Annotated in this window: 48 protein-coding genes (1 of these 48 only partly in view); 24 read left to right on the top strand and 24 right to left on the bottom strand. The window is 41.8% G+C overall.

Going from position 1 to position 57671, the window contains the following annotated elements:
* Positions 1-36: 36 nt before the first annotated feature.
* The 3 genes from D9T12_RS00440 (at position 37) to D9T12_RS00450 (ending at position 1588) form a co-directional block, all read left to right on the top strand.
* Complete coding sequence (locus tag D9T12_RS00440; RefSeq protein WP_130536326.1) at positions 37-447, top strand: hypothetical protein; 411 nt, start codon at positions 37-39, stop codon at positions 445-447.
* Between the two features lie 98 nt (positions 448-545).
* The gene (locus D9T12_RS00445) at positions 546-1226 is read left to right on the top strand and encodes a cupin domain-containing protein (RefSeq protein WP_130536327.1); all 681 of its coding nucleotides are present in this window, start codon (positions 546-548) and stop codon (positions 1224-1226) included.
* Positions 1227-1306: 80 nt separating this feature from the next.
* Positions 1307-1588: a TIGR03643 family protein gene (locus D9T12_RS00450; RefSeq protein ID WP_130536328.1), complete on the top strand. Its 282-nt coding sequence runs from the start codon at positions 1307-1309 to the stop codon at positions 1586-1588.
* A 93-nt stretch (positions 1589-1681) separates the two neighbouring features.
* Here D9T12_RS00450 and D9T12_RS00455 read toward each other — a convergent pair whose 3' ends face one another.
* The 4 genes from D9T12_RS00455 to D9T12_RS00470 all read right to left on the bottom strand — a co-directional run bounded on the left by D9T12_RS00455 (position 1682) and on the right by D9T12_RS00470 (position 5151).
* On the bottom strand, positions 1682-3040 hold the full coding sequence (locus D9T12_RS00455) for a ribonuclease J (RefSeq protein ID WP_206199108.1): 1359 nt from the start codon (positions 3038-3040) through the stop codon (positions 1682-1684).
* Between the two features lie 194 nt (positions 3041-3234).
* Complete coding sequence (locus tag D9T12_RS00460) at positions 3235-3969, bottom strand: anti-sigma factor (RefSeq protein WP_130536329.1); 735 nt, start codon at positions 3967-3969, stop codon at positions 3235-3237.
* Positions 3966-4523 carry a sigma-70 family RNA polymerase sigma factor gene (locus D9T12_RS00465; protein WP_206199109.1) on the bottom strand — a complete coding sequence of 186 codons (558 nt, stop codon included), beginning with the start codon at positions 4521-4523 and terminating at the stop codon, positions 3966-3968. Before D9T12_RS00465 ends, D9T12_RS00460 begins: the two co-directional genes overlap by 4 nt.
* A gap of 97 nt (positions 4524-4620) precedes the next feature.
* Entirely contained in the window at positions 4621-5151 is a 531-nt protein-coding gene (locus D9T12_RS00470; RefSeq protein WP_130536330.1) for a DUF3455 domain-containing protein, read from the bottom strand.
* 378 nt (positions 5152-5529) lie between these two features.
* Between D9T12_RS00470 and gnd the strand changes: the two genes are divergently transcribed.
* From gnd to pgl, 3 genes are read left to right on the top strand one after another with little or no spacing between them, the layout of a single operon-like run.
* On the top strand, positions 5530-6990 hold the full coding sequence (gene gnd / locus D9T12_RS00475; protein ID WP_130536331.1) for a decarboxylating NADP(+)-dependent phosphogluconate dehydrogenase: 1461 nt from the start codon (positions 5530-5532) through the stop codon (positions 6988-6990).
* 2 nt (positions 6991-6992) lie between these two features.
* Positions 6993-8477, top strand: a complete 1485-nt coding sequence (gene zwf, locus D9T12_RS00480; protein ID WP_130536332.1) for a glucose-6-phosphate dehydrogenase — start codon at positions 6993-6995, stop codon at positions 8475-8477.
* Positions 8474-9193 carry a 6-phosphogluconolactonase gene (gene pgl, locus D9T12_RS00485; protein WP_165395012.1) on the top strand — a complete coding sequence of 240 codons (720 nt, stop codon included), beginning with the start codon at positions 8474-8476 and terminating at the stop codon, positions 9191-9193. Before zwf ends, pgl begins: the two co-directional genes overlap by 4 nt.
* 57 nt (positions 9194-9250) lie before the next feature.
* Here the strand turns inward: pgl and D9T12_RS00490 are convergent.
* Together D9T12_RS00490 and D9T12_RS00495 are read right to left on the bottom strand one after the other, a co-directional pair.
* Positions 9251-10482 (bottom strand): IS3 family transposase gene (locus tag D9T12_RS00490; protein WP_130536334.1). Its coding sequence is split into 2 segments (ribosomal slippage): positions 9251-10128 and positions 10128-10482, totalling 1233 coding nucleotides; the frame shifts between segments, so codons are not numbered across the junction.
* A 118-nt stretch (positions 10483-10600) separates the two neighbouring features.
* Positions 10601-11224, bottom strand: coding sequence for a rhodanese-like domain-containing protein (locus tag D9T12_RS00495; RefSeq protein WP_240693199.1), 624 nt, complete (start codon positions 11222-11224; stop codon positions 10601-10603).
* 187 nt (positions 11225-11411) lie between these two features.
* On the opposite strand from D9T12_RS00495, the gene D9T12_RS00500 reads away from it, so the two are divergent.
* The 3 genes from D9T12_RS00500 to D9T12_RS00510 all read left to right on the top strand — a co-directional run bounded on the left by D9T12_RS00500 (position 11412) and on the right by D9T12_RS00510 (position 16448).
* Positions 11412-13229, top strand: a complete 1818-nt coding sequence (locus D9T12_RS00500) for a Na/Pi cotransporter family protein (RefSeq protein WP_240693200.1) — start codon at positions 11412-11414, stop codon at positions 13227-13229.
* Between the two features lie 340 nt (positions 13230-13569).
* Complete coding sequence (locus D9T12_RS00505; protein WP_130536335.1) at positions 13570-14712, top strand: quinone-dependent dihydroorotate dehydrogenase; 1143 nt, start codon at positions 13570-13572, stop codon at positions 14710-14712.
* Between the two features lie 125 nt (positions 14713-14837).
* Positions 14838-16448 (top strand): acetolactate synthase large subunit, encoded by a 1611-nt coding sequence (locus D9T12_RS00510; RefSeq protein WP_130536336.1) that lies wholly within the window; start codon positions 14838-14840, stop codon positions 16446-16448.
* Between the two features lie 67 nt (positions 16449-16515).
* Here D9T12_RS00510 and D9T12_RS00515 read toward each other — a convergent pair whose 3' ends face one another.
* Positions 16516-16935: a secondary thiamine-phosphate synthase enzyme YjbQ gene (locus D9T12_RS00515; protein ID WP_130536337.1), complete on the bottom strand. Its 420-nt coding sequence runs from the start codon at positions 16933-16935 to the stop codon at positions 16516-16518.
* Positions 16936-16993: 58 nt separating this feature from the next.
* Between D9T12_RS00515 and D9T12_RS00520 the strand changes: the two genes are divergently transcribed.
* The 6 genes from D9T12_RS00520 (at position 16994) to D9T12_RS00545 (ending at position 23478) form a co-directional block, all read left to right on the top strand.
* Positions 16994-17311 carry a (2Fe-2S)-binding protein gene (locus D9T12_RS00520; RefSeq protein ID WP_130536338.1) on the top strand — a complete coding sequence of 106 codons (318 nt, stop codon included), beginning with the start codon at positions 16994-16996 and terminating at the stop codon, positions 17309-17311.
* Positions 17308-19356: a M3 family metallopeptidase gene (locus tag D9T12_RS00525; RefSeq protein ID WP_130536339.1), complete on the top strand. Its 2049-nt coding sequence runs from the start codon at positions 17308-17310 to the stop codon at positions 19354-19356. Before D9T12_RS00520 ends, D9T12_RS00525 begins: the two co-directional genes overlap by 4 nt.
* Before the next feature lie 154 nt (positions 19357-19510).
* Positions 19511-20742 (top strand): IS3 family transposase gene (locus tag D9T12_RS00530; RefSeq protein ID WP_130536334.1). Its coding sequence is split into 2 segments (ribosomal slippage): positions 19511-19865 and positions 19865-20742, totalling 1233 coding nucleotides; the frame shifts between segments, so codons are not numbered across the junction.
* A 138-nt stretch (positions 20743-20880) separates the two neighbouring features.
* Positions 20881-21483: an FMN-dependent NADH-azoreductase gene (locus tag D9T12_RS00535; protein ID WP_130536340.1), complete on the top strand. Its 603-nt coding sequence runs from the start codon at positions 20881-20883 to the stop codon at positions 21481-21483.
* A gap of 55 nt (positions 21484-21538) precedes the next feature.
* A complete protein-coding gene (locus D9T12_RS00540) occupies positions 21539-22381 on the top strand; it encodes a pirin family protein (protein ID WP_130536341.1) in 843 nt (280 codons plus the stop codon).
* Between the two features lie 158 nt (positions 22382-22539).
* A complete protein-coding gene (locus D9T12_RS00545; protein ID WP_130536342.1) occupies positions 22540-23478 on the top strand; it encodes a DUF3616 domain-containing protein in 939 nt (312 codons plus the stop codon).
* Between the two features lie 190 nt (positions 23479-23668).
* On the opposite strand, the gene D9T12_RS00550 is transcribed toward D9T12_RS00545, so the two are convergent.
* Together D9T12_RS00550 and D9T12_RS00555 are read right to left on the bottom strand one after the other, a co-directional pair.
* The gene (locus tag D9T12_RS00550) at positions 23669-26785 is read right to left on the bottom strand and encodes an efflux RND transporter permease subunit (protein WP_130536343.1); all 3117 of its coding nucleotides are present in this window, start codon (positions 26783-26785) and stop codon (positions 23669-23671) included.
* Positions 26786-27014: 229 nt separating this feature from the next.
* Entirely contained in the window at positions 27015-28154 is a 1140-nt protein-coding gene (locus tag D9T12_RS00555) for an efflux RND transporter periplasmic adaptor subunit (protein WP_130536344.1), read from the bottom strand.
* A gap of 128 nt (positions 28155-28282) precedes the next feature.
* Between D9T12_RS00555 and D9T12_RS00560 the strand changes: the two genes are divergently transcribed.
* Genes D9T12_RS00560 through D9T12_RS00570 form a run of 3 tightly spaced genes read left to right on the top strand, consistent with a single transcriptional unit; the run spans position 28283 to position 32387 of the window.
* Positions 28283-28927, top strand: a complete 645-nt coding sequence (locus tag D9T12_RS00560; RefSeq protein ID WP_130536345.1) for a TetR/AcrR family transcriptional regulator — start codon at positions 28283-28285, stop codon at positions 28925-28927.
* Positions 28927-30195, top strand: a complete 1269-nt coding sequence (locus D9T12_RS00565) for an MFS transporter (protein WP_130536346.1) — start codon at positions 28927-28929, stop codon at positions 30193-30195. Before D9T12_RS00560 ends, D9T12_RS00565 begins: the two co-directional genes overlap by 1 nt.
* Before the next feature lie 17 nt (positions 30196-30212).
* Positions 30213-32387 (top strand): AMP-binding protein, encoded by a 2175-nt coding sequence (locus D9T12_RS00570; protein ID WP_130536347.1) that lies wholly within the window; start codon positions 30213-30215, stop codon positions 32385-32387.
* A gap of 50 nt (positions 32388-32437) precedes the next feature.
* Here D9T12_RS00570 and D9T12_RS00575 read toward each other — a convergent pair whose 3' ends face one another.
* The 6 genes from D9T12_RS00575 to D9T12_RS00600 all read right to left on the bottom strand — a co-directional run bounded on the left by D9T12_RS00575 (position 32438) and on the right by D9T12_RS00600 (position 40862).
* On the bottom strand, positions 32438-34732 hold the full coding sequence (locus D9T12_RS00575; RefSeq protein ID WP_130536348.1) for a sensor histidine kinase: 2295 nt from the start codon (positions 34730-34732) through the stop codon (positions 32438-32440).
* Positions 34733-34758: 26 nt separating this feature from the next.
* Positions 34759-36027 carry an ABC transporter substrate-binding protein gene (locus tag D9T12_RS00580; protein WP_130536349.1) on the bottom strand — a complete coding sequence of 423 codons (1269 nt, stop codon included), beginning with the start codon at positions 36025-36027 and terminating at the stop codon, positions 34759-34761.
* Positions 36028-36165: 138 nt separating this feature from the next.
* Positions 36166-37713, bottom strand: coding sequence for an Lcl domain-containing protein (locus D9T12_RS00585; RefSeq protein ID WP_130536350.1), 1548 nt, complete (start codon positions 37711-37713; stop codon positions 36166-36168).
* A gap of 30 nt (positions 37714-37743) precedes the next feature.
* A complete protein-coding gene (locus tag D9T12_RS00590; RefSeq protein WP_130536351.1) occupies positions 37744-39270 on the bottom strand; it encodes a hypothetical protein in 1527 nt (508 codons plus the stop codon).
* Positions 39271-39461: 191 nt separating this feature from the next.
* Positions 39462-40232 carry a hypothetical protein gene (locus D9T12_RS00595; RefSeq protein ID WP_130536352.1) on the bottom strand — a complete coding sequence of 257 codons (771 nt, stop codon included), beginning with the start codon at positions 40230-40232 and terminating at the stop codon, positions 39462-39464.
* A gap of 42 nt (positions 40233-40274) precedes the next feature.
* A complete protein-coding gene (locus tag D9T12_RS00600) occupies positions 40275-40862 on the bottom strand; it encodes an RNA polymerase sigma factor (RefSeq protein WP_165395013.1) in 588 nt (195 codons plus the stop codon).
* 490 nt (positions 40863-41352) lie between these two features.
* Between D9T12_RS00600 and D9T12_RS00605 the strand changes: the two genes are divergently transcribed.
* The 3 genes from D9T12_RS00605 (at position 41353) to D9T12_RS00615 (ending at position 45846) form a co-directional block, all read left to right on the top strand.
* On the top strand, positions 41353-41835 hold the full coding sequence (locus tag D9T12_RS00605) for a DsrE family protein (RefSeq protein WP_240693201.1): 483 nt from the start codon (positions 41353-41355) through the stop codon (positions 41833-41835).
* 166 nt (positions 41836-42001) lie between these two features.
* Positions 42002-43273 carry a porin gene (locus D9T12_RS00610; protein WP_130536354.1) on the top strand — a complete coding sequence of 424 codons (1272 nt, stop codon included), beginning with the start codon at positions 42002-42004 and terminating at the stop codon, positions 43271-43273.
* 143 nt (positions 43274-43416) lie between these two features.
* A complete protein-coding gene (locus D9T12_RS00615; RefSeq protein WP_165395014.1) occupies positions 43417-45846 on the top strand; it encodes a methyl-accepting chemotaxis protein in 2430 nt (809 codons plus the stop codon).
* A 90-nt stretch (positions 45847-45936) separates the two neighbouring features.
* On the opposite strand, the gene D9T12_RS00620 is transcribed toward D9T12_RS00615, so the two are convergent.
* The 6 genes from D9T12_RS00620 to D9T12_RS00645 are packed head-to-tail and all read right to left on the bottom strand — an operon-like array spanning position 45937 to position 53442.
* Entirely contained in the window at positions 45937-47595 is a 1659-nt protein-coding gene (locus D9T12_RS00620) for a BatD family protein (RefSeq protein WP_165395015.1), read from the bottom strand.
* A gap of 4 nt (positions 47596-47599) precedes the next feature.
* Positions 47600-49867: a VWA domain-containing protein gene (locus tag D9T12_RS00625; protein ID WP_130536357.1), complete on the bottom strand. Its 2268-nt coding sequence runs from the start codon at positions 49865-49867 to the stop codon at positions 47600-47602.
* Between the two features lie 5 nt (positions 49868-49872).
* Positions 49873-50871 (bottom strand): vWA domain-containing protein, encoded by a 999-nt coding sequence (locus D9T12_RS00630; protein ID WP_240693202.1) that lies wholly within the window; start codon positions 50869-50871, stop codon positions 49873-49875.
* Entirely contained in the window at positions 50871-51428 is a 558-nt protein-coding gene (locus D9T12_RS00635) for a DUF4381 domain-containing protein (protein WP_130536359.1), read from the bottom strand. The genes D9T12_RS00630 and D9T12_RS00635 overlap by 1 nt, the downstream gene beginning before the upstream one ends.
* Position 51429: 1 nt before the next feature.
* On the bottom strand, positions 51430-52443 hold the full coding sequence (locus tag D9T12_RS00640; RefSeq protein ID WP_130536360.1) for a DUF58 domain-containing protein: 1014 nt from the start codon (positions 52441-52443) through the stop codon (positions 51430-51432).
* Positions 52444-52464: 21 nt separating this feature from the next.
* Positions 52465-53442 carry an AAA family ATPase gene (locus tag D9T12_RS00645; protein WP_130536361.1) on the bottom strand — a complete coding sequence of 326 codons (978 nt, stop codon included), beginning with the start codon at positions 53440-53442 and terminating at the stop codon, positions 52465-52467.
* Between the two features lie 262 nt (positions 53443-53704).
* Between D9T12_RS00645 and D9T12_RS00650 the strand changes: the two genes are divergently transcribed.
* Entirely contained in the window at positions 53705-54139 is a 435-nt protein-coding gene (locus tag D9T12_RS00650; RefSeq protein ID WP_130536362.1) for a DUF423 domain-containing protein, read from the top strand.
* 126 nt (positions 54140-54265) lie between these two features.
* Entirely contained in the window at positions 54266-55180 is a 915-nt protein-coding gene (locus D9T12_RS00655) for an alpha/beta hydrolase (RefSeq protein ID WP_130536363.1), read from the top strand.
* A gap of 125 nt (positions 55181-55305) precedes the next feature.
* On the opposite strand, the gene D9T12_RS00660 is transcribed toward D9T12_RS00655, so the two are convergent.
* From D9T12_RS00660 to D9T12_RS00670, 3 genes are all read right to left on the bottom strand, one after another.
* The gene (locus D9T12_RS00660) at positions 55306-55497 is read right to left on the bottom strand and encodes a hypothetical protein (RefSeq protein WP_130536364.1); all 192 of its coding nucleotides are present in this window, start codon (positions 55495-55497) and stop codon (positions 55306-55308) included.
* Positions 55498-55668: 171 nt separating this feature from the next.
* Positions 55669-56022, bottom strand: coding sequence for a putative quinol monooxygenase (locus D9T12_RS00665; protein WP_130536365.1), 354 nt, complete (start codon positions 56020-56022; stop codon positions 55669-55671).
* Between the two features lie 140 nt (positions 56023-56162).
* Complete coding sequence (locus D9T12_RS00670; protein WP_130536366.1) at positions 56163-56987, bottom strand: DUF2189 domain-containing protein; 825 nt, start codon at positions 56985-56987, stop codon at positions 56163-56165.
* 346 nt (positions 56988-57333) lie between these two features.
* On the opposite strand from D9T12_RS00670, the gene D9T12_RS00675 reads away from it, so the two are divergent.
* A protein-coding gene (locus D9T12_RS00675) for a methyltransferase domain-containing protein (RefSeq protein WP_130536367.1) crosses the window boundary here: on the top strand, positions 57334-57671 show its 5' end (the start). Its footprint extends 454 nt past the window's final position; 338 of the gene's 792 nt are visible here — the first part of the coding sequence; its start codon is at positions 57334-57336; the stop codon falls past the right edge of the window.

Raw genomic sequence — 57671 nt, forward strand, 5'->3', positions numbered from 1 at the left:
CGGAATCAGTTTGAGAGCGTTTAGAGTGAGAATCAGATGAAAGTCATCATCCAACAAGAACCCACTGGTTGTGGGATTGCTTCGTGTGCCAATATTCTTGGTAAAAGTTATGCCGAGATGAAACAAGTCGCCAATGCGATGGGTATCTTTGCCGAGGATAAGGCTTTGTGGTCGGATACTGAATATGTCCGGCAGTTATTAGCGGAATTTGGTGTGCAGATTTCTGCAAACGAAATTCCGTTTACTGGTTGGGATAACTTGCCGGATTTAGCGTTGCTTTCGATAAAGCACCACCAAGAAGATGGCAAAGATTTCTGGCATTGGGTGGTGTTTAAACACATTGATGGCGAGCCATTTGTGCTCGATTCTGCCAGTTATTTAGACAATAATTTACGTCAAGATTTTGATGTCATGCACCCTAAATGGTTTATTGAAGTAATCCTTTAAAAACTCTTAACGATCTCTTATTTCAGAGGTTCTTTTCTCTTTTCCCATTTCAATTGTCATAGAATTCTAAAGTCATCATTTACTCGGAGTGTTCAAAAATGACGGTTGCTCAACAATATGAAGTCGACACGGCACCACTCAATATCGATCTTGAGCAGCGAGTCGTTGCTTTTACTGCTCAACATCCGTGGATAGAAAGTCCTTCAAAAAAAGTTTTGCGTAAACCTCTGGAAAGAGAGAATTTAGAAAGTGGTCGTGCTACCAGTATTGTGCGCTTTCAACCAGAGAGTTATTTCCCAGAACATACGCATCCATTAGGCGAAGAGATTTTGGTGCTTGAAGGGGTGTTTTCTGATGAGACCGGCGATTATCCGGCCGGTACCTATTTGCGCAATCCACCGGGTTCAAAGCATCAACCGCATTCTAAAGAGGGGTGCACTTTGTTTGTAAAACTGGATCATTTTGATCCGCTGGATATTGAACCTATTCGTGTGCAAACCCGAGAGGCCGAGTTTCAGCCTGGAATTGGTAATTTACAGGTGTTGGGTTTGCACAGTTTTCAAGGGGAGCATACTGCGTTGGTGAAATGGCCGGCCGGTGAAGTTTTTCAAAGGCATACGCATGTGGGCGGTGAAGAGATTTTTGTGCTTGAAGGCTGCTTTGAAGATGAACAGGGTGTTTATCCAAAAGGCACTTGGCTGCGAAATCCGCACATGAGTGTGCACCACCCATTTGTTAAAGAAGAGACGTTAATTTTGGTCAAAGTGGGCCATCTTTAATTTGGCATTCCGTTTTTAATGTTTATTTTGGATTAAAACAAAGTTAACCGGCCGGTATCTTTGAGAGGTTGTTCGTTGTTATGAAAACAAAACAGAAATTAAAGCAATTAGACGATGAAGCGGTGTCACGCATTGTCGAGATGGCGTGGGAAGATCGGACACCGTTTGAAGCGATTGAAACCAATTTTGGTTTAACTGAACCCGAAGTGATTCAGCTGATGCGTTCAACGGTGAAACGCAAAAGCTTTGAGGTTTGGCGTGCTCGAGTAACTGGTCGAAAAACCAAGCATTTACAACTTCGACCGGCCGGTATTGATCGCGGCTACTGCCCAACTCAGTATAAAATTCGTTCGGGATGGTAAAGAAGTTTTCTTCCTCGAAATTTGCGAAATTTACGAAATTTATTAGCTAACTAATCTCTGTTCAGAAAACAAACTCAATTCTTAGTTGAGTAATTAGCTCTCAAGCAGTTCAATAATTTCTATCGGCACTGTATTGCGTTCGACTTTAACGAATGGCGAAACCTTAAATAAATCGCCATTACGTCCTTCACAGACCTCTGAAATACCTGAATTTTTCGCGAGTTTCGCTAAGGCTTCAAGATGTTCCGGTTCGCCGTGCGTTGGAATCAACGTTTTCGGTTGCACCCATTCCAAAAGCTGTTTGACATCGTCTTCTGCTGGGTGACCCGAGGCGTGCAACAACACTTTATCTTTGACTTCATCTGCATGAATTACCGTTAAGTCTAGCGCACGTAGTTTTTTGATGAGTTGGTCAATTTTGGTTTTATTGGGCGGAATTTTCATGGCGCTGAAAATGACGGTATCTTCTGGCTCTAAATACAGCCAATAGTGGCGACCTTGCGCCATTTTTGTGAGTGCAGCGCGTGGCTCGGCTTGCGAGCCTGTGGCGACCACTAAGACTTCCTCTGGCGGCAAGTAGCCAATGTGTTTTGGATCAATTAACTCTAATTCTCGAGGCCAATAGCCTAAGCGACGTGCAATTGACACCATATTTTCCATGGAACGACCAAAAACCGCCATTTGCCGACCGGTCTTTTTGGCGATTCGCGCAAGGGTAAGCAAACGGGCAATGTTACTGCTAAAACAACTGACCACCACGCGGTTTTTAGCGGCTGAAATGGTTTGATAAAGCCCTTGATAACAAGCACTTTCAGAAAGCGTTTTGCCGGGTTTGATGGCATTGGTTGCATCACACACCATCGCGTCGATTTGAAAACTTTTAAGATGCTGATAAATCGCAGAATCAAAGGCTGTACCGACCACCGGATTGTTATCGATTTTCCAATCGCCAGTGTGCAAGACTTTACCGGCCGGTGTTTCAATCAGCACACTGGTCGCTTCTGGAATCGAATGTGGCATGGGTAACCAAGTGACTTCAAATTCACCCATAAACATCGGATTTTGCATTTCGACTTCGATAACGGGCACACGATGCCCCCAAGTCACTTGAGAAAGTTTATTGAGAATCACTGCGGCTGCAAAAGATGTGGCGTAAATAGGGGCTTGCAAGCGAGGCCAAAGCGACAAAAGGGCACCAATATGGTCTTCATGCGCGTGGGTAATCACAATGGCCTGCAAATTTTCGCGTTGCGCTTCAATAAAACTTGGGTCAACACACACTCGTCTTTCGCGCACTTCTGTGTGCTCAAATCCCATGCCGCAATCCACCATTAACCACTGATTGTCGTGACCATAAAGATTCATATTCATACCGATTTCACCCGTACCACCTAAGGGTAAAAACCAGAAATCGTATTTTGTCGGTTGCATTAATTTGGGGGATTGAGACATATTTTTTGTGTCACTGTGCGAATGAAAAGAAGGTAATGAATTTCGAGCTATTATAGCGGCAATTCAACTTGACCGGCCGGTGGAAAATGAAGTTTGTCTGCTGATTTCTTCTGAGAATTGCTGCCCAGTTTGTCAGGAAATTGAGCAGCGTATGAGATGAAATGTTTCACGTGAAACACATAGGGTGAAACTTTTTAGAGTGTCAAACCTCGACCGATGGAATAGATTGGGCCGGTCGGTAATCCTGTTGGGGAACCGGCTTCGTCTTCGATCGTTAACTCAAACAATTGATTCGCTTCCAATGGCGGAAGTTGGTCAATATCCACTGTGATCGGTTGTCCTTTTTTCACAAGACCGAGTGAAATCGGTTTATCCCAGCCTTCGGCTTTTGTCCAAAATTGAAGCGCTTTTCCTTCTGGAATTTCAACAGCGCCAAGCGGAATTAATTCAATTTGTCGACTTTGGCTGGTTTGTATGACCCAACCGGGTGATTTGTCTTGAGGTTCCACTAGTACCGCAACATAGCGTGTTTCAGGTTCTGCTTGAGATGTGTATTGCATGAGTTGAACGCTGAGCACTGCTGAGGTTAAAAACCCTGCCAGTGCAAAACCTCGCCATAGGGTTAAGTTTTGCCAAAATCCACCGGCCGGTGAACTTTGCTGAATTTGAGATGAATATTGAGAGCTAGGTTTTTTATGCAATGCATCAAGACTTCGTTCAATACGAGCGCCTAATGGCTGTGGTGCCTTTTCAAGCGGCAGTTGATCGCTGATTTGTAGCAGTGTTTCTTGAAAGTCATTCACTCTTTTTTGCAGCGCTTTATTGGTAATCAAATGTGTTTCAAATGCTTGGCGTTCTTCATTCGATAAGGCACCGATTACGTAGAGTTCTACCTTCTCTTCGAGTTCATGCTGAGTGTTTTTGCTCATTGTAGACACTCCTTTAACGCTTGCAGGCTACGACGAATCCAAGATTTTACGGTGCCCAAAGGTTTGTTCAACAAATTTGAAATCTCTTCTTGTGTGTAACCTTCAACGTAAGAATGCAAAATGCATTGCTTGCTTTCGTCAGATAAGTTTTCCATACAATCGTATAGCGTTTTATGCTGCAAACTGTCATCCATTGGGTTTTTATTTGAAGAGGTTTGTTGTTGCATTTTATCCAAAATATCCGTGAGAAATTCTGGGTCTGTTTGCACTTGACGTTGATGTTTTTCGAGCGCGTTTAAAGCTAAATTTCGGGTTAAGGTATAAATCCAGCCTCGGCCAGAACCGAGTTCAGGTTGGTAACTTTTGGCATTTGCCCAGATTTTAAGAAAGGCATCATGCACAATGTCTTCAGCGAGCGCTCGGTTTTTTAAGATTCGAAAAACGACCGTGAGTAATCGAGAGGCTTCTTGTTGATAAAGTTCGGTGAGTGCAGTTCGTTTTCCTGAAGCACAAGCCATTAATGCCGCTTCGTAATCAAAGGTAGGATCTGACAAAACAAGGTATCCTCAAGCACGGAATAAAGTACAGCCCAGTATAGCGAACTGGGCTTCAAAATTCATAGAGTCATGAGACTCTTTACTTGAGAGAATCTTATTTCGCTTTCCAGAACAGGTAATCGCCAGAATAGTTCACAATCATTTTATGACCAATTTTATTCGCGTTGCACCCTTCAGCTGGCGCTTTACCGCCATTTAAATTAATGCGTTGAATGTACGTCACGCCTTTAAGTTCACCGTCACGTGGAGAGGCGTTTGCCTTCACCAATTGCATTGGAATGCTGCCTGCTTTTGATGGGGAGGTAGCAAGCTGTTTACCTGTTAGCACAGACCCATCCAATGATTCCCAAGTGGCTGGGCCACCGTAGTAAGACACTTTATGATTGCCTTTGATATCGGTCAAAATCGCGCGAGGACCTGCAAATGACCAAGCGGCTTTGCCATCCTTTGCTTTACACTCCCAAGTGATGTTTCCTTTTGCATGCGTCATCATGGCAAGATGATTTCCAGCAGGAACTTGCACTTCTTTTGGAAGGTTTGATTGGTTAAATCCGCCTGCTTGGGTCGTAATGGCCATTGTTGAAAGAGCAGCGATTGTTAGAGATTTTGAGATCAAGTTTGTCATGGGTAAATCCTTGTTTTGAAAATGTGTATTGAGTTTTTTTACGTTTTCATGAGTAAAGACCAGAGTAAGTTGTTATTGACTTATCCTGTCTTACTAGGTACTACCGGCCGGTAAAGTTTTTGGATGCAAAAAAATTAATTTTTTTGAAATGAATTGCTTCGCACACTCTTTGCTAAGATTAAATTCATACAAAAAATTTCATTTATTCAAGTAAATGCGCACTGTTTTGGTGCTTTTTGCAGGCTTGTGGAACTTATGACGGAAAATTTATGACTTTTATCAAGCAAGCTTTAAGTTTCATAAAAATGTATTTCTTTTTGGCTCGTTTTTGGGCAATGTAGAAAGGTTTCTTTTCAAAATAATTTAGGGGTAGGTTCAATGACACAACAGGCAGATATTGGATTAATTGGTTTGGCGGTAATGGGCCAGAATCTCGTTTTAAATATGACGGATCACGGTTTTAAGGTGGCGGTCTATAATCGTTCACCACAAAAGACAGAAGACTTTTTGGCCGCAGAGCCGGAAAACACCCATTTAATTGGAACCTATTCCATTGAAGAGTTGGTCAATTCCCTAAAAGCACCGCGCAAAGTCATGTTAATGGTCAAGGCCGGGGAAGTGGTCGATTTGTTTATTGACCAATTGCTGCCGTATTTGTCGGAAGGTGACATTATTATCGATGGCGGAAATTCACTGTATACCGACTCTGAGCGCCGTACCAAAACACTACAAGAAAAAGGCATTCAGTTTATTGGTACCGGTGTTTCCGGTGGTGAAGAGGGTGCGCGTTTTGGACCGTCGATTATGCCGGGTGGAAATTCAGCCGCATGGGAAGCCGTGAAACCTATTTTCCAAGCGATTTCTGCCAAAGCCGATAATGCGCCTTGTTGTGATTGGGTGGGTGATGGCGGTGCTGGTCATTATGTGAAAATGGTGCATAACGGTATTGAATATGGTGATATGCAATTGATTGCTGAGTCATATCATTTAATGCGTTATGGCTTAGGCATGAGCGCCAAGAAATGCCAGAAGGTTTTCTCGAAATGGAACAAGGGTGTTTTAGACAGTTATTTAATTGAAATTACCGCTGAGATTCTGAAGTTTACCGACAAAGACGGTGAGCCATTGGTCGATAAAATTCTGGATGCGGCCGGTCAAAAAGGCACCGGAAAATGGACAGGGATTAGCTCTTTAGAATTAGGTATTCCGGTCACCCTCATTACGGAGTCGGTCTATTCTCGTTGTTTGTCAGCTTTAAAAGATGAACGTGTCAAAGCGCAAGCGCATTTTGGTAAACCACCAAAACCATTAAAACTGGAAAAAGACGACCGTAAGGCGATGCTAAAAGCAATTCATGACGCGCTTTATGCGTCGAAAATCATTTCCTATGCGCAAGGCTACATGCTGATGCGTGAAGCGGCTAAGGAGTTTGGTTGGCAGCTGAATTATGGCGGCATCGCTTTGATGTGGCGCGGTGGCTGTATTATCCGTTCGACGTTCTTGGGCGAGATTAAAAATGCCTACGAGAAGAATCCTGACCTGAGTAATTTATTACTTGCCGACTTCTTTACCAAAGCGTTGGAAGACAGTGATGAAAACTGGCGTAAAGCGGTGACCTTTGCGATTTCTCAAAAAATTCCGGTACCGGCTTTGAGCTCGGCGTTAGCATTTTTTGATGGTTATAAAACAGCAAACTTGCCGGCAAATATTTTGCAAGCCCAGCGTGATTATTTCGGGGCGCATACTTATGAGCGAGTTGATGCGCCACGTGGTGAATTTTTCCATACGGATTGGATTCAATCTGGCGGTCGGGTCTCTTCGACAACTTACGAGGTGTAGTGATGGGAAATCCGTGTACCTATGTGGTGTTTGGAGCGACGGGCAATTTGTCTATGAGCAAATTGATGCCGGCGTTTTATCACCTTGATAAACATAATCGTTTACAGGATGAAGTGCGTATTGTCGCGATTGGTCGTCGTGATTGGAATCGAGATCAGTGGTTAGAAAAAGTTCGAGAAGCGATTTTGCCTAAAGCACGTGGTGGTATTGAGGATGAAGTTTGCGAGCGTTTTTGTGGGCGTTTGGATTACTTTAAGATGGATGTACTCGATGCCGAAGATTACCTTCGATTGAAGACGTATCTGCTCGATCAAAGCTATTCTCAAAATATCGCTTACTATTTATCACTTGGACCTGACCAGTTTGCGCCAACGGTGAAATGTTTGGGGCAATCGGACATGTTGGAAGAGAGAAGTGGTTGGAAACGAGTGGTGCTTGAAAAGCCATTTGGTTTTGATGGTGAGAGCGCCAAGCAGCTACAAAAGCGTTTGAATCGTTATTTGAAAGAAGAACAAACCTACCGAATAGATCATTATCTTGGCAAAGGCATGGTTCAGAATGTCATGGTATTCCGTTTCGCGAATATCTTGATGGAGCCTTTGTGGAATCGTAATTACATCGATCATATTCAAATCACTCATGCGGAAGATCGCCCCATTGGAACCAGAGCCGGTTATTACGACACCAGTGGCGCCATGCGTGACATGATTCAGTCGCATTTGTTGCAACTATTGGCGTTAATCACCATGGAACCGCCAGCATCGCGTGACGCAGAAGATTTGCGTGATGAGAAAGTAAAATTGCTTAAGTCGATTCGGCCGATTCCCAAAAATATGGTGCATGCACACGCGTATCGTGCGCAGTATTCGGAGGGTATGGTGAATGGCGAACAGGTACCGTCGTATTTGTCAGAACCTGGAGTGGATTCTGATAGTGTTACAGAGACCTACGCTGCTTTGAAATTGTATATTGATAACTGGCGTTGGGCTGGTGTGCCGTTTTACATTCAAACGGGTAAAAATATGCCCAAAAACCGGACAATTGTTGCGATTCGATTTAAGTATCCTCCCAAGCAATTTTTCCGTGAATCACAAGTGAAAAAAATGGAGCCGAACTGGATTGTCTTTGGGATTCAGCCTGAAGAGTCGATTCGAATTGAGCTGACAGCCAAGCAACCCGGTTTGGAAATCATGACGGAACAGACCAGTTTGGATGCGACTTTAAAGGGCGATGACAACACGAATTATGATGCTTATGAAGAGCTTTTGTTAGATGTGATTATGGGTGATCGTTCGTTGTTTTTACGTTATGACGAAGTGAAAGCGGCTTGGAATGTCGTTGATCCTGTCATTCAAGCATGGAGTTCTGAAACTTCCTATATTGATACTTATACCTCGGGCTCTTGGGGGCCAGAAGGCTCGAAAAAGCTGTTTGATCATCCCGACCAATGTTGGCGTTTTCATTACACACCGGAGTGCAAAAAATGAGTCAGGTGGAGCTGCCGTCAAACTGGCAAATATTTGAGGCATCTGCTGTGGTCGCTCAGCATGCATGCGATAAAATCATGGCGCTTGCCAATCAAGCGATTTCTGAAAAAGGGCGCTTTGACTTTGTCACAGCAGGTGGTAGTACCCCGAATGCCATTTATGCCTTGTTGGCTAAACTTGAGCAACAACAGCCGAAAGCCACGAAGTGGAGAAAATGGTTTATTTATGTTGGAGATGAACGGGTTTTACCGGCCGGTGATAATGAGCGAAACAGCCAGATGTTGGAATCGCACTGGCTAGAAAATAGTCGGATTCCCAAAAGTAATCGCTTTTATATGCCGACAGAGCTGGGGTTGCAGGCGGCGGCTGATTTTTATCGAAAAGTGATTGCTGGTGTTGAATTTGATTTAGTTCTGCTTGGAATGGGTGAAGACGGACATACTGCCAGTTTATTTCCTGGTCATTCGAGTGTCAGTTTGGGAGGAGTGGTTTGTGAAACTCAATCTCCAAAGCCGCCTCTAGAGCGTTTGAGCTTAAGTTATGAAACCTTAAGTTCTGCAAAAACGGTGATGAAAATTGTTACCGGCCGGTCAAAATCTGAGGCTTTGCATGCTTGGTTGGATGATCAAGATTTGCCAATTACACGGGTCAAAGGGGTAACAGAAACTTTGGTTATGGTCGATCAAGAAGCGATTGCTGATCTTACCGATAAATAAGAATTCTTTACCGGCCGGTAAACTCTTGTCCCGTCCTGAAATAAGTTGACACTTTTTTCAGGTAAAAAACGCTCGATGAACTTCATCGGGCGTTTTGTATTTTAACGCCAAGTGTGGACGTTGAGTATTGTAGATTTCAATCGACTCTTTCACCATTTGTCGAGCCTGATCAACATCCTTTGGCTTGGTTAATAAAAACTCATTCTTCAGAATCCCGTTCACTCTCTCCGCCAAAGCGTTTTGATAGCAATCATAACCATCCGTCATCGAACAGATAATGCCATGTTTTTCATGGAACACTTGATAAGGTTTTGAACAGTACTGAATCCCTCTATCCGAGTGATGAATGAGTGCCCCTTTTCCTAATCTATTTTTCACTGCGTTCTTTAATGCCTGAAGGACTGGTTGAGCATGCAAAGTGTCGTGCACATGGTAGCCAACGATCTTACGAGAACAGGCATCGGTGACTAAGCTGAGATAGGCCTGGCCGTGTTGTACTGGTAAATAGGTAATGTCTGCAACCCAGAGTTTCTCTGGCGCTTTGGCTAAACGCCTTTGCCCCTGCTCTTTGATGAGATTGGGGTGCTTATAAAACCGATGATGACTGTGCGTGGTTTTATGATAGGCTCGCTTATTAGGCACTAATAAACGCTGCCAACGTAACAAGTCAAACAACTTGTCTCGTCCAATCTTCAATCCTTCTTGGGCTTTAGCTAATAGCAAGTTGTGTAGCTTTCGGGTACCAATCCGCGGCTGGCTGATACGTATCGCTTGTACAAAATCCAGAATCATCCGGTATTGCTTTTCTTTGAGCCGCTGCCTTTGTAATCCTTGGTAGTAAGCCTGACGGCTTATCTGTAAGAATCGACAAGCATTGCTTATGTTGAGCCCTTGGATCTGTTTTTGATCGATAACTCGGCTAACCGCTTTTTTGTCAAGCTAACTCCAAAGTCCTCTTTCATGACTTTGACGACGCCTTCAAAGAATTGGGCTTTGAGTTTTTCTTCGGCGAGTTCTTGTTCAAGCTCTTTAATGCGCTGCTCTGGCGTCTTTTCAGCTTTAGTCGTCGGCATAATGATTCCTCGAAGATGTCGGTTAATGGCGTTGGCGTCAGACCAATTTAACTTACCATGCTTTCTAAGCCAAACTAAAACGGTAGATCGTCCTTGGATACCATAATGTGCTTGCGCTTGTTTATAAGTCATTTCGCCTTTTTCGACTTGGTCTACAACGGACAATTTAAAAGCGAGGGAATAATCGCGCTGTGTGCGCTTAGTGTTTGAAGACATTACTTTTTCCTTTTCGGTTCAGAAAAAGTGTCAATCTTATTTAGGACGGGTCATCTAAATAAAAAAAGGCGCATAATGGCGCCTTTTTTATTGCTAAGCTACTTAAAATTAAGTGAAATTAGTATTTAAGTAGGTAAGCATTTTTCGTGTCGATTTTGTAAGTCCAAGAATCCGTTGGGTTATTTACTTTCCAACCTTTTGATAAACGCCAACCTTTGCGCTCACCCTCTTTCACTTTTCCACCTTCAAAACCGTCAGTCATAATATAGACATTTTTGTAGCCGTATTGATCAAGCATTTTTGCTGCTGGTTGAGCACGAGTTGCACCTGAACGACACATCAAGACAAACGCTGTATCTTTATCGGCACCAAGGTCAAACAATTTTTCTTCAAACTCAGAAACGAAGTTGTCATTAATTTTGCTGGCATATCGTGGTTTACCGCCGGCATCGATACCATCATAACGGAAGAAAACAGATGGAATCATGACTTGTGCCATAGGCGTGTAGCCAACAAATTGCCACTCTTCTGGTGTGCGAACATCAACTAGAACGACGTTTTCATCTTCTTTCATCCACTTATAGGTATTTGCTGCATCAATATACAAACCTTGAGGAGAATGACGCTCTTTTTTAGAAGGGGCTTCTGTTGCATATTTGCTTGCTTCAACAGCAATAGAAGCAGATGAAAAAGCCATAGTTGCTGCCAAGGCTGCACCAATAAGAAGACTATTTTTTTGCATAAAAAAACTCCGAAATAATTTTTAAGTCATTGAAAAACTAAATTATATTAACAATTTATAATATATTTTTTTTGTATAAATTAATAAAAATTATTTATAAGAAATATAAATCATTTTAGGTGTTAAAAAACATGAATTTTTAAAAGGGTATAAAATGTGAAGTTTATCGTAATGGAGAAAGTGCACAGTGAAAAGAGAACAAAGTTTCCTGCTGAATGATCAAAACTCCTCATGGATTCGTGCTGTGAGTTTGTTCCTACTATTTATCAGCGGTGCCATTTTTCCAGTTTTTGCCTCAGATATGCAAGTTGAGTCTGGGATGGATTGGTTTCAAATGGCAATGTGGCTTGCTGGTGGTTTAGCGCTTTTCTTATTCGGCATGGATTTTATGGTCAAAGGGTTGTTAGTGGTTGCCGGTGAGAAAATGAAAACTCTGCTCGCTAAACTGACGACTAATCGGGTAATGGGAGCATTAACCGGAGCAGGAATTACTGCTGTGATTCAATCTTCGTCGGTCACGACCGTTTTAACGGTTGGCTTTGTGTCAGCCGGTTTAATTTCGGTGACCCAAGCGGCAGGAGTCGTCATGGGAGCGAATCTTGGTACGACCATTACCGCACAAATCGTTGCTTTTAAGGTCACAAATTTTGCGCTGCTCATGATAGCGGTTGGCTTTTTAGTTGATTTTGTGGGCAAGTTGCAAAAGACTAGAGCCATTGGACAGTTGATTTTAGGGCTTGGTTTAATCTTTTTTGGTATGAATACCATGAGTCAAGGAATGGCACCATTACGTGAGTATCAGCCGTTTTTAGATTTCATGATTGAAATGCAAAACCCGCTGCTAGCCATTGCTATTGCGATGACTTTTACTGCTTTAGTGCAATCTTCTTCAGCGACGATTGGGATTATTATTGTGATGGCAAGCAATGGTTTTTTAACGTTGGAAGCTGGGATTGCTTTAGCAATGGGGGCGCATATTGGAACGACTATTACCGCACTTTTAGCCAGTATCGGTAAGTCGCGACCTGCTTTAAGAACGGCGCTTGTTCATACCTTATTTAATTTTTTAGTGACACTATTGTGGTTGCCTTTTATTCCAGAATTAGCACAGTGGGCCGTGTGGATTTCTGCACATGATGCCGCCGCAACGGTTGCTTCGATCAGTATGGGCGAGCATGTGCCACGTGAAATTGCGAATGCAAACTCTTTAATGGTTGCTATTGCACTGGTAGTGTTTCTGCCGTTCATCCCTGTTTTTGTGTGGACAGTCAATAAGATTGTTCCACCGGATGAAGATGAGAAGTCAGGTAATCAGTTAAAAGCAGAAAGCCTTGATCCTACTTTTGTTTCCACACCTGCAGTGGCATTTGATGCGATTGTCATGGAACTTGAGACCTATCAAAAGCGTCAGTCATTATTTTATAAACGAATGGTGGCACTGATTTCTGAACCTAAATTTGAAAAACTTTCAAAAGAAATGAGTAATATTCAAAAATTTCGCAGCTATCAACAAGAAATTCTGCGTTATCTTAGTCAAGTTGGTCAGGGAAAGTTAACCGACGCAGAACAGCAGACCTATACTGAATTGATGAATGTTCTTCACTCATTGGAATCGATGAATATTGCCATGCGTGATAGTGTGTTCGACGTGCTTTTGCAAATGATTGAGAACAAAATTCAACCAAGTGACACCATGTTGGAACTGGTGGGACAACTAACAAATGAAGTTGGCAAGGCGATGGAAAAGTCTTTGTTGAGTGTGATTCATAAAGATGCTGATATGGCTTATGAAGTTTTTGGTTCTAAAGAAACTATTGCACACTTAATTCAAGAGGCACTTAATCATCAGATGCGACATTTACATGCCAGTGAAAAACGATTAATGGTGTTTCGTTATGAAATGCGAATGGTTGAAGGATTCAAACAACTCTACAGTATGTCGAAGCGAATTGCCCGAATGTACTTGAGTCACTCTCAAGCGAATGAAAATTCAACTCATGATTAAATACGTAAAAAACCGTATTTAATTTGCTTTAAATAAAGCCGTCTTAAAGCTGAGAACTCGATGTAATTAATGCATTGGCTTAAGTTTTGATCAAAAGCCTCTCAGATCGCTTTATTTTCATTATTTTTACTTCTCTTAATAGAAATGAGATTTATATAAGCCGAACCTTAACCATCGGCAGGAATACCATAACTGACTTATACTAATTCTTATCAATCCTGAATAATTTAGACTATTAAAAATTTCTGCGACTAACATAGATTGAAAAAGTTAGTTTGCGCAATGATTAGCTGAACTTTTACAAAGAGTCTATTTTTAACATTTGATAAGGAGGTCAGTTATGGATTTTTTAATCTCTCTCAGAAGCCGTTTGCTTGGTATTGGTTATCGTTGGCTTGCAAAACCGCTTATTTTTCTCTGGCCACCAGAAATTGCCCACGACAAGATGAAAGCTGTTGGTAAGTTTCTTGGAAACTATGCATGGTCTCGTTTTTTTACTCGTCTATTGTTCCATTATCAAAATAAAAAACTGAATATTGAGGTGGATGGTGTTCACTATAACAATCCTGTTGGTTTATCAGCAGGGTTCGATAAAGATGGTGAACTTACGCGAATCTATCCAGCAATTAGTTTTGGTTTTGCCGAACTGGGTTCTTTTACCGGTGAAATTTGTCCGGGAAATCCTGGAGTAGGCCGACGATTATTTCGTATGCCTAAATCGAAATCTATCCTTGTTTGGTATGGATTGAATAACCAAGGCGCAGAAAAAATTTCCGAACGTTTGAAAGATCAAACTTTTCAATTACCTATTGGTATTAGTGCGGCCAAAACCAATATCAGTAGTGAGTTTGACTTGGAAGAAGCCATTGAAGACTATGTAAAAACCGTCGTGTTATTCGAGGAAATTGGCGACTATTACACCATCAACATTTCCTGTCCAAATACTCAAGAAGGCGAGCCGTTTGTCGACCAAGGGAATTTGGAAGCCTTATTAGAAAAGCTTTCTGAGGTAAGACCGGCCGGTAAACCTATGTATGTGAAACTTGCAGCGGACTTGGAAGTTTCTGAAATCAACACGATTCTCGACGCTTGTCTGAAATTTGGAATTGAAGGTGTTGTGTTAAATAACCTCGCAAAACCTGAATTTAATAAAGAGTATGTCAAAGAAGAGTTGCCATTTCATAAAGGTGCTATGTCGGGTCTGCCATTGCAAAGAATCAGCACTGATATGATTCGCCATGTGTATCGTTACACAGAAGGTAAATTAACCATTATTGGTGTGGGTGGTATTTTTAATGCGCAAGATGCTTATGAAAAAATTACCTCTGGTGCGAGCCTTTTAGAGATGATTACTGGAATGATTTATGAAGGCCCTCAAGTAATGGGTGAGATTAATCAAGGGCTAGTTAAGCTACTCGAGAAAGATGGTTTTTCGACCATAGAAGAAGCGATAGGAAGCCGGAATCCTTTACCTAAAAAGTAAGGTTATTTTGGCCTGTCCATGCGAATTTTCTGCAAACTTAATTATAAATAGTCGACTAAATAGTGGCATTAGTAAAAAACTGGGACACTGAATGTTTTATGACTCGTAAGCTCAGAGGAGAAAAAATGAAAGGTGCAGACTTGCTGGTGAAAGCGTTGGAAGCTGAAGGCGTTGAAATGATTTTTGGTATTCCCGGAGAAGAAAATCTAGATGTACTGGAGGCGCTGAAACACTCCTCAATACGTTTAATTGTTACTCGCCATGAGCAAGCCGCAGGATTTATGGCAGCTACTTATGGTCGATTGACGGGTAAACCGGGGGTTTGTTTGTCTACTCTTGGCCCTGGTGCAACCAACTTAGTTACAGCCGCTGCTTATGCACAATTAGGGGCCATGCCGATGGTGATGCTTACCGGTCAAAAGCCGATTAAAACTTCAAAACAGGGGTTGTTTCAGATTATTGATGTTGTCGATATGATGGGGCCAATTACCAAATCTGCAGCGCAGATTATGAGTGCGTACAATATTCCGGCACGAGTTCGGGAAGCATTTCGGCTGGCTGAAAGTGAACGTCCTGGAGCGACGCATTTGGAGTTGCCAGAGGATGTTGCTCGTGAAGAGACTCAAGCATTGGTGATTGAAAACAGTTATGATCGGCGACCCATTGCAGAATCTAAAGCGATTCAAAAAGCGATTGATTTAATTATCGATTCAAAGTTTCCTCTGATTTTAATTGGAGCGGGCGCCAATCGAAAACAGGTTGGCAGAATGCTTGATCAGTTTATTGAAAAAACCAAAATTCCATTCTTTACCACGCAAATGGGGAAAGGGGTGGTAGACGAACGCAGCCCTTACTTTCTTGGGACGGCTGCCTTATCTGATAATGATTTTCTCCATTCCGTTATTAAGCAAACCGATTTGATTATTAATATTGGTCACGATGTCATTGAGAAGCCACCATTTTTTATGGAACCTGACAGTTTCAATGTGATTCATATTAATTTTTTAACTGCGCAAATTGATCCGGTCTACTTTCCCCAAGTCGATGTGACGGGAGACATTGGGAATACTATTTTTCAATTGCTTCAAAAAATTGATATGGCTAATCCAGATATTCAATGGCAATTTGGTGGTTTTAAAGAGGCAAGACAACAGCTATTAAAAAGTTTTTCTGAAGGGGCAGAATGTAATGACTTTCCAATGGAAGCACCTCGGTTGGTTTCAGATTTACGCCAATTGATGCCAGAAGATGGCATTGTCGCTTTGGATAATGGAATGTATAAAATTTGGTTCTCTCGCAATTACCTTGCGTATCGTCATAATACTTTGTTATTGGATAATGCTTTGGCAACGATGGGAGCAGGATTGCCATCCGCGATTGCAGCGAAACTTGTTTACCCTGATAAAAAAGTGGTCGCGGTTTGTGGTGACGGTGGTTTCATGATGAATTCTCAAGAGCTTGCCACTGCCGTACGATTAAAAATTGACTTGGTGGTATTGGTATTAAATGACGAAGCCTTTGGGATGATTCAATGGAAGCAACAGCAGATGGGATTTGAATCGTATGGTTTGGAATTGAATAATCCAAACTTTATCAAATACGCGGAAAGTTATGGCGCAATGGGTCACCAACTGCAAACTACCGAACAGTTTATTCCCTTGGTTGAACAATGTTTTGAAACGCCTGGCGTTCATTTGATTGAAGTGCCTGTTTCTTATCAAAATTGTAAAATCTAGTTGTTTGGAAAAGGTTTCACGTGAAACCTTTTGTATTTTCACATCTATACCAGTTATTCCTAGTCGACTAATTACCTTGAATGGTTACGACAATTTCTCGGTTGTATCTACCGGTGCGATGTTCATATAAAAATAATCCTTGCCAAATGCCTAAATTTAACCGGCCGGTAGAAACAGGAATGGTTTGATTCATTTGTGTAATCATGCATCGAATATGGCCACTCATATCATCGTCGCCTTCGTAGTCATGTTGGTAATTAGGATCACCATCTTGAATCGTTTTTTGCATCCAGTATTCAATATCTTCCCTAACCGTAGGATCCGCATTTTCGGTGATGATCAAGCTGGCAGAAGTGTGTTTGATAAAAACATGCGCTACACCGGTTTCAATTTCTGACTGTTTTACGATCTGGTTTATTTTTTCAGTGATATTAAAAGTGCCACGGCGCGGAGACTCAATTGTTAAGCTTTTTTGGAAAGTTTTCATTGTGTATTCTCGACCTCATTAAAGTGTTTCACGTGAAACTATTATCCACATTGAAACCATGAAATCAGAAATTCTCAATTTGGTAAAATTACCGGCCGGTAAAGATGAAACCAATGTTATGAATGACACGCTAAACTTAAAACGTTTGCCTGCTGAACAGTGGGATTACGAGAAACAAAAAGGGCCAGATCGAAATCTGTGCACCTGTTATGACATTCCTAAAATCGATATGATGAAGGCGATTGAAAAGGGTGCTGACACAATTGATAAAATCACCTCAAAAACCTACGGTTGCCAAGGTTCACAATGTTGTGAACGTCAGGTGCAAAGACTGATTGATATTTACCAAGAAAAAATAAAAAGCGAGGATGTATGAATCCACTACTACAAACACACGAGCTACCAAATTTTGAAGACTTAAAAGTTGAGCATATTCAGCCTGCGATGGAAACGTTGTTGCGTGAAAATCGTGCAAAAATTAAAGTGCTTGCTGAAATGAAAGAAGCACCAACTTGGGAAAATTTTGTCGAAAAACTCGAAGAGCTTGATAATCGTTTTTCGCGAGTTTGGGGACCAATTGGTCATTTAGATGCAGTGAAAAATTCGGATGAATGGCACGAAGCCTATACTGCGTTTTTGAGTGAAGTGAGTCGGTACTATACGGAAATTGGTCAAAACCAAGGTTTGTATGAAAAGTTCAAAACCTTATCAGAATCTGAAGAGTTTGCAGACTACTCCATTGCACAGAAAAAGGTGATTGAGGATTCATTACGTAATTTCCAGTTAAGTGGAATAGCGCTGCCTAAAGACCAACAAGAAACTTATCAAAAGATTTCTCAAGAATTGTCACAACTGGGTAGCCAGTTTGGCAACAATGTATTAAAAGCAACACAGTCTTGGCATAAGCCGATTTCAGATGAAAAAGAGTTAGCTGGAATTCCTGAATCGTCGCAAGGCCTATTGGCGCAGTTGGCAGAACAAAAAGGGTTGGATACAGATAAAACTCCTTGGTGTGTGACCTTAGACTTTCCTTCCTATTTAGCGGTGATGACGCATGCGGATAATCGGGAATTGCGTCAAGAAGTATATAAAGCATTCGGTACCAGAGCTTCAGATCAATTTGAAAATACTGAGTTTGATAACACTGAAAATATTGCACGCATACGTGAATTACGACATCAAAAAGCGCAACTACTTGGGTTTGGTTCTTATGCGGATCTTTCCTTGGCGACGAAGATGGCAGAAAGTAGCGAGCAGGTTTTAGGTTTTCTGCGAGATCTTGCCAGAAAATCTAAGCCGCAAGCGGAACAAGAATTAGCAACCTTAAAGCAATTTGCTCAGGATGAGCTCGATTTACCGGATGTGCAACCTTGGGATATTACCTATGTTTCAGAAAAGCTAAAAAACAAAACACTGTCGTTGTCGCAAGAAACATTACGTCCATACTTTCCAGTTGAGAAAACATTGAGTGGGTTGTTTGCAATTACTGAAAAATTGTTTGGAATTCGCTTACAAGAGAAACAAGGTGTGTCTATCTGGCATAAAGATGTGCGTTTCTTTGAATTAATTGATGAAGCTGAGCAAGTCATTGGTCAGTTTTATTTGGATTTGTATGCACGTGAAGGTAAGCGTGGTGGTGCGTGGATGGACTCTGCTGTCACTCGTTGGAAACCAACCAAAGGTGATTTGCAAACGCCAGTGGCTTATTTGGTGTGTAATTTTACACCGCCGGTCGGTGATAAACCGGCTTGCCTAACCCATGATGAAGTGACAACGCTCTTCCATGAATTTGGTCATGGTATCCATCATTTAATGACTAAGATGATTCACTTGGATGTTTCTGGCATTTCCGGTGTGCCTTGGGATGCAGTTGAGTTGCCATCACAGTTTATGGAAAACTTTTGTTGGGAACGAGAGGGCATTGATTTAATGTCTGCACATATCGAAACTGGAGAAGCCTTACCAGATGAATTATTGGTGTCTTTGCAAAAGAGTCGTGGCTTCCAGTCGGCAATGATGATGTTACGTCAAATTGAATTCGCTCTTGCTGATTTTGAGTTACATGCTTTTTATGATCCTGAAAATATTGAAGATCTATTGGATTTAAGTGCCCGTATTCGTGAGGAGGTCGCTGTAATTATGCCTCCGAGTTATAACCGTTTTATGCATAGCTTTAGCCATATTTTTGCCGGTGGTTATGCCGCTGGTTATTTCTCTTATAAATGGGCAGAAGTGCTGTCAGCGGATGCGTTTAGTTTGTTTGAAGAACAAGGAATTTTAGATGAGCAAACCGGTATGAAGTTCCGCAATACCATTTTGTCAGCAGGTGGGTCTATTGACCCAATGGTGCTTTTTAAACAGTTCCGAGGCCGAGAACCTCGCATAGATGCATTATTACGTCACAGCGGAATTGCTGCATAACCCTAAGGAACCTCTGATTAAATCAGAGGTTTCCTAAAGCATGAATTTAACGCGTAAAAAAGCCCGAGCTATATAACTAGCTCGGGCTTTTTTATTGCAGTTGACCCGTCCTAAATAAGATTGACACTTTTTCTGAACCGAAAAGGAAAAAGTAATGTCTTCAAACACTAAGCGCACACAGCGCGATTATTCCCTCGCTTTTAAATTGTCCGTTGTAGACCAAGTCGAAAAAGGCGAAATGACTTATAAACAAGCGCAAGCACATTATGGTATCCAAGGACGATCTACCGTTTTAGTTTGGCTTAGAAAGCATGGTAAGTTAAATTGGTCTGACGCCAACGCCATTAACCGACATCTTCGAGGAATCATTATGCCGACGACTAAAGCTGAAAAGACGCCAGAGCAGCGCATTAAAGAGCTTGAACAAGAACTCGCCGAAGAAAAACTCAAAGCCCAATTCTTTGAAGGCGTCGTCAAAGTCATGAAAGAGGACTTTGGAGTTAGCTTGACAAAAAAGCGGTTAGCCGAGTTATCGATCAAAAACAGATCCAAGGGCTCAACATAAGCAATGCTTGTCGATTCTTACAGATAAGCCGTCAGGCTTACTACCAAGGATTACAAAGGCAGCGGCTCAAAGAAAAGCAATACCGGATGATTCTGGATTTTGTACAAGCGATACGTATCAGCCAGCCGCGGATTGGTACCCGAAAGCTACACAACTTGCTATTAGCTAAAGCCCAAGAAGGATTGAAGATTGGACGAGACAAGTTGTTTGACTTGTTACGTTGGCAGCGTTTATTAGTGCCTAATAAGCGAGCCTATCATAAAACCACGCACAGTCATCATCGGTTTTATAAGCACCCCAATCTCATCAAAGAGCAGGGGCAAAGGCGTTTAGCCAAAGCGCCAGAGAAACTCTGGGTTGCAGACATTACCTATTTACCAGTACAACACGGCCAGGCCTATCTCAGCTTAGTCACCGATGCCTGTTCTCGTAAGATCGTTGGCTACCATGTGCACGACACTTTGCATGCTCAACCAGTCCTTCAGGCATTAAAGAACGCAGTGAAAAATAGATTAGGAAAAGGGGCACTCATTCATCACTCGGATAGAGGGATTCAGTACTGTTCAAAACCTTATCAAGTGTTCCATGAAAAACATGGCATTATCTGTTCGATGACGGATGGTTATGATTGCTATCAAAACGCTTTGGCGGAGAGAGTGAACGGGATTCTGAAGAATGAGTTTTTATTAACCAAGCCAAAGGATGTTGATCAGGCTCGACAAATGGTGAAAGAGTCGATTGAAATCTACAATACTCAACGTCCACACTTGGCGTTAAAATACAAAACGCCCGATGAAGTTCATCGAGCGTTTTTTACCTGAAAAAAGTGTCAACTTATTTCAGGACGGGACAAGTTTTTGCAATAATGAATTCCATTCTTATGTGTTTTTTAAATGGTTGTGTTTGATTAAACTAGGTTTACAGATTAAGCAAACAACGAATTTTTAGGAGTTATGGATATGAAAAAATTATTGCGAATTGATGCGAGTGCTAATCAAGATAATTCAGTGAGTCGAGCGCTTGCAGAACAATTTGAATTGAGTTGGAAGCAAAATAACCCGGCCGCTGAAGTTCTTCACCGTGATTTGTCGCAAATTCCTCCAGAACATTTATCCCCTGAAATGCTGGGAGCGATGTTTTCACCAGAACCAACGGCTGAACAGCAAGCTCTGCTTGCACACTCTGCCGAATTGATCAATGAATTGAAAGACGTTGATACGGTTCTGATTGCCACACCGATGTATAACTTTGGAATCCCTTCAACCTTAAAGGCATATTTTGATCATATTGCACGAGCGGGTTTAACGTTTGAATATACCGAGCAAGGGCCTAAAGGCTTGATTAATGGAGTCAATGCTGTGGCTGTTATCAGTTCTGGCGGTGATTATCGTCAACCACCATTAGATAGCATGAATTTTGTTGATGGTTATTTGAAAACAATCTTTGGTTTTATGGGAATTGAAGATGTGACTTTGATTCATGCAGCTGGTTTAGCGATGGGTGAAGAGCAAGCCGAAAAAGCCAAACAGGAAGCATCTGAAGCGATCCAAAAATATTTTTAAAACCATTGAGGAAACTCTATTCAGAGTCGTCTATTTATTGGTAAAGGAGGTTGTGATGTTACGGGAACCTAAGTTGATATCGGATGCAATACCAACGGTTGATGGAGATGGTGTTGATTTGAAACGAAACAGTTTTTTTGACGGACGTTTCGACCCATTTTTAATGCTGGATGAAATTAAGGCTAGTGCTGACGAAACTCCTAATGCATTTCCAGTGCATCCGCATAGAGGAATTCAAACGCTTACTTACTTGATTCATGGAAGCATGTCGCATCAAGATTCTATGGGGAATAAGTCAAAAATACACGCGGGTGATTTACAGTGGATGCATACAGGTAAGGGGATCGAACATTCCGAAAAACCCGATGTAGATGCAAATGGTTTGTGGGGGTTTCAATTCTGGTTGAATGTTCCAAGGCAAGAGAAATTTGAGGAACCTAGGTATCAAGATGTTTCTGCCGATGACGTATTGTCTATTGAGTTAAATGGCATTGATGCGAAGTTTCTTGCTGGTGGTGTGAGAGTGAATGGGCAATCTTATTTATCTAATTTTCGATCGCTTGCAGGCAATGCAAGTTTATTGGATTTGCATTGGCAAGAGCGACAGTTAATTGATATTGAAAATTCTGATAAATCAGCAGGTATCTTTGTGATTAGCCAAGAGGTTAATGTTGTGTTGGCTGGAGGCGTTTTTAAAAAGTTACCGGCCGGTAAGTGTGTCTCTTTTTCACAGGGTGATCATATCCAAATTCATGCAGAATCTGGCGCACGTGTTTTATTTTTTAGTGGTGAGCCCATTGGTGAACCGATTGTGCATCATGGACCTTTTGTGATGACTTCGGAAGCCGAAATTCGTGACACAATTAAAGCTTATCGAGACGGTACGCTGGTTGGCTAAGTCAGGTGTGCCACGCCTAAAATAAGTGAGCTGTAAGTCGCGCAGAACTTCAATTTGATTCAATCCTAGGTTCCCTAATTCACTCACATCGATTCAATTCATTTCAATTTTTAAGTTAGGCGATAATATGGCAAGTACACAATTTTGGAACTTGTTTTATGAATCGCTTAACCTTCTCTTCTTTCTTGAGCGTATTATGCGCGTTATTTTTTAGCTTAAATAGTTTTGCAGCTTCCTTTGATATTGAGGGCAAGTTGTCCATTGATAACCGAAATATTAGTGGTTTGGTCATTACTGATTCTTTTGCCGCTATGGCGACCGATGAAGGCACCGCTATTCAAATTTTATCGAATAACAATGGTAAGTTTGTTGCGGACTCTTCCGGTGTTATAAATTTAACGAGCGATAATCTAGAGCTGGATTTAGAAGGTTTGGCTTGGGAGGAACCTTATTTATATGCCATAGGGTCGCACTCCAAAAAGCGAAAAAAAATCAAAGATGATGCGTCGGAAAAGAAAAACCTGAAACGTCTTGCCCCAATTATTTCTGAACCTAGTCGACATAAACTCTTTCAAATTGAACTTTCACCGGCCGGTAAAGTTTTAAATATTCAATCGAAAAGCCTAGATGAATTTATTTCAGAAAATGAAATTCTAGCGCCTTTTGTCGTTTTGCCAAGCAAAGAAAACGGTATTGATATTGAAGGGATTGCAGTCAAAGACAAACAACTTTGGATTGGGTTTCGTGGACCGGTATTGCGTGGCAACTACGCGACGATTTTAGAACTGGAATTAAAACCGAAAAAATTCAAACTGAAAAAACTGGAGCTGAAATTAGTCAATCTGGGAGGACTAGGAATACGTGATATGGTTGCTACCCCAAATGGTTTAAAAGTTCTTGCGGGGCCTGTAAATGAAATTCCTTCTCTTTATCAGGTGTTTGATTGGTTTGGTCAGAATCAGTTTAATGAACTAAAAGCAGATCGCACACTTCGGAACTTTAAGGGGAAACCGGAGTGTTTGACAATCGACCCTGTTGGTCGATTATGGCTAGGTGAAGATGGACCTAAAAATGGTGCCATTAGATTATTAGATTAAGAACAAATGAGAAGCCAGTCATTGAAATAGGATCAGTTTGGATTTATCGTCAGATTTTCTAGAAGAAAGGCATAATTTAAGTTTTTGAAAATAATTCTACCAAAAAAAATCGCCAAGGTTTCACGTGAAACACTTGGCGATTCTTCTATAGAATTTGGATTAGGTTTCCCTAACCCATTGAAGCAAGATTCTACACTGATTTACCAGTCATCTTTTCAGTCAACCCCGCAATAAGCTTAAAGAACATCGGTACAAAGAGAGGCGCGAGTAGGGTAGCGGCAATCATTCCACCAACAAGGCCTGTTCCCACCGAAACCCTCGCAGCGGCACCAGCGCCTTCTGAGAGCATTAGAGGAATAGCAGCAATCGTAAAGGCTAAAGACGTCATGACAATCGGTCTAAAACGGATTTTTGCGGCTAATTCTGCGGCTTCTGCTAACGGCATCCCAGCACGATGTTTTTGCAGCGCGACCTCAACAATCAATATTGCATTTTTCGCTGATAACCCAATCAGAGTCAAGAGCCCTAACTCAAAGTAAATATCGTTGGTTAGTCCACTTGAAAGCACCATTAAAGAGGCACCTAAAACCGCAAAAGGGACGGCAGTTAATACAGCAACAGGAATTGACCAGCGCTCATATTGGGCAGCTAAAATCAGGAAGACAAATAACAAACCAAATAGAAAGGCTTGGTTTCCACTGTCTGCTGATTTTTTCTGTTGATAGGCTTCGCCCACCCAACCTAATGAGTATCCTTCTGGCAATACCTCTGCAGCGGCTTCCTCAAAGGCGGCTAGGGCCTGTCCGGATGAATAACCAGGAGCTGGATCTCCCATAACTTTTGCAGCAGGGAAAAGGTTGAAACGATCAACGGTATCAGCACCGGTGGTACGCTCGACTCTGACCAAAGCGCTCAGTGGAATCATCTCGCCTTGCGCTGAGCGCACAAAAACCTGTGATAATTTTTCTGGCGTATCGCGATACTCGGCTTCGGCTTGCAGATTGACGCGGAACGTTCGACCGAACAATGTGAAGTCATTCACATACAAGCTACCAAAGGTCGCTTGCATCGCGGCAAAGATTTCATAAGCCGAAACCTCAAGAATTTGAGCTTTTTCACGGTCAACAATTGCTTCGTATTGTGGAACACGAGTATTAAAGGTCGTACGCACTTGTTTAAGTTCGGGACGTGCCGAGGCATTTTCAATCAGTGCTTGTGTTACTTTATTGAGTTCATTTGAACCTGTGCCATTGCGGTTTTGCAAGTAGACCTCAAAACCGCCCGTCATACTCATGCCCATAATCGTTGGCATGCCAATTGGAATGCTAAAAGCGTCAGGAATCGCATTCAATTGACCAAACAGTTGTCCGACCACCGCGTCTGATGGCAAGTCTTGTTCGAGGCGTTCATCCCAGTGTTCGAGTTTAACGAAGGAGACACCCGAGTCCGTTCGGTTAGTAAAGGTTTGTAAATCAAAACCAGCAAAGCTGACGGAATGTTTCACTCCAGGGTGGGCTAGCAGTGTTTCACTCACTTGATCACGTGTCTGTTCCATTTGGCTAAGAGAGGTCGCCGGAGGCATATAGCTCAATACAAACAATGTGCCTTTATCTTCCTGTGGAACTAAGCTTTTTGGCAATGATTGTAAAGTGTCGTAGGTCACATACACTAATCCACCAAACAGCAAAATACTTAACAGACTGTAACGCATAATCATGCGTACACCACTGGTAAATCCATTCGTGATACCGTTAAAACCGGCATTAAAACCTCGTGCAAGAATATTTTCTTTATCGTGGTGATGGTCTTTAATCATATTTGCACATAGAGCTGGCGTGAGCGTTAAAGCGACAATGCCCGAAATTGTGACGGAGATGACAATTGTAATGGCGAACTGTTTGTACATTTCACCACTCAAGCCTTCGATAAACGCGACGGGAATAAATACCGCACCCAAAACTAAAACAATGGCAATAATCGGGCCGGTGATTTCTTGCATCGCCTGCACTGTGGCTTCATACGCTTTTTTTCCCTCGTCGCGCATAATTCGCTCGACATTTTCCACGACGATAATCGCATCATCCACGACAATCCCGATGGCGAGAATCATGCCGAATAAGGTGAGTTGGTTTATCGAAAAGCCCAGCAGATACATACCGATAAAGGTTCCAATAATCGATACTGGAATTGCTAAGACAGGGATCAAGGTCGCACGGAAATTCTGTAAGAAAATAAATACAACCAAGACCACTAATATCAGGGCTTCGACTAAGGTATAGATGACTTTATCTATGGACAGTCTGACAAATTCAGAGGTGTCATAAGGTATTTTGTAGTTAAGCCCTTGAGGAAAATTTTTCGCTAGCTTTTCCATTTTTTCGTCAATGAGTTGAGCAGTTTCTAAGGCATTTGCCCCAGGTTGTAAAAATACCCCCATTGGTACGGTTGGCTTGCCATCAAAGGTGGCATTGAAGTTATAGGCTTGCGCACCGAGCTCAACACGAGCAACATCTTTTAAACGCAGTAGGGCGCCATTTTCTTCGGTGCGTAAAATGATATTTTCAAACTCTTCTGCCGAATTTAATCGGCCAGATGTGGTCACCGTATATGTAAAGGCTTGGTTAGTGGTATTGGGTTCTGCACCGAATTTACCAGCGGCGAACTGCGAGTTTTGTTGGCGAATCGCAGTCGAAATATCAGCAGGGGTTAGATTGAATTGTTGTAATTTATTTGGATCAAGCCAGATACGCATGGAGTAGTCTTTGGAACCAAACTGGCGAGCTTCACCAACACCTGGAATCCGCGATAATTCATCCAAAACATTAATTAGGCCGTAGTTGGCGATAAAGACCGTATCTAAAGAGTTGTCTCCAGAGTAAAGTGCAATCACCTTTAAGATACTGGGTGAACGTTTATTAACGTTGACGCCAAGCTGTTGCACTTCAATCGGCAACTTATTCAGTGCTGACTGTACTCGGTTGTTCACATTGATATTGGCTTGGTCGATGTCAGTACCGATTTTAAAAGTCACTGTCATGGTTAGAACGCCAGAGGAAGAACCAACGCTATTGATATAAAGCATATCGTCGATACCGTTAATTGCTTGTTCCAATGGAGCTGCAACGGTCTCTGACAGTGTTTCGGCACTCGCACCAGGATAGGTGGCTTGTACCTGAACTTGTGGCGGTACGATTTGCGGATATTCCGCAATCGGCACTGACTTCATTGCCATGAAACCGGCAATGACGATAATCAGTGAAAAGACCGATGCAAACACCGGCCGATCTATAAAGAATTTCGATAACATAAGTGGGTCATCCGTTATGGTTACAGGCGCTTATAACGCCTAGTGAATTCTATCTGTCTGGGAATCCTAAGTTTATTTCAGAAGCCCCAATATGCGTGTTCTTGAGGAGGTTATGCCCTTTGAGTTTGGCTTGAAGACCATCTGTAGCCTTCAATGTTTCTGAAATAACCTATTAATTCCTAAGCATGATGGCTTCCTTCCTTTCGACGCTTAGTTGAGGACAGAAAGGTTATTCTTCACCGGCCGGTGAGTTTTTATCTAGCACTTGTACTGGTGAATTTGGCCGTAGTTTAATGATATTGCCAATAATCACCTGTTCACCTGCTTTTAGGCCTTTGCTGATCAGCCATTGATCTTGGTAGTTCCCTGCTAAAGTAACTGGACGCATTTGGGCTTTACCTTCTTCAATCACATAAACAAATGCTTGGCCTGAATTTTGAATCACGGCCTTCTGTGGTACGTTCATCACGTTCTGCCAAGTGCCATGTTCCACTTCTGCGCGAAGAAGTTGTCCTGGGAGCAATCGCTGATTTTTGTTATCGAAAATAGCACGATAGAACTGCGACGCAGTATTCGCATCGACTTGGTTTGCTGTGAAATCTAACTCTCCGTCTGCAATGATTTGCGCTTGGTTGTTGAGCAAACGCACTTTTGGCGAGGAGTAAAGTGTGAGTAGTTGTTGATCTTGCAGGTTAAACAACGTTTGGCGATCTTGGTCAGATACTGAAAAGTGGCCGTAGAGCTGATCGATTTGTTGAATAGTATTCAGCAAGGTTTTACCAGACACTGGGTCCATTAAGTCCCCAACATCTTGTTGACGTTCACCAATGATTCCAGAAATTTCTGCCTCAATCGTAGTGTCATCCAGTTCGATTTTGGCATTTTGCAGCTGTGCTTCCGCCGCTTGTAAACCACTTTTTGCCGCCTGCCACGCGGAGTAGGCATCATCGACGGCTTGCTGACTGACGGTGCGATTACTTAGCAGTTTTTGTGTGCGTTTGTAGGTGCGCTCTGTTTGTTCTAGGTTTGTCTTGGCGGTTTCTAAATTCGCTTTAGATATACCAAAAGCTGCCTTGGCACGACGGTCATCCAGTTGATAAAGCAATTGGCCTTTTTGAACTGTCTCACCTTCACGGTACAGTTGCTCTTCAATAATGGCAGTAATTCGTGCATGGACTTCAACTTCTTGAAGCGCCGACAGACGGATCGGATAAGTTTTAGTGAAAGGGACAGAAGTGGTTTTTGCCTCAATGACCGGAACTGGCATTGGGGGGCGTTCTTCTTGAGAATATGCGATTTTGGAACCTATCATTAAGCTCAAAAATATACATAGATTCAAGAGTGAAAAACTGCGAATCAGACGAGTCATAAACTTCACCTAGTTAAATGAATAAAACAATTTTTCATTGTAAATAAAAAGTGTAATGGTTGCTACACTTTTAAAACTCTTTTTTAAACCCGTTATAATAGATGTTTTTTTAAAACGCTAAGCATCCTGTGAAACAACCAAGCAACGAAACACTTAATCCATCTCGTGGCGAATTACGGCGCCAAAAGTTTTTAGACGTCGCCGAAACGCTTTTTTTGCAAAAGGGGTATGCCGGTACCTCGGTGAATGAGGTGGTAAAGAATGCCGGCGGGTCTTTAAACACGCTTTATCGCTATTTCGAAAACAAACTCGGTTTATTTGAGGCGGTCTTCCACAAAAAAACGGAAGAAATTTTTACGCCTTTTTTGAGCTGTGATTATTGGCAAGCTGATATTGAGACCAATTTGAAAAACTTTGGTTCTGCCTTGCAAAAAGTTGCTCTTTCGGAAGAAGGTGTGGCAATGAATCGTTTGGTCGTGGCTGAGAACAATGATGAGCAGGCGCAAATTCATCGAATCTTTTTAGAAAATGGACCGCAAAAAGCCATTCAGATTTTGGCCAGTTATTTTGAATGTGAACAACAAAGGGGCACAATTCAACTGGAAAACCCACAACTGGCTGCTGCACAGTTTTTAGAAATGATTAAAGGGCCGTTTTATTACCGTTTAATGTTTGGCGAGCAAATTGATGAGAATGAGATGCAGCAGGCGCTTTTACAAGCTATTGACCTGTTTTTAACTGGGGCTCGAATTCAGCCAAAGGCTGAAAAATAATGTTCTCGCCCTCTCTTTGGCGCTGTTCGAGCTGCTCATTTCCTACCTTGTTTTTCGTCCAATTCTTAGGTGCTTTTAACGACAATCTGTTTAAAAATGCGCTGGTTATCTGGTTTACCTTTAAATTGGCAACCAATGAAAGTGATGGGGGGTTATTGGTCACTCTGGCAGCCGGGTTGTTTATTTTACCGTTTGTGTTGTTTTCAGCTTTTGCTGGGCGCTTAGCGGATACGTATGACAAGATTGCGTTAATCAAGAAAATTAAACTGGCCGAAATTGGCATTATGGGTTTAGGTGCTCTCGCCTTGGTGAGTCAATCGGTCGAGTTAATGTTGATTTCGCTGTTTTTTATGGGCGTTCAATCGGCATTTTTTGGGCCAATCAAATATTCTATTTTGCCGCAACTTTTAACCGGCCGGTTATTAATTAAGGCGAATGGCTGGTTTAGTGGCTCAACCTTTATTGCAATTTTATTGGGGACGATTTTTGGCGGTTTAGGGATTATGTTACCGGCCGGTGAAACATGGATGGCGGGGGCGGTTATTGCGACAGCCGTTTTGGGGTGGTTGGCTAGTTTAGGATTAAAAACGGATTTACCCGTTACCAAGATGCAAAGTCAGACATTTCGTCAAATGGTTGCGCAGGCAAAACAAGTGCCAATTGCATTTAAGTCGGTGTTGGCAATTTCGTGGTTTTGGTTTTTTGGCGCGGTTATTTTGAGTCAAATTCCCACACTGGTGAAGTTCCAAGTAGGAGGAAACGATTCGGTTGTGGTGCTGTTTCTCACACTGTTTTCAGTTGGTATTGCCGTCGGTTCAGGTTTGATTGCCAAGTTGATGCCGCCAAAAATACATTTAAATTGGCATTCTTTTTTGTTGGTGGGAATGGGACTGTCCTTAGCAGTTGGGATGATTTTGCTTGGACAATTGCCACCGGCCGGTGAGAATTTATTGAGTGTTCATGAACTAATCTCGAATGGTTTTTTTCAAGGGTTGTTGTTGAGCTTTGCTGCGATGGCTTTGTTCGGTGGCGCATACATAGTGCCACTCTATACGTTGATACAAATTGAAACGCCTGAACCTCAGAGAGCGCGAATGATTGCGCTTAACAATATTATTAATTCGCTTTTAATGGTCTTATCGGCATTGTTGATTATGCTTGGTTACGCTTTAGGGTTAGAATTGCTGACAATGTTATTGATTGTGGCGCTGATGAACCTGCCGGTCGCGTTTTGGTTGAAAAGCCTTGGCAGAAACCTCAGCGGCTAAAACCGGGTAATTAAAGCGTGTTTAAATGGATTTTTAAGTCAGTTGCTAAGTCTCTTGCAAAGGGGCTTTTTAAGGCCTTATATCGAGTTGAAGTCAAAGGACTCGAACATTATCAAAAAGCGGCTGAGGATGGTCGCCCAATCCTGATTATTGCTAATCATGTTTCTTTGTTAGATGGACCCTTGCTCGAACTGTTTATTCCGGGCAAAACGACCTTTATGGTCGATAAAGGCCATACGCACCGTTCTAGTGAACGTTTTATTTTGAGCATGAGTGACTATTTTAGTGTCGATATGCACAGTCCTTACGCTGCTAAACATATGATTGAGCAGTTGCGTTCTGGAAAGCAATGTATGATTTTCCCTGAAGGGCGCATTACCACGACCGGCGGTTTAATGAAAATCTATGATGGTACGGGGATGGTGGCTTCCAAAGCCAATGCGTTGATCCTGCCAGTGCATATTGATGGCGCAGTACTCTCGAAATTTTCTTACCTTGATGGAATGCATTTTGCGTTTATCAAACGCTTTTGTTTCCCCAAAATTCGTCTAACGATATCACCTCCCAGAAGCTTAAAGGTTCCGAACCATTTAAAAGGGCATGCTAAACACCAAGCATTGAGCCAGCAAGTGGCAAAAATTATGCGTCAGAGTGCTTACTTCGGGACGGTTGAACAGCAATCTCTCTACCGAATGTTGCAAGTGGCTAAAGCCACCTATCGTCCAAAAGAAGTCTGTGTTAAAGATATCAACGACCAAGAACTTAGTCTGAAACAAATCGATTTGGCTGCGAAAATTTTAGGAAAGCAGCTAGCGAAAGCACTAGGTGATGAAAAACGCGTCGGCCTGATGTTGCCGAATGTCGCTGGTATGCCTGCGAGTTTTTTTGCACTGCAGGCCTATGGTTATGTGCCAGCTATGATCAATTTTACGTCTGGGGTCGCTGCCATTCGTTCAGCTTGCGAGACGGCAGAACTTAAAACGATTATTACCTCTCAGCGATTTGTCGATGCATTTGAGCTTCAGCCATTGATTGATGAACTATCCCCAAATGTCCGTTTTTTAATGCTTGAAGGGGTGAGGCAGAAGATTGGCTTGCCGCAAAAGCTGGCGGGTTTGTTACAAAGCTCTAAATCTTTGGCGGGTTACTCTTTACCGGCCGGTAAAGAAGCCGTGGTTCTGTTTACTTCTGGGTCGGAGGGAGCACCGAAAGGGGTGGTCTTGTCGCATCAGAACTTGGTGAGCAATATTGAGCAAATCAGTGCCATGCTGACGCTGTTGCCACAAGAAAAACTGTTTAACGCTTTACCAACGTTCCACTGTTTTGGATTAACCGCAGGTATGTTGTGGCCAATTTTGAAAGGTGCACGCGTGTTCATGTACCCATCCCCCGTTCATTATCAGGTTGTGCCTGAGATGGTTTATCAAACGAACGCTCGTCTGATTTTTGGTACGGATACTTTTTTTGCCGGTTATGCGCGAAAAGCCAATCCTTATGACTTTTATAGCCTTCGAGCTTTGGTTGCTGGTGCTGAGCGCCTGAGACCGGAAACACGTCAATTGTACGCAGAGAAGTTTCATCAACCGATTTACGAAGGTTATGGTGTCACGGAAACGACTCCCGTATTGTCGGTGAATTTGCCGACCGGCTATAAACATGGTTCGGTTGGGCAGTTTGTACCAGAAGTGGAGTATCGACTTGAGCCCGTACCCGGTATTGAAGAGGGTGGTCGTCTGTTTGTACGTGGGCCAAATATTATGTTGGGCTATGTGATGCCAGACCGGCCAGGAAAAATTCAGCCTCCAATGGATGGGTGGCATGATACCGGTGATATTGTAGAGGTTGATGAGGATGGTTATGTTTGGATTAAAGGCCGTGCAAAACGCTTTGCAAAAATCGGTGGTGAAATGGTGTCTTTGACTGCGGTTGAGGCTTACATTAATGAAGCTTGCCCTGATGGCCATCATGTTGTCGTGGCTGTGCCGGACTCTCGAAAAGGTGAGCAATTGGTATTGGTGACCGATGATGCGACCTTGAACCGAAAAGTTGTGTTGGAAGCGGCTAAAGCACGACAATTTTCAGAGTTGATGATTCCTAAAACCGTGATTCTGTTAGAAGAAATTCCAGTGTTGGGCACTGGAAAAACTAATTACCCAGAAGTGCAAAAAATTGCTGAAAAGCAACTTGGATAAGGCGCATTTCTCAAGGCTAAAATTCAATCACAATATTTTTGTTGGGAATCTTAATCATGCGGTACTCGTAGTAATGTGCGAGCGCCTTTTTGATTAGGAATTGGATACAAATCAACTCGTCCGTTAAAGTATTTTTTAATAATCGTGCGGGTCATGTAAAGCCCGATGCCAATACCTTCATCCTTAGTGGTGAAATACGGCTCAAATGCTTTCTTTTCTGACTCTTTGGATAGCCCAATGCCGTTGTCAATCAGCTCAACCGAATAAAACTCTTTGTGGTTTTTCAATGTGATAGAGATCAGCGCTTTAAATTCAGAGCCTTCTTGTTGACGACGCTCTTTGATGGCATCTATTGCATTGGTAATCAGATTTGCCAGTGATTGCTGCATATGATTGGCATTGCCGTGCAACGGGTAACTCTTGGCTTGATCTGTCGTCAGATTAATTGTGATATCGTTGTCTTCGAATTGTGCTTCAAATAGATTTAGAGTGTGCTTAATCAGTTCATTTAAATCCAGATCAGTATCTTCTGAATCTGGGTTAAAGAAGGTATGGAAGTCATCAATCGTTTTGGATATGAACTTAATTTTTTTGCGGCTTTTGGTGACATTGTCTTCTAATAATTGCTTCGTTAATTGGTCGTGACTTTGGGCACTCAATAAGTCTTGAAGATACAGCGAGACTTCATGTAGAGGTTGTCGCCATTGACGAGAAATAGCATTAATCATTTCCCCCATGGCGGCAAGTTTGGATTGCTGAATTAGTACTTGTTCTTGTTCTTGTTGAGTGGCTAACTCTGCTTTGACTCGTTTTTCTAGATGGTGTCTAAGCTGTTCAAATTCAGTGATGTCATAGTTAACCCCAATGGTGTGAATGGCGTCGCCGGTATCGTCATAAAGAGTGATAGCATAGGCTTTAATGTAGCGTTCTTCACCATTTGGCCAGACAATTCGGAAGACGGTATCAAAGTTTTTATTATGTTGGGTCGATTCGGTTAACAGCTCTTCGGTGGCGATGCGGTCATCAGGATGCAATGCTTGGCTCCAAGCCTCGTAATGGGAGCTGAAATCTTCTGGATGAAGGTGATAAATCTTAAACATCATTTCATCCCAAAACAGCTCGTTGGTTTTTAAATTCCAGTCCCAGACTCCGATTTGAGCACTGGTGGTTGCAATGGTTAAACGCTCTTGTACGGAGAGTAGTTTTTGACTGAGCTGCTCACTTTCTGAGAGTAGATGCTGCGTTTCAATATTTTTATTTTGGAATTCTTTGGCAGAGAGTGTCAATTGGCCGATTTCATCATGAATGTTGTAATCAGGGATTTTGGCATCTGTATCACCGCGAGCAAGCGATTGAAAGGCTTGATTCAATGATGCGATGGGACGCACGACAGATTTAACATTCAAGATAGCCAAGATTAAAGCCAATCCCATTAAAATCAAAGACCCTATAATGCTGGTTTGAATAACTTGCTCATATTGCATTTCGAGGGCTTGCTTGATTTGCTTGACAGATTTTTGGGCGTTTTGGTTGATTTGGTTGGCGTGATAAAGGACTTCAAAAGCCTCTGCAGCCATCACCACATTGACTAATGATAGATAACCTCGTGTATGTTGAATTGAGCGCGTAAAAGTTTTTTCGGTAAGCGCTATTTGCTCTTCTAACGTTTTTAACATGGATTGCTGAGGAGGCGTTTGTGGGAGCGATTTTAGTTGCTTAAATTCTCTCCACATCGTTTTAAAGGATTGTTTGGCAAGTTTGGCAAAACGATTATCAAGTGATTCAAAATAACGAAAGGCTCCTTTTTCGACTTGATAAGACCGGATATAGAGCTGTTGAGCTAATTTGATTTGTTCTGGACTGTTAGAGCTAGCCAAATAGTTTTGGAAACCTTTCTCGATTTGTTCACCATATTGACGAATGTTATCGCGTAGTTGCTGTTGTGTGCCGCGTTGTAGAATTAGCTCATTAAACTTTGCATAGTAGCGTTCTAAGTGAAGTCGCATACTGTCATAATTAGTTTGGCTGGTTTCGGAAGACTGCGTGGTCGATTGGACTAAGCGTTTAAAGAGTGTGTGATACAACTTACGCGCGGCATCGGCAGAGTCCAGATAGCCAGTATAGGTATAGTTTTGTACATGACGCTGTAACTTTTCGATTTCACCGGTAATCTGTATGGATTGTTGAATATTAAGGTTGGCTTGGTCACTGGCTTTGTAGTCGTTGAATATATGGTTTATCTGCATAAAAAACAGAACGTTCAAAGCAATAAAAAATACAACCAGTAGCAAAACAAATCCGTAGATTTTGCTCTGCAATCGAAGGTTAAAGGTGGGGAGTTTCATAGTTCAGCCATGTACACAATTAGGCGTTAAACGCCTGCTAAGACAAATTCATTCCATTTTCGCAATGAATACTCGTAATTTGGGATGACTGTGTTCCAGACAGCAATATTTTCAAATCGACGATGGTAAGAGCCTCCAGTACGAATTTCGCCTGCTTTAATTGAGTTTTTGCCATCGGTGCCTTGTAGCATCTCGCTGGCTGGTTTGCCTAGATACCAATAATCCCATTCAGCTTGGCTCATAAATTGTCGAGAACGTTCAGGATTCGAGATGTAATAACCTTGTCGGGCAATAAAGGCACCAGCATAGCCGGACAACCACCAATTCATGTATTCATAAGCCGCATCTTTTGATTCTCCTCGGGATTCGCTGGAAAGTGACATAACTCCATGCCAAGCACGATAACCTTCTTTGGGGGCGGCATAAATACAAGGAACTCCCATTCCGTTGAGTGAGGCGACTGCCGGTGAAAACATACTTTGAATATCCACTTGATGCGTGGCCATAAGCTTAATTGAATGAGGAACGGATGACCAAACCCCTCGGAATTGGCCTTGGCTTTTTAAATCAGTCAGAATCGTAAACATCTGATCCAGTTCGTCGCGGCTGAAATTCCCAATATCCTTAAATGACATGAAACCTTGAGCTTGGATGGCCAGTGCCGCATCAAACAAACCAATAGTGGGGTCGTTGACGAGCGCAACTCGCCCTTGATATTTGTTGTCTAAAAGCCATCCCCAACTTTCGGTTTCATAAGGAATACCGGCCGGTATTTTTTGCGTGTTATAGCCGAAGGAATCTACGTTATGAACATAAGGCATAAAAGTGATTTGATCGGTTGGATTTGGGCCAAGGGTGCCATTTGGTTGGATAAACAGAATTTTATTTGGGGAATCACCGGCACCAATTTTTGCCTTTTCAGTGAGTTTTCCCGTTTTCGCTAAAGGTGATATTTCATTCCAGTATTTGAGCCGAGAGGTTTCGATTGGCTGAATTGCGTCGGCTTGCCAAAGTGGACGTACACTATTAGACCATTGTTCATAGAGGTCAAACGATGTGGGATCTGTGGTGGCCTTTAATAGGACTTCTGCACTCCCACCGGGATAAAATTCTAGGTTTATTCCGAGTTCTTTTTCGGCACGCGCTTTGAGGTGAGGCTGCAAAGTGACATGAGTACCGACAACTTTAACCGTCGGGCGTTTATTTTGCGCATGCAAAATTCCAGGAAAGCCTGCGCTTGAAATACTGGCCGCGGCCAAGAGTCCTTTGTAGATAAATTCTCTTCGGCTGGTCATCTTATACCTCAAAGTCGAGTGGGGACTTGGTTAGGGTGCGATTAAATTATTGCATTTGTCTACCTATCTTATACCTACTTTCTAAGGAAGTCTCCAAACTCGTCAGCTTTATGTACAGAGAATTGATATAGATTATTACTAATTTCTCTTTTTAAGATAGCGCTCCCAGTAACGATGTTGTTCAGTCAGTTTGGCTGACATTTCACGCGATTCAGCCGCTTTGTCAAAGTGGTTATCCATTAAGCGAGTTTGATCTTTGATTAAACTGGATAGATTGGCAGTATTTGAACGAATATCAGCGAGTTTGCGATCAATGCGATTCATGACTCGTTTGAAATCTTTGTAAAAACTCTTGAATTCTTCAGATTCCAAATAGCGTAATGTCGCCTCTTCGGCAGGAAATTCATCTTGTAACAGCTCATTCATACGATTAACCACCAACATATAGCCAGTACGTTGGTCACTATTAACATCACGCGCTTTGCGTTCTAATTGTTTGGAGCGGACTAAAAGGGCTCTTGAGAGTTTTTCATCACTGGTAAAGTAACTGGAGTATTCTTTTTGTTCCAAAGCATGAGCTTCATTATTTGCCTGCTGGACTTGTTCTGCGAAAGGGTAGGCAATCACAAAATCGTTATAGGCATCAATTGTTCCAATGTCGTCTGCTATTTGGAATGCACGTTTATGCAGGCTTTTTAAAGCATCGCGTGATTGTTCAGAATTTGGATACGTTTTTAAAAACCACTGATAACCGGCGATGTTGTTTTCATTTTCAGTTAACTGGTAAATTTTAGCGATGGCCTCTTTGGCTTGAGTAGACTCTGGAAATTCTGCAATAAAATCAGAATAGCTTTTTATGGTGTTTTGTTTACTTGCCAATGCAAATAGGTTGTTGAACACATTACTATCACGACTTTTATCGTAGGGAGAGACCTCTTTAAGGTATTTTAGATAGGCGGTTGTTGTATTTTGTGCTTTTGCCGTGTTGTAGGCTTTATCAACCAAAACAGTCAAAGCTTTATGAGCGTCTTCTTTAAAACTAGAGTCCCCATAAGACCGAATAAAGTGGTCATATGCTTGTAGGGTATTTTTTTGTTTTGCCTGCTCAAACAGTGCTTTGTCTTTCTGGCGAATTTTTTGTGCTTTGATTTGGTTGGCTTTTTTATTGATTGCAATCACACTATCAAAAGTAGGTCCCGCCACACAGCGGACGGGTGCGGTATGGTGCATAGCGCCCGAAGAGCGTTCACCAGTATTATGCCAACGTTTAACAAAGCCATCTTCACTGGGTCTATTAACTCGGTAAGAGATTGTGGTGGGCGTTGATGTCCAATAAGCGAGTGACGATGGATTCGAAAATTGGCGTCTAAAGTCAAAGATGCTTCTTAATTCTGCATCGTTCGGGACTCTAAAATTTTTATATTTACCAATGTGTAAATTTTTACAATAGTCCTGTGCTTCTGAAAATTTCAACTGTTCGTTTGGCGCGCTTATCCAAGCACGAGGGCCATCTTGTGTATGTTTCGTGTTTTCCCAAATCAAGCCGGTCCAAGTATCCACCACAAAACCTTTTAAAAGGTCACGTTCAACTCGCTCGTTTTCAACTGTTGATTGAATTCCTGCTTGAACTTGAGTTGCAAGAAGCGTTAGCAGTGAAATATATGTAGCTGTATTCATCGAAATCATTGTCAGTCCCTTAGATCGCGTTTGAATTTTTTATTGTGGTTTTAAATTTTGGTAGTAATTTTTTTGGTCAATGCCTATCGAGCCAAAAATGTTAACCGCAGACTTAAAAGCGGTAGAGTTGATGCCGTATTTATTAAATAAAGTTTCAAAAATGAGATCCGCGTTCAGTCCATTTAGTTTATGGATCTTTTTGGCGGTGTCTAAATCTTTCTTTTCAAGCGCTAGAATTAAGGTATTTTCAAGCCTTTGAGCATTAGGTAAGTTCTTAAGAGCGATAGCTGAAATCGTCGGATTTTGTTGTTCTATTCCAATTAGCAATAGCTTTCTATATTCACTGCTATTTAGTTGCTTTTGCTGAATATCTCTCAGAACTATATCCGAAATGCTTGTATTCTTTTGTTTGATACCTATTTGAAGCAGTTTTGCATGTTCAATGTCTTTTGGTTGCTTTTGCAACATTGTTTGAACAGCCTTAATCATTCCAGCTTGTGTTACACGATAAATGTCATCTGATGAAATTTTCGCACCTCTCGAAATATAAAATAAAACACGACGTTCATTTTTTGCTTTTATTGCTTCGCGTAGTTGGTTTTTCAGGTCGTCATTTGCTTGCTTGGCTGCTAAATTCTGACCGCCTATGTTGGCAAAAACAGCGGCTGTTTTTGTGTATTTTTCTTTTAGGTGAGGTCTTCGTTTACCATAGCGTTCAGCTTGAGTTTTAACTTCACGCAATGCGTGGTCTATGTTTTTATCAATGGTTTTTAAGTTGGTTACCGCTACTTCCAAGAATCTGGCGTAACCATCAATTTCTCTGGGGCTTGATTCTATAAGATAGGACTTTAATACATCGGAATGTGGCTTAGCACCAGCATCAACTAAAACTTGTGCTGCTTTTGTGCGCGCCTCAAACCCTTTTTTCATATCTTGCATGCCGTTTAAAACTTCATTTAATATCATTGAAGCATCTACCCCAGATGCTAATAGAATTTTTAAGCCATCAAGAGAAATGCTATGAGTCTGATATCTTCCAGCTAAATCAGCATAAGTTTTGACCAAGTCCTTACTACAGTCCTTAAAATTGATTTTGTCTTTTAAAAACAGCATGGTTTCTGTAGTCGATTTAATCTCTTTTTCAAGAGATTGATTTGTATTGTAGTACTGAACCTTGAAGGCATTTCTAAGAACATCACATTTGGGAACAGAGCGCCCGTAACGATGTTCTAGAAATATCGCTTTATCAAAGCCACCATATTCATAAAGTAATTGAAATGACCGGTAGTCTTTAACATGTCGTGTTAGGGTTCCAAATAAGGCTTTTTCCGTTGGGAAGGCCCCTTGCCGAAGAAGTTTAAGTGCAGTTTGGTATTCATCTTTCGATGTTTTGGGGCTAAATAGATTTTCAAGTTCATTATCAAGTTCTTTCTGACTTTTTGTCGTTGGCAAGTCAATTTTAATTTGAGGGGGAAAAAACTCTTTGACTGGTAGCTGGCTGGCAAATGCATAACTGTTGGAAAGTATCAGGGTAAATAAAACGGCTTTGATGGAGTTTAATTTCATGTTCATTATCCGATTCTCAATAGTTTTAATTTAATTATGGACCGAGTTAGTAAGGCTTTTGTTGCTGGGAAATTGTATTGACAATTGAAGTTGTGAATTGATAGCTCATATATCAGATCTTTGATCTAAAATTTTTAGAAGAATGTGAAACGATTTTTAAGCTGATTTTATACAAAATAATAATATAAAGTTTATATTTTTATGTATTTCCAACCACTATTCATGCGTTCAGCCATTGCATCAACAGCTGGCTTTTCTGAATTGACTTGATCAATGATTTTTAAATAGGGTGAACTACTTTGACGAGCTCGGTATAACGATCGTTGGCAGGCGTATAAGTTCAGTGAGGGGTATTGTTCGGCGAGAGCTTTCAATTGACTACTATATGGGTTGTTAATATCGTACATATAAACCCCCTTGTAGTTAGTGATTACATCGACTTCGATTAACTCATTGGATTCATTCTCAGAGTAGATTTGCATAATTTTTTCAATCGCTGCCATATGCTTAATTGGATCATCGGAATCTACGTGAATCATAAATTTAGAGCGATTTTGGTTAAGCGAAAAGGCATCTGTTGTCTCAGGCAGAAATTGTGTTGTAGGCGTTAAAACTTGGTTGTGCCAAACCTGGCTGGCACCGAAAACACCAATAATGGCACCAAAGAAAATTCCTGTTACGCCGGCCGCAATTATAGGAATAGGTTTCCAATAAGAAGCTTTTCTGTAGTTTGAATATTGTTTTTTGGCAGAAAAAGCTGGCTCAGGAATGTTTAATGTGTCGTAAGCATGAGGCACAAGCTGTTTCAGATATTTGTAATCGTGCAGCTTATTCCTTAGTTCAAGGTTTGAGGAGATTTTTTCTTCGAATGCTCTCTTCTCTTCTTCACTGAGCTGGTCATCCAAATAAGGATGAATTAACCATTCGTCTGAATTCGATAAGGTGGTTTGTTTTGTCTCCATTTTTGAATTCCACTCGACTTTCAATTTCTAACAGTGATTAGCTTAAGCATGATTTTGCTTAAAAGGAATGATTTTCTGTTGTTTTTGTGAGCTTGGATGAATCGAGTTTTGTAATAAACGTTCTCTTAATTTTTCCCTTGCCCGTGATAGTCGGCTCATCACTGTTCCGATAGGTGTATCAGTAATATTACTAATTTCTTGGTAGCTAAATCCTTCTAAGTCGGCAAGTAACAAGGTTTCTTTTTGTTCAAAAGGTAACTTTTGAATGGCAATTTGCAGTTGATCGTTTTTTTGTTGTTCGATGACTAACTGTTCACTGCTTTGTGTTGAAAATAGCATGGTATCCAATGCACTTTCATCGGTTATTTGCCAGCGTTTTTTGTATCTCATATCATCTAAATAACAATTTCGCATAATCACAATTAACCATTGTTTGCTTTTTTCAGGCTCTTTTAATGAATCAAATCGCTCAAGTGCCTTTAAAAAAGTTTCTTGAACTAAATCTTGTGATTCATGGCAATTCCCACTCCATGCAAACGCAATTCTATAGAGTGACGAATAGTGTTCGGTCATTGCTATTTGAATGGTTTCAGCTGTGGTTTTTTTTGATTTTGAAAACAAAAAACTCATAAAACTTCCTTGCTTGATAAACGCTGATAGTGCCAAGTCTTTCATTCAGTACGACGTTTATTGAGGCGGCGATTTTATCGCACCTTTTTTAAAGAGCAAGTGATGATAAGGTATTGAAGTTAAGTTAAGTACTTTTTTGTGTTTACTAAATGCATCATATACAAGTAACCTATTTTTCTAAAAATCTCCCGTGAAATAAAGGGTTGAATAGCTTTTGAACTAGGCTTGAAAATCCATGTAAATTAAAAGGCTATTCAAATTAATTATTTAACAATCAATTTATTTAGTGCGAGTTTATGGAATAAAAACAGTGAGTAATTCGTTTTTATAATAGAGTCTGTTTAAATTTGCTTGCAAAAAGTAATGAAGCCATGAGTTGGACGATTTGGGATAATTTTGCACTGATTTGGATAGGCTCGTTTCACTTCGTACAGTTAAAGGGTTTGTTTTTACGACCTTTACTGAGATTTTTTACTTAAGGAGTATTTCTATGGGTGGATTGATGAAATACCAAGATCATTTAACGCAGGTGTGGATGATTTTAGTATTAACCCTGTCTCTAATGTTTACAAACTCTGCTCTTGCAGCTCAAGCAGAACTTCCATTGCCGGATACGTTTGCGGATCATAAAGTTGTTTTGCAAATTAGTGATCCAGATCCATTTAAACAACGATTGGTGTTGAATGTTGCAACAAATTTACAGCGTTATTATGGCGCGAGTAATGTTGATATTGAGGTAGTTGCTTTTGGGCCTGGATTGCGTTTGATGATGGAAGGTAATCCTTACTCGGATCGAATTAAAAATTTGGCGACTTTGGGAGTGCGCTTCAGTGGTTGCGAAAATACACTCGCGCACATGACAAAAATTTTAGGAAGAACTCCTGAATTACAAGAAGTCGTGACCAAGGCTCCTGCAGGTGCGGGGCGTATTCTGCAATTAAATGCCGCTGGTTGGCAAATTTTGAAACCTTAGAGTGGTATTGCTCGTGATGTTGGTAGCTCTTAGCTCTGAGCGCTTTTGATTACGACATTGTTAAGCCACAACAGAGTGAAATTTGAATTTTAAACGCGTTTTATTACAAATCATTTTATAAAAAATCATAAGAAAAAATAGCGCATAAATCTTTTAGAGGAAAAAAATGAAAAAGAGATTCAACCTTAGTTTGATTGTTCCTGTCTCCTTATCCGCAGTGTTCATGGCTTCGAATGCTATGGCTGCTAACTGGTTGATGCTACAAGGCACAGAGCCAGAGCATCAGGCACCTGCAACAAAATTGTGGGGGTTTGTACAGGCGGAATATATTAAAACTGACGACACCAAACTACCCAATGGTAATTCGGCTGCCTTTAATCAGATTGCACCGCAACTGGATACCGCTGATAGCTTCAATGTTAAGCGTGCTCGAATTGGGGTGCGCGGAAATAACTTACTGCTAGATTCAAAGGTAAATTATTTCTTATTGGCCGAGTTTGGGAATAACGGCCTGACCACAGGCGGTAACGCATCAAGAGGACAATTAACCGATGCGAGTGTAACTCTTAACCATATTCCTGGTGCCAGAGTTCGAGTGGGTCTATTTAAAACCCCAGGAAGCGAAGAGGGAATGCAAGCCGTTGCCGTGGCGAATTACATTAATTTTAGTAATGTTACAGACCGCATTTTAAACGAACGCTATTTTGAAAATTCGGTGGGTAACACTGGGCGTTCTGCACCGGCCGGTGCATTCCGAGATACAGGTGTGCAGGTGTTTGATACGTTTAATTATGGTGATTGGTCTCATACCTACGCGTTAATGTATGGGAATGGCTATGGCGTTGAGATGAGTGATAACGATAGCCATAAGGATGTTTATGCGTATTTATCGACTGAAAAACATTTCAGCAAAAACCGTGGTGGTCGCAGCGACAGTATGAAGTTTTATGTTTGGCACCAAAATGGTAAGCGAACTCTCAATGATGTCGGAACGGTCGACCGCAAAAGAACGGGGTTAGGTGCGACTTATTTTGACGGAACTTTCCGTTTAGGCGCGGAATATGTCACAGCAGACGGAATGATTTATGGTGGTACCAGTGGTGCGGGTGTTCCGGATGACGGCGCAACCTTTAGTGTGTTACCTGACGAAAAAGCGAAAGGATATTATCTGGATCTTGGTTATAGAGTGATTCCAAGCTTAGAACTGAATGTTCGCTATGACATGCTTGATAGTGCGACAGAAACGGCAAGTTTGCATCGCGAGTTTCAAACGACCACGCTTGGTATGCAGTATTTTGTCAATAAAAAAACAACGCTGCGTTTGAATTATGAGTTGCGTGATATTGATGCGCCAGATTTACCTAGCACAGCACCTGTTCATAAAGTTTTAGAATCGATCGATGATCGAATCTCTGCGCAGGTGAGTGTGCATTTTTAATGGATAAAACGCGGCTAGTGTCTTCTTGATTCTAACGCGTGTATTTTTCGAAGCCTCCGCATGCAAGTTTGTGCGGGGGTTTTTGTTTTTGTGATTTGCGTTTTTTAATCCGTCACATGAACGTATTTTTGGGAGTGACTATTTTGAAAAGTATTTCTGCAAAACTATTAATCAGAATGTTGATTGTCAGTATGACGGGAATGGTGATTGGTTTGTTTGTGATTATGCAGGCAAGTTCCAAGTTGCATTATTCAACCGCCCAGAACTTGGTCAATCAAAAAAAAGAGTGGGCGGAATCTTTGATTGATTCTAAAGTTCAAAATACTTTGAGTATTTTATTGAGCTCCATCAGCACGAACCCAGAATGGGGGGAATATTTTGTTAATAAAGATGTTAAAGGTATGCACCAACTTGCCAACAAGCTAAGTGATTCCTTTGCAAGTAAAACCACAGCAAAAGGTTTGAATTTTGTTGCTTTTGATAATGAAAATCGAATTTTTATGCGTAGTTTTAAACCTTTGCCAGATGCCGCTTTAGGAAAGAAAGCCCCCAGAAACTTTAGTGACCTACTTTCTGGAAAGCAACCACTTCAAGCCAAAATTGATTTGTCTGGGGTGGGGTTATTTATTACCGCAAGTGTGCCGGTCTCTTCTCCAACAGATGACACAAAGATTGTCGGAGTTTTAGATATTCGTTCAGGGTTAGAATCGGTTGTTGAGGAGCTTTCTGCCAATGGCACCTATTTTTTAGCGGTCATTAATGAAAAAGGACTAGAGCGTTGGAAAAAAGGCAGTGAAAGTGACAAATTAGGCAGTTACTATCTTGCCAATAAGAAGTGGTTTTCCAGCAGTCAGGAGTGGTTTAAATCCGTTGATATTGACCAATTGGTTCATGAAAAATTTATTAATTTAGATGATCGGTCAATGGTTTCTAAACCCATTTTGAATGGTCAGGGTGAAGTGGTTGGCCACTATCTAATTGGTTTAGATGAATCTCACCCAGATATGCTGAATGCCATGCAAGGGGTGAATCAAATCATTCTTCTTATGGTTATTTTGGTTGTTGTTCTGGTTGTTTTGCTATTAATCCTTTTAGCCTACAGTACACGAGTGATTGTGCAGCAGCCGATACAATCAATTTTGCAGGCGATTCGCAGTGTTCATGAATCCGGCCATTTTACAACCAATCTTCACAGTGATTCTAAAGATGAAGTGGGTGAAATGTTGCGAGCATTCAATGCATTGATGCAAAGAACAAACTCTGCTTTGCAAGAAGCGAACGCGACAGTGGGTGCGATTGCGAAAGGAAACTTTACCAAGCGTATGGAGCAAGACTATATCGGTGACCTTCTGACTCTAAAAGAGGGGGTAAACCAGAGTGCGCATAGCGTTGAATTTGTGATGACTGAATTGCAAAAAGTGATGCAAGGCTTAGTTGATGGTCAGTTTGATATTCGGATGAGTGATCAGGTTGCACAGAATTTTAGGGATGATGTGGATAAAGCGATGCATTCGATTCAAACAGTGATTCAGCAAGTGAACCAAGCGATGCAAGCAATGAATTTAGGCGACTTCAGCTCACGAGTAGAATGTGAGGCTCGTGGTGAATTACGTCGATTAGTGAACCATGTGAATGATTCGGTAAAAGCGATTGATTCTGCGATTTATGAAATCTTAGATGTCGCCTCTGCACAGTCACAAGGAGATTTAACACGCTCGGTCAATGGTGATTATAAAGGCCAATTAAATGAGCTTAAATTAGTGATTAATGCGTCAAACTCTCAGCTTAATGAGATTGTTATGAGTGCCATGCAAATTGCCAATCAGGTGAGTGGCGCTGCTGAAGAGGTGTCTTTGGGTGCAAATGATTTGAGTGATCAGGTTCAACAGCAAGCCGCTTCGGTGGAGCAAACTTCTGCGACTATGACACAAATGAATGTTGCGGTGCAAAACAACCGTGAGCATGTTGAAAAAGCCTCTGAAGAAGCCCAAAAGGTGAAAGAAAAAGTTGTGCATGGCAGTGAGGTTATGCAGCAGAACATTAACGCAATCAATGCTATTCAAGAGTCCAGTCATAAGATTAATGATATTGTCGGCTTGATAGATAGTATTGCGTTCCAAACCAATTTGCTGGCTTTGAATGCAGCCGTTGAAGCGGCCAGAGCAGGGGAGCATGGTCGAGGATTTGCGGTGGTTGCGAGTGAAGTTCGAGCACTGGCGCAAAAGTCTGCAGACGCTGCGAAAGAGATTACAGCTTTAGTGAATGAAAATACAGTGAGTATTGAACAAGGTACGGAACTGACTCAACAATCAGGTGAGGTTTTACAACAGATTCATGCGTCTGTTGAATTGGTTTCTGACATGATTCAGCAGATTGATGATGCGACTGCTGAGCAGGCGACAGGCATTGAACAAGTCCATAAAGCCATCGATTTGATTGATTCAGGGGCTCAGCAAAATGCGGCTTTGGTTGAGCAAACCAGTGCAGCGTCCGAAAGCCTTACAGAGCAAGCACAATCGCTCCGAGCTGATATGGGCAAATTCAAGACAAAAAACCTCCTGCCTTCATCTTAGGCAAAGGGCTTGAGTGGTTGGACTTGAATGGGTTTGATTTTTAATTTTGGTCAAGCCCAACCAAAACCAAAACCAAGTTTTTGGTTAGTTCTAGTTTTTATAAAGCGCTTGCAACTGTGTTTTGCGAGTGCTTCTTTGTTTCTCGACAACCGGTTGTAGATTTTTAATGGCTTGACAAAGTTGGTTTTGTTGCACATTTGACCATTCCCCTTGATAGTACAAGTGTTGCTCTAGGGAAATCAATAAGGATTTAGTTTCGCTATCGAGCGGTAAATCTGACAATGAAATTTGCAGCTGTTTTTGGGCATGTTCTCGAAGTGCTTGATAAAATTCACCGGCCGGTTTCTCACACCAGTTAACAGCAGTTACTTTGGCAAGGGTCTCGGTGTTTTCAGTCGTTTGAACCGTGTGTTTAGTCTGTTTGTACGTTCTATACCACAAGCTAAGAGTGATCAACCACAGCGCTCCAAGTGCAAAACTCAACCACATCCAGAAATCACTAGCGCTAGAGTTGGCGACTTTAAGGGGTGGCGCAACTGAAACAACATCTGCTTGAACGTCATCTGCACGGCTGAAGTCTGGCGGCTGCATTCCCGGTTCGATATTAAAACTTCGACTGTCTAAGTACAGCGTTTCTAAATGATTATTATGTGTGTTCCACCAGTAAATCTCCTGTTCGGGAAGTTCCAGTTTTCCGGTTTCGGTCGGCACAATGGTTTGGATAATCTCCACTTGACTAATGATGCCATCGTTGAGCTTCTCTTCTTGAGTCAGAGGTTGCTGTTTGTAGATTTTGTAACCTTTACCGGCCGGTGTTGAAATGGCAGGTAGTTGATTGGCTTTTAATCCGAATACCTGCAAAGTAATCACACGAGTTAAACTGTCGCCAACCCGAATTTTTTCAGGAAGATTTTTCCATTCTTGTTTAAGGAAAACCGATTTCGCTGGCATCCAGTTGTTGGGTTCTGGGAAGTTATCAGGAACCGGCAGAACCTTTAGCTTGAGGTTTTTTGCAGATTCGCGAATCGCTTTTTGTTTGCTATTTAGATAAACCACACCATTAAATTCAGGCGCTTGAATTTCCATCTCACCACTTGCTTGCGGATAGAAGACATACACCCATTCATAGACGGTGTAGTAGTTGCCATCAATTACTTTGTCGTAGATGTTTTCTTCTTTCAGGTTATCGACTAAGGCGTTACTGAAACTGGGTGGACGGATGTTGCTAGGTGCGACCAATTTACCTTGATGATAGAAACGCAAGGTATAAAGCGTTTCTTGTTGCAGGTAAACCTGTTCTTGATTGAGTTCAACTTGCAGAAAATACGCTGGTGTTCCACCGGCCGGTTGAGGTTTGCTTTCGGTGACAACCAGTTTATAGGGCTCACTTTTAATATCTCCTAATAAAATCGGCGGAATAACAAGTTCGCCGGTTTTTTTCGGCAGTAGTCGCAAATGCCAGCGAGTGCGAGCTTTCTGTTGACCATTGGTGACTTCATAGAAATTACTGCGTTGGCGACTCAGCACCTCAAAGTCCTTTCGAAGCGTTTCGTAATTCAGTGTGTTGCCAAGCGTTTGAAAATCGGCATTGACATACAGCGAAATAATATCGCCCTCTTCAACCGTTTGGCGCTCTGTGGAGAGTGTTAAGCTGTCAGCATTCGCATGGTTAAACAGGCCGGAAAAAGCCATTAACCAAATCGAAATGAGCGTTGAATGTATGAGGTTTTCTAAGCGATTTTGTTTCATGGTTCTACCAGGTCTTCGCAGGTTGTGAGGTTTCATCAGCTGGACGGTTGGTTTGACGCTGATTGTACTGATATTCAAATTTTCGTTTTAAGAACAAGCTCGGAGAGTCGGGAATTTGTTGAATCCAATTATCGGTTGCCAATTGTGTTTCCAGTTCTGGCGCTTGTTCGTTTCCGGCTTTGTTGTTTTCAGATTGTTTACCGGCCGGTGACAATTGATTGGGTAGGTTATTTGCTGTTGCAGGTTGCTCGCCATCAAGTGTCTCATTGGAATCTTCTTCGACCAGTTGGGTTTGGTCAATGTTTTCATTGTCGGAGGTTTCTGTATTCGCATCGGGATTGCCAATATTTGTTTTACCCGTTGAGTTTTCAGTATCAGATTCAGAGTTATTCGAATTACCCACCATTGAACCTTGCGCATCTTCTGGGTTATTTTGTGTTTCTGGTTCACTTTGGTTGCTAGCTTGCTGAGTGCTGGAATCTTCAGCCTGTTTGTCGTTATTTGGGTCGTTATCTTTTTGACGCTGGGCGTTTAATTTTTGGTCGATTGCATCGGTTAGAGAATCTTGTAAATGGCTGGCTTGTGATTGTGAATTTTTACCGGCCGGTGAAGTATTCGCCGATGCCGCATTGTTTTGGCTACCGGAATTGTTCGAATCCCCATTGTTGGTATTGGGCTGGCTTCTTTGGGTGTTGTTTTGTTCATCATCTGAGCGGTTGTCTGAGCTTTGCTGTGAACGTTCAGACTCTGACTGATTTGATTGTGTTTCATTGGAGGAGGAATCCTGACCTTGTTGTTGGTCACCGGATTTCTTGTCCGTTTCAGGCGTGTTTTGTGCTTCTAAAAGCTTTTCAACAATCGCTAAGTTTTTTTGTGCCTCTGCAAAATCAGGCTGGATTCTTAAAGCATTTTGATAGGCTTTTTGTGCGCCTTTTAAGTGACCGGATTTTGCCAAAGCATTGCCGTAGTTATAGAAGCCTTTTGGGGTTTTGTCTCGCGCAAATAATTTGGCGGCTTCTTCATATCGGCCTAAGCGATATAGAGCACTGGCTTGCCATTGTGGTGTTTCAAACAGCGCTTCGGCTGCGGCGTAGTTTTGTTTGTTCCATGCTTTAAAAGCTTGTTGGTCATGCGTTTGAAACATACTGCCTAATTCATCCCATTGCTCGAACCATTTTGATTTATCCGATTCTGCAAAGCTCTGAGGGCTGTAGCTGGCAAGCGGTAAAAAACCAATGACTAAAAAGCTAAATAGCCAGCCTCGGCGATAGATCAGGGCAATTAAAGGTACTAATAAAATCAGCAATGCACTGCCTTGATCAAGCGGATAAAGGACTGGTTTTTTTTCAAGCTTCGATTCATCTTGGTTGTCCGTCGTTGCCCCTTTAGGCGTTTGGCTTAGTAGCTTGTCAAATTGATTGTTTTCAATTCTTAGAGCTTCGATAGGGGCTTGTAAGGATTGACTGAGTTTGAGTAAACGCTCCGCTGGGAGACCTGCCAAGACAACCGAATCGTTGTCATCTTTAAGTACACCGTAGTTCGGAATTTGAATCAAACCGCCTGCTTCTGTTCCAGCTGTCAAAATACTCAAACTATAGTTATTTTTTTGAAAAAAGTCGTAAACAGCGGTTAACTGGTTTTCTTCAATATCGTCAGTAATCCATAGAATATGGCCTTCTGTAATGTGTGCTCCCGTAAATAATTCGTTGGCTTTTTCTAACCCAAGAATTGGGTTGGAGCCATATTCAGGCATGATGAGAGGGTTCAGCGAAGGTAATAGTGTGAGAAGTGTTTGGTTGTCCTCCGAAATCGGCGTGATGGTGTGTGCGGTTCCTGCATAAGCGACCATGCCGATGGATTCTTGAGGATTGGCTTTTATTAAGTCGGTGAGTTTGTATTTGACTTGCGTTAAGCGGTTGGGCGCTAGATCATCTGCTAACATGGATAAAGATAAATCCAATACGATAACCGTGCCTTGCTGACTTTTTTGTGCAGGGATCTCGACCGCTTTAAAGGTTGGCCCGGCTAGAATTAGAGTGAGCAAACTCCAAATCACGGCAAGGCTCATCAAGCTCAATTTGTGAGTGAGAGTGAATTGTTGGTTATTTCCTTCACCTAGAAGCAAGCTTTGAAACTTGGGATCAATGACTGTATGCCAAGCTCCTTGCTTTGCCTTGGTTTGCCATGCCATCCACACCAAAATGGCCACAGGAATAAATGCCAGAAGCCACCAAGGGCGTAACCATTCTAGTCCGATTTCTGTCGCTAACATTCGTGTTACCCTCCTGCTCGACGAATGAGACGAAATGCGAGCCAAAAACTCAGTAATAAAGCCGTTCCTAATGGCCAAATGTAAAGTTCACTGCGCAAACGGTAACTAAACACTTGGTGTTCAACCGCTTCTAACTGATCGATTTGTTGGTAGATAAGTTCTAGTTCAGCGGTGTTATTGGCACGAAAAAATTGCCCACCGGTTAATTCTGCGATTTTGCTTAAGGTTGCTTCATCCATATCGCTTCGACTTAACCCAAATAGACCGGAGCTGGGCTGTCCAACTCCAATCGTGTAAATTTTGACATTCATCTGTAGTGCTAATTTGGCAGCTTCTATTGGGCTTACTCCGCCGGTGTTTGACCCGTCGGTTAATAAAATTAAAACAGCATGCGTCTGGTTTTGTTGCTTTAGGTGTTTCAGGGTTAAGCCAATGGCATCTCCAATAGCGGTATTATTACCAGCCATGCCGATTTCACTTTCATAGAGTAAATTTTGCACGGTTTTTAAGTCGTAGCTTAAGGGGCTTTGCAAAAAAGCTTGGCTGCCGAAAACAACTAATCCCATGCGATCCCCTTGACGACGGCTGATAAAGTCGGCAATCACCGCTTTCACTGCGCTTAATCGATCTACCTCGCGTCCACCTAGTCTCATATCGGCTTTTCGCATACTGCCTGATAAATCCACTGCAAGCATCATCTCTTTGCCACTGACTTGAAAAGGTGTTTCATCCAAAAACCAAACAGGACGCATGGCGGCAAACACCAATAATATCCAAAGAACAATAAACCCGAATGGAATGCGATATTGGCTTTTTTTTGCCTCAAAAAGAGGCTCATTCTCAATCTGAGACTCGACCCTCGACAAAATCACGGGGGCAAGAAGAGGAGAAACCTGTTGAGTTTGGGTTTTAATCATTAAGCGGATTAACCATGGCAACGGCAAGATGGCAAGCATCCATGGCCAGATAAAATCTAGGTGTTGAAGTTGCGACAGCCACTGCATTATTGGTGATGTCCTTTTATCCATTTACGTGCATAGTCATGGCACGTTGTTAATTCTTCTTTGAGATTCTTTTGGTTGCTGTAGCCAAGTAGCAAAAATTGGTTGAGACTTTTGGGTTGCTGAATGTAGTTGGCATTTTCGGCTAAAAATTTGACCCATTCGTCTTGCTTGAGTGAAGCGACTCTTTGTCGACCATAGGCGGTTAAAGCGACTTGTTTTAATAATCGATTTATCTGCTGAATTTTATGTGCATCTATTTCATCATTCTGCATAATTTCCGAGAGTTGGTCCTGTGCTTGTTTGCGATAGACGTTACGTCGTTTAAGGTCGAGGAAATACCAGGTAATCCCAATTAGAATAGACGTCACACTCAGGAGCAGAATCCACCATGAGAAAGCTAAAGGCCACCAACCAATTGGGTCGGGGAGTGCAATGTCGTTCAGTTGCTCCAAAGCCTGCATTGCCTGTGGGGAAAGCTGGTTTTCAGCGGCCCAAAGATTCGGAGAAATGCCGGCTAGGATGAAGAAGTTTAGCAGTGTGAATAATCGAGCCATCATCTTAAATAATAATCCGGTGCGCCACTAACTGAGCAATGACATCTTGTTGGTTGTTAATTTCAAACAGTGGGATTTGTTGCTGATTCAACAGTTCTTTTGTCATAAGCCATGACGTTTCATAAGCTTGTTGATATTTTTTTTGGGTTTGGCGACGAAAACTGTCTAGATGAACCGGGTCGTCTCCAAAGGTGCGAGACAGGCTTAACCAACCTAATTCAGGTAACTGTTTTTCTAAAGGATCGACTAGATGAAGTGCCACAATATCCAAATGATGTTTGAGCATTTGTAAACTGGGCATTGCAGTTTGCACCATATTCATCATGTCGCCAATTAAAAAGATTTTTGCACCTGGTCGGGCAGTTTTCGCAAGTTGCTGAAGCGTTTTCGGCCAATGGTGCGCTTGATTCGTTGCCGGCCGGTAAAGTTTGTGCTGCAAGTTGAGGGTTTGCTGTAAATAATTTAGCACTGACTTTTGTGATCGTTTCGGTGATACCCAAATGGTTTGTTGATGATTAAAACCAATGCCGCCAACACGTTCATTTTGGTTGAGTGAACACCATGCTAGTGCTGCGGCAAGATTCATGGCTTGAGAGGTTTTCAGCCGAACTTTAGAGCCAAAAAAAAGTGCGGGTGTCTGTTCTGTGACCAAAAAGGTTGGGCGTTCATGCTCCTCGACAAATACTTTGGTGTGGGTCTTCTGAGTTCGTGCAGTGACGCGCCAGTCGATATGGCGAATGTCATCGCCAGGTTGATATTGACGGACCTCACTAAAGGTCATGCCACGACCTTTTCGTGTTGCATGGTGATTACCCAAATTTGATGCTAGCAATTGCTGTTGCTGATTGAGTTTTCTCTGTTTGAGCAAATATCTCAACTCTACTAAGTCAATGAGTTCTGTATAAAGTTGTGCTTTAGAAGTCTCAGGAGTTTTCCCGTTTGCATCAGATGACCGATCCTCAGTCTTTTCAGAGGTTGAATGCTTGGGGGAATTGGCGCTTGAGAAGAGTTTCCACATGTTCGAATCTCAAAGTATTCGCTAGGTAACAGGAACCAGCTGCAGAATTCGATCCGTGATTTGGTCGGCATCAATCCCCTGTGCATCGGCTTCAAAGTTTAAAATCAGTCGATGACGGAATACGTCATGAATCACTGCTTGCACATTGTCAGGCGTGACGAACTCTTGACCAGCAATCCATGCATGAGCTTTAGCGCAGGCAGATAAGGCAATCGTTGCGCGAGGACTGACTCCGACCGCAATGAGTTTGGCCAATTCTGGATCATAGTTTTCTGGTTGTCTGGTGGCAACTACCAGTTGCACCATATAGTCCTTAATGGCATCGGCTAGATGTAAAGATAGCACCGATTTTCTGGCGGAAAACAGATCGTCTTGGCTTAAGGTTGGGTGAGCTAAAGGAGGGGCAGAAATCGCTTCACATTCGACAAGTTCAAGGATTTGCTTTTCATGTTCGGCTTGTGGGTAGTCGACACTGACATGCAGCATAAAACGGTCTAACTGAGCTTCAGGAAGCGGATAGGTGCCTTCTTGTTCCAGAGGGTTTTGCGTTGCCATAACCATAAACAAGGGTTCCATTGGCAAACTGCGTTGTCCGACACTCACTTGACCCTCTGCCATAGCTTCAAGCAGAGCGGCCTGAACTTTGGCTGGTGCACGGTTGATTTCATCCGCCAACAATAAATTATGAAAAATAGGCCCAGATTGAAAGGTGAATTCACCGGTTTCTGGTCGGTAAATGTCGGTGCCGGTAATATCTGAAGGCAACAAGTCTGGTGTGAATTGGATGCGGTGGAAAGACCCTTCGATTAGTTCTGCCAAGGTTTTAATGGCTTTGGTTTTTGCAAGACCTGGAGGTCCTTCAACCAAAATATGACCATTAGCTAACAAGACCAATAACATTCGTTCAACCAGTTGCGGTTGTCCAAGAATTTGTTTATTGATGGCGGTTTGTAATGCTTTGAATTTGTGTAAAAGTGAATCTTCAGAATCTTTTGCCACGCTGCTACCTGTGTATGCTTGAGAGTTACCAGTAATACTTGTCGTGCATTATACGTCAGGGTTTGGAGTTAGTGCATGCATTCAAGACAATGTGTAGAGTAATTCCAAGATTACTCAAGTTTTATTTTTGCTTATCTTGTGGAAAATAGTCTGAAAAAGTCAGATGAATGGTTTTGATCAACCCGTTAAATTTTATTTAATAATGAATCAATGAAACTCACCAAAAAACGATGATATTCGAACGAATGAATTAGGAAGTGATATGAACACTGAACAACAATTTAAGACTCAAGCCTTGCAGTGGATTAGGGTTAGCGCTGTCTTACTGTTTTTAGCCGTTGCGTTTGGAGCCTTTGGTGCGCATGGGCTTGAAAAAAGTTTTTCGTTAAAGCAACTCAGTGTTTGGGAAAAAGGTGTTGATTATTTGTTCATTCATGGATTAGCAATGTTCATGGTAAGTTTTTTGTTTCGATTGTTTCCTAAGCAAATTTCCCATTGGCAAAGAGTAAATTGGAGTTTTTTAGCTGGGGTTTCATTGTTTAGTGGCAGTTTATTTGCCTGGTGTTTAACGGACATTCATAGTTTGGTTTTTTTGACTCCGCTAGGAGGTTTGTTATTTTTAGCCGCTTGGCTTCAGCTAGCTTTGGGGGTGAGTTCTGAGATCAATCAAAACAAAGAAAAAGAAATAATGAAATAGGTGCTCATAAACGAATTTTTATGCTTCTTGATAAGTTTTATTTATTGAATAAAAAAATTAATGATTTGCTTTGCATGTTCAAATGCAAAAGAATCGACTTTTCGATGGTAATTAAGGAACAAAAAAATGCAATTAAACCCTTTTAGTTTTCACAAATGGTGTGTCAGTTCTGTAGCGAGTGCTTTTGTCGCAGGTTCTCTGATTTTAGGTAGTGCAGCAGTTCAGGCCGCAGAAGTTAAAGAAATTAAGCAAACCATTGAACAGAATGGAACCAACTTATCTGTCAGAGCGAATTTGATGATGGCGGACGGCAAAACGATGCAAGATGACATGGTGTTGCTGACACACGGGACTCTGACGCATATGGAGCGCTCGACTTATGCGGCTTTGCAAAAAAACTTAGCAGCGCTGGGCGTCAGTTCTTTGGCAATAAACTTATCTTTGGGTGTTGATAACCGTCAGGGTGAATATGATTGTGCCGTGCCACACAAGCATCGACATACCGATGCTTTGCAAGAAATCGGCGTTTGGCTCGACTGGCTACAAAAACAAGGTGCAAACCAAGTTACTTTAGCAGGCCATTCTCGGGGTGGAAATCAAACCGCTTGGTTTGTGTCTGAAAATGATTCGGATGCATTTGAAAAGGTGGTTTTAATTGCTCCTGCATTTGAAGGGCCGAAACCGGCTGAATTTTTAGCAAAGGCTCAAGAGATGCAGAAAAAAGGTGAAGGTCAGTCAATGATCAATGGGATTGATTTCATTTACTGCAAAGATGCTCAGGCGACTGCCGATGCGGTTGTGTCTTACTATCAAGACCAGTCAGGCTATCACACCGTTGAGTTGCTAAAATCGGCGAAAAAACCAACATTGGTTGCTATTGGTTCGGATGATGATGTCGTTGCAGAATTAGCAGAGGCGGTTGAACCTTTGGTGGCAAGCGGTAAAGTCAGTGCGGTTACGATTGAAGATGCCGACCACTTCTTTTTAGACTTTGCCAATGAAGATTTAGCGGCAGCGATAGCTGAATTTGTCGCGGAGTAATTCATTGAGTTAATGAAGATATAGGTTTCACGTGAAACCAATTACCTAGTCTGATAAACGCCAACTGAATGTTTTTTAGTTGGCGTTTTTTTATGCCTGCTTGTGTTGACTTATTCAGTGTTGAGTTAACTTCCCCAATCATCTTCTAGGGTACGAGTCCCATTCATCCAGTCGTAGAAAAAGTTTTCTAAGGATTGTCTATGTTGTTGGTCAATGGCTTTAAACTGCGCGAGTGTTTGTTCTCTGGAAATGCCAATTTTTTCATTGCCGGTAATGATTGCTTCACGACTAATGAGATTTAAGTCGTTGCGAGTCATCTAAAAGAAGTGTCAGAGGTTGCCGTAGTGTTTAAAGCTGCATGTGGGGTGGGAATCGAATTGAGCATAATTTGCACCTTCTACGTGTAAAAACGTAGAAAATAGTGCAAGTTTTATTCCAAAAAGGAATTTTAAGGCCTTTAAAAAGGATGGAATTAGTTATTTAGTGATTTATTTTATTGTTTTAGGTGCGTCGTAGTGATTGGGTTCGTCACTAAATACGCGGACATTCCACTCAGCGGCAAGCCCATCGTCAGCCAAACAGACGGTTTGGAAGAAATTAACAATTTCTTGTCGTTGGCAATGCGCTTCAAATGCATCCATATCTTCCCAGATTTCATTAAACACAATCGGAAAGCCTTTGCCTTCGGCAAAGGGGCTTTGAATTTGGCGGGTAACGCGGTATTGAATACAACCATCTTCTCGAAGTGTGTTTGGTTCTAAGGCTTGAAGACGCTGGAAAAGGGAATCAAACTTTCCTTCTTTAGGTAAAAATTCTGCAACGCAATAAACTCTCTTTGACATGGAATTCTCCTCATTTCAATGGTCGTTAGATTACCATTCAGAGTGTGACTTGAGAAGTGGCATGTAAGAGTTGATGAGCTAGGAAATAAAAAAGCCGGTCAATTTGACCGGCCGGTAACAACTTAGGAGAGGGTTGTTAGCTATTTAATTTCAGTTTTAGGATCGATTTCAATCAAATCATTAAATGCGTGCCATGAGGCGTATCCAAGTAACGGCATAATCACCAACATTGCTATACCGAAAGTAACAATCCCAATAGAGATCAACGCCCCGATAATCAATGCCCAAACGGCCATAACCGCTTTGTTGTGCATCACAACTTTAAAACTCAGAATCATCGCTTGAATCACACCAATATTTCGGTCTCTAAGTAGCAATGGAATAGTGACAACACTTAATGCAAACACTACCGCAGAAACTGCTGCACCGGAAATCATGAAATAGGTCATAAATGTTAGACCAACATCCGATGTTAAAAAGCTCATAATGCCGGCGTTCGGATCAACGATGAGTAGTGAACTTGAATTAACAATTGCGGCGATTAACGGAACCACACGACTCCAAATGGCAATAATGATACCGAGTGCTAGAGCAAATAAAGCAAACTCAGTCAGGTTATGCCGCCATGAAACCATTGATTTTAATAAATGCGGTTTTTCTCCTTTGTGCAATTGGATGGAAACAGCATAGAGCCCAGTCGCGAGAAACGGAGATAGCATGACAAAGAAGGTCGCGACCTTAAACATCATAATGGGTTGTTCTTGAAAACTATTGAATACCAGTAATACTGAAAAAGCCATAATGCTGCCGTAGAAGAAAGATGCAAGTGGCGCATGTGCCATGTCCATCCAGCCTTTTTTCAGCCAGTGCCCAATATGTGAAAACTGAACGTCTTTTGATACGATATGTTCACCTTTTTCAGTGACATGATCGTGAATCGCGGGTGAAGAATAAGTGCTTGTCATAATTTCCTCCTGTTCGAAAACTTCGGTAATGACAAAAGGCGAGATTGAACGTTTAAGCCAACGAATCAAAAGAGATTATTTGTTGGTCGTGCCTCAAATCTGCCTGAAAATGAAAAAATCTACTCTACTTTTTATAAAGAATAATCCTTTGTAAACGGCTGAAAATTTCAGCAAATTAGGTTAAAAAAATCTTTTCGAGTTTTATTTATACCTTATTTGATACCGGAAACGCTAATTAAAATTACGTAAGTAATTGATTTATAAAATTAATATAAGAATCTAATAATATTTTATGGGCTTGAGTAAAACGGATGGTTTGAAGGGCTGTAAATCAGTGGAAATAGGAATGGCAGATCAAATTAAAAACGCCCAAGGCAAAGTTGTCCAAGATAGAAATTTCGATAAATTAGTGGATAAGTTTGAAAAAAAAGTCTATGACACTGTTAAGGGTGAGTGGCGCCTGAAGTTGCTGAAAGAAGATTTGGAAACCTTAAGAAACCAATCGCAAATGAGTATTTGGGATGCAGGTTGTGGGTTTGCGCAAATCAGTCAATGGTTCGCTCAAGTTGGGCACGATGTGACTTTGTGTGATTTATCTCATCAGATGTTGATTCGTGCACGTGAAAATTTTGCCCGTCAAAACCTTACCGGCCGGTTTATTGAAGGGGCTGCCCAAGAGGTTGC

Origin of the sequence: Thiomicrorhabdus indica (assembly GCF_004293625.1) — a bacterium.
In the GTDB taxonomy this organism is placed as follows: Bacteria; Pseudomonadota; Gammaproteobacteria; order Thiomicrospirales; family Thiomicrospiraceae; genus Thiomicrorhabdus; species Thiomicrorhabdus indica.

What these genes read in the sequence shown, in the direction of transcription:
- D9T12_RS00670 (WP_130536366.1), bottom strand. Translation starts at nt 56,987, where the DNA reads ATGACAAGCACTTATTCTTCACCCGCGATTCACGATCATGTCACTGAA.
- D9T12_RS00555 (WP_130536344.1), bottom strand. Translation starts at nt 28,154, where the DNA reads ATGACTCGTCTGATTCGCAGTTTTTCACTCTTGAATCTATGTATATTT.
- D9T12_RS00525 (WP_130536339.1), top strand. Translation starts at nt 17,308, where the DNA reads ATGAATCCACTACTACAAACACACGAGCTACCAAATTTTGAAGACTTA.
- D9T12_RS00640 (WP_130536360.1), bottom strand. Translation starts at nt 52,443, where the DNA reads ATGTGGAAACTCTTCTCAAGCGCCAATTCCCCCAAGCATTCAACCTCT.
- D9T12_RS00455 (WP_206199108.1), bottom strand. Translation starts at nt 3,040, where the DNA reads ATGTCTCAATCCCCCAAATTAATGCAACCGACAAAATACGATTTCTGG.
- D9T12_RS00520 (WP_130536338.1), top strand. Translation starts at nt 16,994, where the DNA reads ATGAAATCAGAAATTCTCAATTTGGTAAAATTACCGGCCGGTAAAGAT.
- D9T12_RS00515 (WP_130536337.1), bottom strand. Translation starts at nt 16,935, where the DNA reads ATGAAAACTTTCCAAAAAAGCTTAACAATTGAGTCTCCGCGCCGTGGC.
- D9T12_RS00620 (WP_165395015.1), bottom strand. Translation starts at nt 47,595, where the DNA reads ATGAAACAAAATCGCTTAGAAAACCTCATACATTCAACGCTCATTTCG.
- D9T12_RS00575 (WP_130536348.1), bottom strand. Translation starts at nt 34,732, where the DNA reads ATGAAACTCCCCACCTTTAACCTTCGATTGCAGAGCAAAATCTACGGA.
- D9T12_RS00470 (WP_130536330.1), bottom strand. Translation starts at nt 5,151, where the DNA reads ATGACAAACTTGATCTCAAAATCTCTAACAATCGCTGCTCTTTCAACA.
- D9T12_RS00505 (WP_130536335.1), top strand. Translation starts at nt 13,570, where the DNA reads ATGGATTTTTTAATCTCTCTCAGAAGCCGTTTGCTTGGTATTGGTTAT.
- D9T12_RS00610 (WP_130536354.1), top strand. Translation starts at nt 42,002, where the DNA reads ATGAAAAAGAGATTCAACCTTAGTTTGATTGTTCCTGTCTCCTTATCC.
- D9T12_RS00550 (WP_130536343.1), bottom strand. Translation starts at nt 26,785, where the DNA reads ATGTTATCGAAATTCTTTATAGATCGGCCGGTGTTTGCATCGGTCTTT.
- D9T12_RS00665 (WP_130536365.1), bottom strand. Translation starts at nt 56,022, where the DNA reads ATGTCAAAGAGAGTTTATTGCGTTGCAGAATTTTTACCTAAAGAAGGA.
- D9T12_RS00630 (WP_240693202.1), bottom strand. Translation starts at nt 50,871, where the DNA reads ATGCAGTGGCTGTCGCAACTTCAACACCTAGATTTTATCTGGCCATGG.
- pgl (WP_165395012.1), top strand. Translation starts at nt 8,474, where the DNA reads ATGAGTCAGGTGGAGCTGCCGTCAAACTGGCAAATATTTGAGGCATCT.
- D9T12_RS00595 (WP_130536352.1), bottom strand. Translation starts at nt 40,232, where the DNA reads ATGGAGACAAAACAAACCACCTTATCGAATTCAGACGAATGGTTAATT.
- D9T12_RS00460 (WP_130536329.1), bottom strand. Translation starts at nt 3,969, where the DNA reads ATGAGCAAAAACACTCAGCATGAACTCGAAGAGAAGGTAGAACTCTAC.
- D9T12_RS00650 (WP_130536362.1), top strand. Translation starts at nt 53,705, where the DNA reads ATGAACACTGAACAACAATTTAAGACTCAAGCCTTGCAGTGGATTAGG.
- D9T12_RS00450 (WP_130536328.1), top strand. Translation starts at nt 1,307, where the DNA reads ATGAAAACAAAACAGAAATTAAAGCAATTAGACGATGAAGCGGTGTCA.
- D9T12_RS00660 (WP_130536364.1), bottom strand. Translation starts at nt 55,497, where the DNA reads ATGACTCGCAACGACTTAAATCTCATTAGTCGTGAAGCAATCATTACC.
- D9T12_RS00635 (WP_130536359.1), bottom strand. Translation starts at nt 51,428, where the DNA reads ATGATGGCTCGATTATTCACACTGCTAAACTTCTTCATCCTAGCCGGC.
- zwf (WP_130536332.1), top strand. Translation starts at nt 6,993, where the DNA reads ATGGGAAATCCGTGTACCTATGTGGTGTTTGGAGCGACGGGCAATTTG.
- D9T12_RS00625 (WP_130536357.1), bottom strand. Translation starts at nt 49,867, where the DNA reads ATGTTAGCGACAGAAATCGGACTAGAATGGTTACGCCCTTGGTGGCTT.
- D9T12_RS00655 (WP_130536363.1), top strand. Translation starts at nt 54,266, where the DNA reads ATGCAATTAAACCCTTTTAGTTTTCACAAATGGTGTGTCAGTTCTGTA.
- D9T12_RS00440 (WP_130536326.1), top strand. Translation starts at nt 37, where the DNA reads ATGAAAGTCATCATCCAACAAGAACCCACTGGTTGTGGGATTGCTTCG.
- D9T12_RS00540 (WP_130536341.1), top strand. Translation starts at nt 21,539, where the DNA reads ATGTTACGGGAACCTAAGTTGATATCGGATGCAATACCAACGGTTGAT.
- D9T12_RS00510 (WP_130536336.1), top strand. Translation starts at nt 14,838, where the DNA reads ATGAAAGGTGCAGACTTGCTGGTGAAAGCGTTGGAAGCTGAAGGCGTT.
- D9T12_RS00535 (WP_130536340.1), top strand. Translation starts at nt 20,881, where the DNA reads ATGAAAAAATTATTGCGAATTGATGCGAGTGCTAATCAAGATAATTCA.
- gnd (WP_130536331.1), top strand. Translation starts at nt 5,530, where the DNA reads ATGACACAACAGGCAGATATTGGATTAATTGGTTTGGCGGTAATGGGC.
- D9T12_RS00445 (WP_130536327.1), top strand. Translation starts at nt 546, where the DNA reads ATGACGGTTGCTCAACAATATGAAGTCGACACGGCACCACTCAATATC.
- D9T12_RS00605 (WP_240693201.1), top strand. Translation starts at nt 41,353, where the DNA reads ATGGGTGGATTGATGAAATACCAAGATCATTTAACGCAGGTGTGGATG.
- D9T12_RS00495 (WP_240693199.1), bottom strand. Translation starts at nt 11,224, where the DNA reads ATGCAAAAAAATAGTCTTCTTATTGGTGCAGCCTTGGCAGCAACTATG.
- D9T12_RS00585 (WP_130536350.1), bottom strand. Translation starts at nt 37,713, where the DNA reads ATGATTTCGATGAATACAGCTACATATATTTCACTGCTAACGCTTCTT.
- D9T12_RS00580 (WP_130536349.1), bottom strand. Translation starts at nt 36,027, where the DNA reads ATGACCAGCCGAAGAGAATTTATCTACAAAGGACTCTTGGCCGCGGCC.
- D9T12_RS00590 (WP_130536351.1), bottom strand. Translation starts at nt 39,270, where the DNA reads ATGAAATTAAACTCCATCAAAGCCGTTTTATTTACCCTGATACTTTCC.
- D9T12_RS00600 (WP_165395013.1), bottom strand. Translation starts at nt 40,862, where the DNA reads ATGAGTTTTTTGTTTTCAAAATCAAAAAAAACCACAGCTGAAACCATT.
- D9T12_RS00545 (WP_130536342.1), top strand. Translation starts at nt 22,540, where the DNA reads ATGAATCGCTTAACCTTCTCTTCTTTCTTGAGCGTATTATGCGCGTTA.
- D9T12_RS00565 (WP_130536346.1), top strand. Translation starts at nt 28,927, where the DNA reads ATGTTCTCGCCCTCTCTTTGGCGCTGTTCGAGCTGCTCATTTCCTACC.